The organism is Enterococcus pernyi (assembly GCF_045371165.1).
GTDB classification, from domain to species: Bacteria; Bacillota; Bacilli; order Lactobacillales; family Enterococcaceae; genus Enterococcus_B; species Enterococcus_B pernyi.
On sequence record NZ_JBIQDM010000004.1, the window covers coordinates 114,422 to 172,092 of the forward strand.

Sequence of the window (57,671 nt, forward strand, 5' to 3'; positions counted from 1 at the left end):
TGTAGGTAAATAGTCGAAAATATCCTTCAACGTAGCTTCTACTGTTTCTGGATTGTCTAATTCTTGAATGAAGAAGTGCTGAAGTAATCGATTGATTTTGCTCATCATCAACACCGTTTCTTCATAAGTATCTTCGATAACAGAAGGTTGATCAGCTAACCGGATATGTTCCGTTCGATGGGCTGTCAAACGAGCAAATTCTGCTTTTAATTGTTTGATTTCTTCCTCAAGAAGTAATGGTGAAACTAATAGATATTTCCCCTCATAGCCACTTAAGATCGAAGTAGAAATGACGAGATCATACTCTTCTTCTAAATTGATTTTCTTTAGATCAGCAATTCGATAAAAATGGATATGTTGAACAAATGGGAAGTACCTCTTTAGTTTTAACTCAAGCATACTTGTCGAAGCTAATCCACTAGGGGAAAAACCAGCGATTTTGATCGTGCTGTCCTTTGGTGTTTTTTCTAACGAGTTCGCAAAGTGGAGAACCATATAAGCAATTTCTTCTTCGGATAGTTTCTTTTCTTGAAAAATCTGCTCGATTCCTTGACGGATGGCTTGAGCAATCTCTTGATATTGAACCATGATTTTTTCTAAAATTGGATTAGTCAATTGTTCTTCTTGAAGTACCGCTCGAGAGAATACTCCTGATAAATGGGTCAACAACATTTTGTAGAGTGTTTCATCTTGGTAGAATGGATTATTTGTTGCTTCACTCACTACTTGGATCAACTGTTTCACAAGATAAGCGAGTTGCGTATCAAATGTTTCTTCAAAGAAATCCTGATCGAAGGAATTCGAGAAGTCATTTAATAGACTAGCAAAAAAGACGATCTCATTGACTGGATAAAGTTGTTGCGTTTCCTTAGCGATTTTAGAAAATAAAGCTTTGGCGATACGTAATAACTCTTTGTTCACTAGTCCAGTGTAGGTTTCATTCGTCAGCACGTGATTTTTTTTGACACGGTCGATCGTAATGCTGAGTATCAAAACTAAATGTTCCAGTTTCCGGTCACTTAATTCTTTCTTTTGCTGGATCAATTCTTCTCGTACCACTTGACGCGCCAGTAATAAACTATCTGTCATGATAAATTGAAAAAAGAAATTCGTTGTCGTATCAAATTCCAGCAAGTGAAATATTTCATACGCATTAATCTCCAACTCTAAGATATTCGCGATCAGCAATCTTCGGTATTTTTCCGGTCCAGTGATTTCATAACCACGGTTACGAGTGATAGATAATGGTAGCTGTTTCATACTGGTTTCGAGTTGCTTGATATCAGCATAAAAAGTCGTATTACTAATCAAATACTTTTCTAAAAAATAACTTAAAGACAATGGTTCTTTCGTGAGTAACAGCTCTAATAAAATTGCATGTTGCCTTTCAGTTGTCGATAATTCCATCTCTTTTTCGTTCAGTAGTTGGCGCAGTTGTGTCATTGTTTCAGGTGTCGCTTCAATCATAAATGATCCGCGGGTTATTTTTTTCAGCGAAGCATTTACTTCCTTGAGCGATCGTTCTAATTGCTCCAACTCGCGGTATACAGTCCGTTTGCTGACACGTAAAACATTGACCATTTTTTGTATAGAAACGGGTGCTGGACTATTGATGAGTTCTGTCAATAATTCTTTTTCCCTTGGTGACAAATACATCTTAGTCCACTTCCTTTACTAATGATAGATAGGCTTTGGTACTGACAAAATGATCAATGATCAACAAATGCTCCACTTGTTGTTCCAGTTGATACGTCTTTGCCATTCTTTCATTCGCAAGATATACCACTTCTTTTTCGGGTACTAGGTCTTCAACGGCTGTTTTTTCTACAGATAGATCGACCTGATATTCCTTGGCTAGCTTCATTAAAATCGTCATCCCCATCGTTTGTGAGCCTCGTCGATTTCCTTGGTATAAAAACACAACTCTGGTTCTAGGTTGTTTAACTTCTTGTTGCTTTTTGATCTGAGGTTCACTGTTTATTTCATGAAGTTGCTGCTTGATCAATGGTAGATACGACTCAACTTCTAAAAAATGTTCGACAGCAATGATCTGACTCTCTTTGGCTTTTTCTTGTGCTAAAGATTGAAAGGCACTTTGTACGATCACCAATTGTTTCTGATGATTCTTCAGACTATAAATAGAGGTATAGCTTATAGGTATATCTATCCCTTGCGCATGCAGTTTTTTCTTCAAAATGGCTGCGCCCATTGCACTAGAACCCATCCCGGCATCGCAAGCAAAGATGATTTGGTTGACCGCTTCATGATTCATCAGTTGGCTCCTTTCTGGGAGGATCGATTCCACAGGTTTCGTTTTTCTCAATAACAGTATGGCACAAATAAACGTAGCAAGCGCACTGAGAATAATACCTAAAATGACACCTGCTAATTGTGAAGGTGGTGTATTCCCTAAAATAATCACCAATGAACCTGGTGAAACCGGAGCATTCAACCCACTAGCAAACAGTTGGAACACAAACGTTCCTGTTGCTCCTCCAATCATAACGGCAAAAAAAAGCGCAGGTTGCATCAAGACAAAAGGAAAATAAATCTCATGGATTCCTCCGACAGCTTGGATCATCAATGCTCCACCTGCTTTGACACTTTTTTCTCGATCAGCAGCAAACAAGAATGCACTTAAAATCCCTATTCCTGGCCCAGGATTGGCTTCCATCAAAAATAAGATCGAATGCCCCGCATGTTGTGTCATCTCCATTCCTAAAGGTGTCAAGATGCCGTGATTGATGACATTATTCAAAAATAAGACCTTTAACGGTTCCAACACTAAACTGACCACTGGTAACAAATGTTGTTCAATGAGCCAATAAACAAAGCGTCCAACATAAGACAAACTACCTTCAACAATTGGTTGGATGACCAGTATGCCTAACAGACAGACACCCCCACCGATTAGACCGATCATCAAGTTATTCAGCAACATCTCATAGCCAGGTTTGATTTTCGGCACCAACCAACGATCCACCCAGTGAAAAATACCTCCCGTGATCAAACCGATGATCATCGCTCCGAATAGTTGTGGAAGATCAGAAACTACTATCATACCGATGACAGCAATCCCACCTGCTACAGCTGCTTTTTGATCAAAAATCTTTGCTCCAGAGTAACTGATCAAAATAGGCAATAACAGATAAATCAGCCAATCACTGACATGTGCAAGCGTTTGATGCAAATCACCTGATACGATATTTGATACAATCGATAACAAACCCCAAGCAATAAAAATACTTAGATTTGGCATGATCATTTGTTTGAAATAATGTAGTAATTGACGAAACCAGGTTAATTTCGCCACTGCATTAGCAGGAAGCGCATTCAAATTCTCCCCCACGTTGATCACCTGCCCTTTCTACTTCAGCAGACTGCGCTTATGCTTTTTTCAGATAGCTCTATTCTAACAGTTTCCGTTATCTATTTTCCACAAAAAAAATTGGGCAAGTAACCGTAGTTACTTCCCAATTTTTTAAAATAACGCTTCTAACAAAATATCTTATATCAAAACAGTCATCGTTGCGGCAGCTAAGATAAGGACCAAGCCAATGATCGTGACAGTCATTTCTTTTTTCGTTTTCTTTTGACCTAAGAACCAGATACCAGTCAAGGTTGCTAGAACAACAGAAGTTTGCGATAGGATGAAGCCCGTTGCCAAACCATTCATATTTGGTTGTGCAGAAATCAAATAGGTCAATGCAGCAAAGGCAAAAAAGAAGCCAGAAAAAATTTGTTTATAAGAAACAACTTCCGTAAATGCTGATTTTTCATGCCCTTTCATACTTAATACAGCGGTGTAGATGATCGCCACTAAGACCATCCCCATTGCTTGTGGCAAGAAAGCGTGCATTCCGTCGATGGTTGTTGCTTGAGGTGCTGCGGAATATGCCCAATACCCAATCTCTCCGACTGCTAATAATAAAACCGCTTTTTTCAGTAGACTGCTATTTTCTTTGGTTTTTTTCTCAGTCCAAACAGTCATCCATGCGCCTAAAATAATCAAGATCAATGCTAATCCACCAAGAATCTTCGCTGTCGTTCCTGGCCAATTGCCTAGCGCAAAAACACCCCATAATGAAGCCCCAAGTAATTGAAAAGCTGTGGTGATAGGCATTGCACGTGACGAGCCAATCAGTGTGAAAGATTGAAAAGTAATGATTTGAGCAGTCGCCCAGCCTACACCGGAAAGAATAGAAAAGACAAGATCCATTCCAGATGGCAGTGCTATGCCATTGATCAGGGCAAAAATAAGTGCGAATATCAAAGTTCCTATTGTTGATCCTAAAATCTGGTTCACAGGACGTCCACCGATCTTCGAAGCAATCGTTGGATAAAGTCCCCAACCTAGTAATGGTCCTAATCCGATCAATAATGCTGTTGCATTCATTTATTACATCTCCTTTTTTAGAATACGACGCCACTTTCTAACAAGATATTCGCATAAGGAGTCATCTCACCTGTGCGAATAAATGCGTGACAATTGTTTAACTCGGTTTTCATTTCACTATGCGGAATAAACGTGATCGGTGTCTCCGGCATTTCTTTTTGGATTTCTAGAAGGATGTCAGGATTCTCTTTTTTGATTTCCTCTGCTAGATAAATACGTTGCACCTCTAATTCTGACAACACATTGCGTAAGACTTCCATAAAGCTAGGAACCCCTTGCGTGACTGCTAAATCGATTTTTTCAGTGGTCATAGGTACAGGCATTCCTGCATCTCCAATACTCAATTTATCAAAATGTCCCATTTGTGCAATCACTCGTGAGATATCAGAATTGATTACTTTCGTTTTTTTCATTATTTGTTCATCCTTTCCTCAATCAGATTAATTCATGTTTATACGGAATAGAAGGCTGTGCACCAAAACGTTGAACAGTCACAGAAGAGGCTTTATTACCATAGCGGATTGCTTCTTCTAGGTTACTGAAGTCTTTGGCTAATACACTGCTCATCGCGCCAATAAAGGTATCCCCAGCAGCCGTTGTATCTACTGCATGGACTTTAAAAGCTGGTACGATCCCACTAGCGCCGTCAGCAATATCATAATAAGCGCCTTTACTTCCGATCGTGATGATCACCGCTTCAATACCTAATCCATGAAAGACTTGTGCCGCCTCTTTTAGACTTTTTTCATCGGTAATAGTAATGCCTGTTAAGATCTCCGTTTCTGTTTCATTTGGAATGATCATATCCGTTACTGCTAATAACTCGTCAGGAACATTTTCTAGCGCCGGTGCCGGATTCAAGATCGTTTTCACGCCAGCTTCTCGAGCGATTTTGAATGCTTCGATCGTCGGTTCTATAGCGCTTTCAAACTGAGCAATAATAAAATCACTTTTTTGGATGATTGTTTTATTTTCTTGTACTTGTGCTACGGTAAACGCATTGTTTGCACCAGCATGGATCATGATACTATTTTCACCTTGGTCATCAACAATGATATACGCTTGTCCAGTCGCTTGATTTTCTAATGTCGCTACACCAGATAAATCAATTTCTTCTTGTTCAAGTAATTCTGTCATCGTTTTTCCTGCTTCGTCTTTACCCACGCCACCAATAAAGTAAGTTTTTGCCTCCGAACGTCTAGCAGCAACCGCTTGGTTGGCTCCCTTTCCTCCACCAGCTGAAAAAGTTTCTTTCGTATGGATCGTTTCTCCAGGTTTTGGCATATAAGTCACACGGATGGTTCGATCTAAATTGATGCTTCCGATAACTGTAACAGTATTCATCGTTTTCCCTCTCCTTTAACAAGAAAATCATTTTAACGTTCTATTAAAACGTTTTAACTCTACGAGAAGAATATAACATATTTTGTAAGTGATTTCAACAAGCAACTTTTCATCGATAAAACTAACTGTAATTGGTACCTTCTTTGTTCTTATATCACTAGATCAGTGATAGCTCATCACTGATCTAAAAAAAAGCGCCAACCAAAAATAGCAAGTCCATTTTCGGTTGGTACGCTTTATTGTTATCGCTGAACCTAGCAACGACAGTTTTATCTTATTATTTTTTTCCTGGCTCAGAAGCGATGATCGAAAGTTCTCCTTGAACTTTCCACTCCGTGATATCGCTTGGTAAGATCGCACTTGTTCCTTTTTCTAGTGAGTAGGTTTGGTTACCTATCACCAATTCTCCCGCACCATCAATAACTGTCATCAATGTATACGGTGCTTGTTTTTTAAAGGATGTGATCCCTTTGATGTCCCACTCGTAGACGTTGAAAAATTCTGTTTCTACGTAAGTGACGATCGAAGAGTTCCCTTGACGGATCTCTTTGATCTGTAATTCAGGAGCTTTTGCTGGTACTGTTGTTACGTCGACTGATTGTTGGATGTGTAATTCCCGAGTGTTTCCTTGGTCGTCTTTGCGATCATAATCATAAACACGATAAGTTGTGTCTGAACTTTGTTGTGTTTCTAAAATCATGATCCCTTTACCAATTGCATGGATCGTTCCACTTGGTACGTAGAAAAAATCACCTTTTTTGACAGGAACTTTTTTCAATAAGTCATCCCAGCGACTATCTTGGATCATTTCGGCTAATTCTTCACGTGTTTTTGCATGATGACCATAGATGATCTCTGCACCTGGTTCGGCATCAATGATGTACCAGCACTCTGTTTTTCCTAGCTCTCCTTCATGTGCCATACCATAAGCATCATCTGGATGGACTTGAACAGATAGATCATCTTCTGCATCTAAGATTTTGATCAATAACGGAAAAACTGGTTCTGTTGGATGGCCGAATAATTCTTTATGTTCTTTCCATAGATCATCTAGTTTCCAGCCTTTGAATGGGCCATTTTCAACGACACTCACGCCATGAGGATGCGCACTGATTGCCCAATCTTCCCCAATTTTATCATTTGGGATATCAAAGCCAAAAACAGTACGTAAGCGACTGCCTCCCCAGATTTTTTCTTGAAAAACAGGTTTTAAAAATAATGGTTCTTGCATACGTCAAACTCCTCTCAATTTTCAATTGCTATTATAGCATTATTTTCAGTGTAACGCTTTCTCTTGTAAATAAATTTCAATGATTTCATCCCGACATTTTAGATATTCTTCCCGATGATCGTTTGGATGTAGGCGATTGGACAGAAAAATGAAGGCTTCTTGATCGATTGGGTCGATCAATAGAAATGTCCCTGTATAGCCTGTATGGAATAGTAATGGATGGCCATCCTTTTTATCTTGTTTTAAATCCCATCCGAGTGAGCGACCACCTTTACCAGTTGGCGTATGATCAGCCAATAAGGAACGGATGGTTGTCTCTTCCAAAAAATGACCAGAATCTAACTTTCCGTATTGCAGATACATCCGGACAAACTTCTCACAATCCGCAAGATCAATAAATAGACCAGCATTACCTGCATGTTCTGCTAACACTCGTGCTTTTGGATCATGGGTCAAGCCATGGATCACCTCACCAGAAGGAAGTTGTTCAGTCGGAACGATCCGTTCTGAAGGACGTGGTAAGAATAAGCTATTCATCATTCCTAACGGTGCTAGTACTTGCTCTTCAAAAAGCTCGACCGCCTCTTCCTGGAAAATCTCCTCTAGCATCAATCCTAAAAGAATCGTGCCTGCATCCGTATAGCGAACTTCGATTCCTAATTGATCGCCTGGTTGAAGTTTCAAATAAGCTTCAATCAATTCTGTTTGTGATAGACGATCTCGATCAGGAATAAATGTCTGGATGTCTGAGGTATGTGTCAATAAGTGGCGAATCGTGATCGTTTGATTCTCAAAAGTCGGCAAGTACGTATGCAAAGGTTCATCTAATTCAACTTTCCCGTCTTCGATCAATCGCAAGACCAGACTTGTCGTTGCAATCACTTTTGTCAGGGAGGCTGCATCAAAGAGCAAATCTTCGGTCATTGGTCTGATTATAGGAATGATCTGCGCATCACCTGCGATCACTTTTTTAATCTGATCCCCTTTCATAAAAGCAGCGACGACCCCTGGATAATATCCCTCATTCATTTTTTTTAGTATATATTCTTTCGTTTTAGCGTACATAGTTTCTCCTTATTTATCTCTGGATATGCTTGTTTGCTCCCCAAGCATAATTCTTTCTTCCATAAGAATCAATTGTTTTTCTCATTTATCCCAGTATTCAGTGGCTGACATAAAAAAGCAGGAAACTTTCAGCATCAGCTGAATTTTTCCTGCTTTTTCCAACGGACGAGCAATCGACTGATCCTAGCCACTGTTCATTGGATAACATTAGTTGCTTTTGTTTCGTCCACGAACCACCATTCGATGCCAATTGCATCATACAAAGTCAAAACTTTTTGTTTTTTGTCAATGTAAAAATCGATCGTTTCTGTGTTCAAATGTGCAATCAGACGTTGCATACTCTCTGGGTCAACAACAAATTTCAAAAAGTCTAATCCTAAGATTTCATCAGTCGGTAAGGCAATCACTGGACTCTCAGCTTGAGTCAGTCCTACATGAAAATCACCTTTATTCAAGATAAATTCTTTTTCTTCCTCTTTATGCACAGTCAGACCTAAAAGCTCTGATAAAAATTCTCGTTCCTTTTCCATATCTAGTACATTTAGGTGGACTTTTTGGAAATAAGTACCAGCAGATAATTTCTTAAAGCGTTCATTTGATTGTCTTAATAGTGCTTCTTGGTCTAATTGTTCCACCGCTTGTTCTTGTGAAGTATGAGTCTCTTCATGATAGATCTCTAACATATTGCCTTCAGGATCTTTCAATAAAATACCGATTCTGCCATCACTTTCCAGTGCTTCTTCGATCGTTTGATTCGTTTGGCGAATGCGATACAGCACATCTGCCATTTCTTCTAATGTTGGAATGATCAAAGAAAAGCGATTGAGCTTTTTGATTTCCCCAAAGTGATCATTTGCTCGTGGACTTTCCTCTAATAATAACATCTCGCTGTCATTTTCTACTGTACCGAAAATCGCTAATTCATTTTCTTCTCTCTTTAAATCGAAACCAATCGTGTCTCTATAAAACTCGATCATTTTATCACGGTCTTTTACACGTATCGCAATACTTTTCAAATAAGTAGTAGACCCCAAATCAAAAACTTTCATAATTTCTTGCTCCCCTCTACGTTAAGCTTTATTTTAACGATGCTTCTCTTTTCTTTCAAGCAATATCTTATTTTTTGTTGAATTAATTCTCAGATTGTCTTATTTTTTAGCTAATTATCAGAATGGGAAGGGAAAATCATTCTATATGTAAGAAAAGCGGCGAATCTTTGATAAAACTTTTTTATCTTTTTAAACGCCGCTTTCCCATAATCCTATAAAGATTATTATAACTTATTTTATCTTATTATGAAGCTTCTTCTGTAAACTGACTATTATACAGATCAGCATAGAACCCATCTTTTTCCATGAGTGTATCATGGTTTCCTGTTTCAACGATCGATCCTTGGTTCATCACGATAATATTATCCGCATCACGAATCGTTGATAATCGATGCGCAACTACAAAACTTGTACGATTTTTCAATAAACGGTTCATCGCTTTTTGAATCAAAATCTCCGTACGAGTATCGACACTTGAGGTTGCTTCATCCAAGATCAAGACATCTGGATTTGCTAAGAATGCTCGGGCAATCGTAATCAATTGACGTTGACCTTGTGAGATATTGCTTGCATCTTCATTTAAGATCGTATCATACCCGTCAGGTAATTTGCGGACAAATTCATCGACATGGGCAGCTTTCGCAGCTTCGATCACTTGTTCATCCGTTGCATCATCATTTCCATACTTGATATTGTCATAGATCGTTCCAGTAAATAACCATGTATCTTGTAGTACCATTGAAAATTGCGCACGTAATACATCACGAGAAACATCTCTCGTATCGACACCGTCATACCGAATGCTTCCGCCTGAAACATCATAAAAACGTTCCAATAGATTGATCAAAGTCGTTTTACCAGCCCCCGTCGGACCAACAATAGCGACCATTTCACCTGGCTTCACATCCAAATTGAAATCTTTCATCAATAAGTGATCTGGCGTATAACCAAACTGCACATTTTCAAAACGAACTTTGTACGGTGTATTTTCTTCGACTGGTAAACCAGATTTTTCATTTGTCATCTCTTCTTCATCTAGGACTTCAAAGACACGTTCAGCCGAAGCTACTGTTGATTGGATCGTATTCATCAAGCTTGCCAATTGTGTGATCGGTTGAGAAAATTGTGTCGTATATTGCAAGAATGCTTGTACATCCCCTAATGCCATATTCCCATTGGCTACTTTGATCCCACCAAGCACAGCCACAAAGACGTACCCTAGATTTTTTACGAAATTCATCAATGGCATGATGATCGCAGAAATAAACTGTGCTTTCCAACCAGAGGCATATAAATTTTGGTTTTCAATCTCAAAAACTGCTTGGTCTTTTGCTGTATGGTTGAACGTTTGGACGATCGTATGTCCAGCATAGGTTTCTTCGACTTGGTTGTTCAATAATCCTAAACTCTTTTGTTGATCCGCAAAGAAAACTTGTGATTTCGGTGCAATGATCATCACGATGATCAAGCTCAATGGAATCATCAACAACGCCACTAATGTCAGTTGCCAGCTGATGGATAGCATCATAACGATGACCCCGATCAGTGTGACCGCACTTGTGACAAATTGAGTCAAGTTTTGTTGTAACGTGCTGGCGATATTATCCATGTCGTTGATTGCTCGAGACATGATATCCCCATTCGTATGTGTATCATAATAAGAGATCGGCACACGATTCATTTTTGTCTCTAAATCATGTCTTAACTCATATACCGTACGTTGTGACACGCGAGTCATAATGAACTGTTGCAAGAAGTTGAACACGGCAGAAATCAAGTACATGACAATCACTGTCGCAATGATTTGACCAATTTTGTCAAAATCAATTGGGAATTTCGTGACTTGTTGCCCTTCTTGCATTTGTCTTGCGCCAAGCATCACACCGTTAAAAATTTCTGTGGTTGCTTTCCCTAATACTTTTGGTGTCTGGATTTGGAAGACGACAGCTGCAATCGCTAAGACAAATACAGCAATGATCGCTACTAAACGCTTAGACATATAGCCGAATAACCGGCGAACAGTGCCCCAAAAGTTTTTTGGTTTTTCTCCTTTAGCACCAATGTTACGTCCTGGTCCCCCACCCATTGGTCCTTGAGGAGGTCGATTGTTTCCTTTACTCATGCTAAATCCTCCTCTCTCAATTGTGAGTTGACGATTTCTTTGTATGTTTCATTTGTTGCTAGTAATTCTTTATGCGTTCCTTTTCCAACAAGTTTTCCTTCATCTAATACTAAGATCGTATCTGCATCCATGACGGTACTTACTCGTTGCGCCACTAAAACGGTGATACTTTCTGTCATATTTTCTTTTAGTGCTTGACGGAGTTTCGCATCTGTTTTAAAGTCTAGTGCTGAGAATGAATCATCAAAGACATAGATGTCGGCTTCTTTTACTAAGGCACGCGCAATGGCTAATCGCTGTCTTTGTCCACCAGAGAAATTTCCGCCGCCTTGTTCGACATGACTATCTAAACCATCTTCCATTTCAGAAACAAAGTCTTTTGCTTGGGCGATCTCTAATGCTTTCCAAATCATCTCATCTGTTGCGTCTTCTTTCCCATATTGCATATTCTCACGAATCGTTCCAGAAAAAAGGACAGCTTTTTGGGGAACAAATCCCATCAATTCACGCAAGTTATATTGCGTCATATCAGTGATGCTCGTTCCGTTAATCGCGATCTCACCCGATTCAATATCATACAAACGTGGGATCAGATTCACTAAAGTCGTTTTTCCTGAACCTGTACCACCAATGATAGCTACGATATCGCCAGATGACGCTTCAAAGTTGATATCTTCCAACGCTAGTTTTTCTGCGCCGTGGTAACGGTAATTCACCTGTTCGAATGACAAACTTGCGTCTTTTCCAGCTAAAGCAACCGTTTCTGGTTGTTCTGGATCAACGATACCCGCGTCTTCTTCTAGTACTTCATTGATCCGATCAGCCGAAGCTTGGGCACGAGGAACCATGATAAAGATTGCTGATAGCATCATGAAACTAATCAAAATTTGCATCGCATAAGTCATGAAGGCAATCAGATTTCCGACCTCTAATGTCATATCCGCTATGTAGTGCCCACCAAACCATGTGATCGCTACGTTCGTCCCACTCATGATCAACGTCATCAATGGCATCATCAATGCAACAATCGTGTTGACTTTGATTGCCGTATTTGTATAATCCTTATTCGCTAAATCAAAACGATTTTCTTCAAAACGTGTTTTGTCAAACGCCCTGATGACACGTACACCGGTTAATCCTTCACGAAAAACAAGGTTTAAGCGGTCCGTTTTCTTTTGCATGCTCTTGAATAGAGGAACAGCAAAATACATAATACCACCGATCAAAATGATCATGACAGGAATCACGACTAAGAAAATTCTTGTCAGTTGATGGTCCTTTTGATAAGCAAGGATACTTGCCCCAACAAGAGTGATGGGTGCATTGATCATCATCCGTAAAAACATTTGCATCACCAATTGGATCTGCGTCACATCATTCGTTGTACGAGTGATCAATGAAGCTGTTCCATACTTGTCGAATTTGTCTTTCGTCAAATTTTCGGCTTTTTGATAGACTTCTGTTCGTAATTGTTTTCCTAACTTTTGAGATTCTCGTGTAGCAAAAAACGTATTGGCAATGGCGGCTAAAATACTGATCAAAGAAAATCCGATCATGACAAATCCCGTCTGCCAAATATAGTCGACGTCACCTTTTGCTACGCCTTTGTCAATAATATTAGATGTTAACGTTGGCAAATACAGATCTGCTAACACTTGAATAATCATAAAGACCGTTGCAGCGATTGCTGAGGTCAATGAAATTCGTTTGACAATTTTTAGCATTCGTTCCCCTTCTTTCTATTTATAAGCGCCATCTTTTATCCATGACAGTTTTAGATTGAATTCTGCAATGGCTTGTTCAACAGAATACTCCTCAGAGGTTGAAAATGATTTATAGGCATGAGCAATCGTTGTAAACAGTGTACTCATGACTAACTGAAACAATAATTCCATTTCATGGTCATCTTTTACTCTAAGATTGGAACGATCAATCAAACCAATCAACTCTTTGGACGCTTTTTTATGATTTTTATGTGGTGATGGACGATGTCCTTGTGGATGCGGCACGACTTTTCGTGAGGCACGGTAATCCATGTGCATAAAAAGATGTTTGTAAAACGCGGCATTTTCACCTTCTAGAATATCTCGAATCATTTTCCCAAAATAAAGTTCAAAACCGATAAATAAGTCTCCATTCGATTCTTTGATTAGTTGGATCATATTTTTTGTACTATCGCTACGAACGGTTTCAAAATAATAAAAATAAAGATCTTCTTTATCTTCAAAATATTGATAAAAACTACCTCTAGAGATCCCCGCAAGTTTCACGATTTGTGCAATCGAAGCTTCATTCAATGGTACTCTTGAAAATTCGACCCTGGCAGCTTCTAAAAGTCTTTGCTGTTTTTCTTCAGGTAGATGAAAAAAAGTCTGTGTCGGCATCGTTGATTCCTCCCTACATAAAAATGACACACCGTCATATGACACCTTGTCATTATAACACCATCTGATTGTTTTGCAAGTCATTTACATTTTTTTTCATAATTATTAAAAAAAGAATAAATCGAGTAAAAAGATTTGTTTCTTCTATTCTATACATCTAAAATAGGATCATTATATAAAAAGGATGAACGCCATGATCAAATCAATAACCGTCCACGAACTCTATTTCGTCTATCAAAAGAAGGATGTTGTAATTCTAGATGTCCGAAAAACGAATGAGTATATAAAAAAACACCTAAGTCATTCGATATCCATCCCTATTACCAGTTTGCCAGCCCAATTAAATAATCTCGATACAAAAAAACAGTACTACATTGTCGGAGCATCTAACCATTCAGCACAAGAAATCACTAGTTACCTAATAGAAAACGGATTGCAAGCAACTTATGTGATCGACAACATGAAGTTATTTGAAAGTCGTGAATTAACTAGTCCTCTTTGATCGTACTGGAAAATAACTTACTTTTTATCAGTAAAAATACTTGATAGCCTTTTCTGTTTCAAGTAAACTGGTATTGTTAGCAGTAAAGTTAACAATTACGACTAAAGGAGAGAGATTATGGCATCAGTATTAGTAATCAAAGGACATCCACTAACTGCACAAGAATCACGTTCAGTTAACGCATTAACTAGTTTTTTAACTAGCTACAAAGAAAATCATCCAAACGACGAGGTAACTGTTTTAGACCTTTATCGTGATGATATCCCAGAAATTGATGAAGAATTGCTTTCTGGATGGGAAGCGCTTCGTGCAGGTGCAGATTTCTCTAGTCTATCTGAAAACCAACAACAAAAAATTGCTCGTTTCAACGAATTGACAGAGCAATTCCTAGCAGCAGATAAAATCGTTATTGCCAATGCTTTATGGAATTTGAACATTCCTACAAAATTAAAAGCTTGGTTTGATACAGTCAATGTTGCTGGTAAAACTTTCAAGTATACTGAAAATGGTCCTGTTGGCTTAGTTACTGGTAAAAAAGCACTACACATCCAATCAAATGGCGGAATCTACAATGGACAAGATTTTGCTTCTCAATATGTAAAAGCAATCTTGAACTTTGTCGGCATCGATCAAGTCGACCAATTATTTATCGAGGGGATCGACTATACACCTGATCGTGCAGAAGAATTGATGCAAGCTGCCTTAGATAAAGCAACTGCATTCGGTAAAGACTTCTAGTCACTATTAGGTAAATCTTTCTCTTAAAATGTTGAGAAAAGAAAAAGGATTTCATGAACATTCACAATAAATGTTCATGAAATCCTTTTTTATTTGTTGCAAAGTGGCTGATTTGCGATGCTAAAATTCATTAATAACCATATCTAATACTAGAAATAGCCATCAGTTCACGTAGCTTTTCGGATTGATGCTCGTTGAGAGAGGCGCCATCTTTTTTCAATGCATTAGATATATCTAAGTTCATACGGCTTAGAATGAACGGCACTGATGCTCCATCATTTTGTAATTTTTCTAGATAAGCGTGTAAAACCTCTCTAAGCGATTCATTTCCAAGGTCTAACGCTAAATCAGCTATCAATTCATTAATGATTGTTTCTGCTGTTTTGCGTCGATCGTTTCCACCAGAAAACCATCTTAGATGACTCATTCACTGTTGCTCCTTCTCTTAATTTCAAGGAATATTACTATAGTCTTACGCAAACTAAACCTTGGTTGAAATCAGATGTTATTAAAAGAAAGAGTTCAAAAAACATCTATTTGTTTTTTGAACTCTTTCTTGAACCAACTAAATAGGCAATGGAGAATCCGAAGAACATACCTAAAGTAATCCACCATTTGAATGGACGATTTAATAGATAGGATAAGCCCCAGTTTAAAAGTAGTGACAAAAGAAACGCACCAAAAATCATTTTCAACTCTTTCATGCGTCTCCCATTTTTATCGAACTAAACAGCTTTGGCATGCTAGCGTGTTAGTTCAAGATAAGATAGAAATCATTTTACTCTCGGCTATATTTCCTTCTTTAATTTTCAACATTACGAACATAGTCATCAAAATACTGGATCAAATCACTTTTGATCTTTTGGTATTCTTCTTCACTATACTCTTTGTCTTCGATTTTTCCTTGAAAAAACGGAATCTCTAATTCTTCGCGTAAACGGTCTAATACTTCTTCTTTATTCATGTCACTACTCCTTAATCAAAGTAAACACAGACACACTCAGGTGCATAGATGTCTTTTTGGATCAATGTCAATTCTCCAGTTGTAGCATCACGTTTGTACAAGGTAAGATTATCCGTATTCTGGTTGGCAGATACCACGTAATCATTTTCTGGATCTAAGGCGAAATCTCTTGGGAAATCTCCTTCAGTTGAGATTGTCTGTACGTGTTCTAAATGTGAACCTTCTTCATTCACAGCGAATACAGCAATCGAATTATGTCCCCGATTTGATGCGTAGACAAAACGTCCATCGTTTGAAATACGGATGGCAGCCCCACCATTTTCTTCGGTGAATCCTTCAGGCAATGTGCTGATTTTTTGCACTTCTTTGAATTCGCCTGTTGTTTCATCATAGGAAAGAACACGAACTGTACTATCTAACTCACCAAACAAATAGACGAATTGATTATTAGGATGAAAAACTAAATGACGTGGGCCGGTTCCTGGCTCTACTTCTAATACAGCTTTTACAGCTAATTTCCCATTTTCATCGACATCATATGTGTACACACGATCAGTTCCTAGATCACAGACAGCTAATCGTTGGTCAGGTGTTAAGTCTGTGTAATGGACATGGGCATGATCTTGGTTTTTGTGTGGACCAGTCGGTTCTTGATGAAAGACTGCATCTGTCGCCTCTAAACTACCGTCTTCAGTGATACGATAAACATTGACTTCTCCTTTATGATAATTTGCGCCATAAACCAGTTGGCGTTGCTCATCGACTGTCACGTAACACAAAGGTGCGCCGGCTTCTGTTACCGCATTCAAAAAATTATATGAATGATCGTATGCACCGACTCCACCTAACCCATCGACACTTGTTACTGTGTAAAGATTACCTGCATCGCTTTTTGCCACATACGTTGGGCTATTTTCTTTTGTCACTAACGTTAGATTCTCTAAAGTGCCTTTATCTGTATCTAATTCGATTTGATAAATTCCTTCACTTTTTCGTCTTGTATATGTTCCTAGAATGATTTTTTTTATCATTTTGATCCTCCTCAAATTAAGAATTCTAATTTATTCTATCATACATCCATTCATGTCGTTAATCAAAGAGAATATGTTATACTGTTTTTGTAACCATAGAATCATTGATTTTTTAGGAGTAAAGGAGAGAAATGAGATGACTCAAGCAACGATAACAGAAATTGGCACGTCAGCAATCAATTCAGAGGAACCTATGCTGATTTTATTCGATCAGTCGGCAACATCCGCGTTGCGTGACTATACGATCATTCAAGAATTTAGTACAAAAGAGAATTTTTCACTTAATCAAGGTGATCAAATTTCTTTTGATCATCAAGAATATACCATCGAACATGTTGGTCCGTTGGCCAATGAAAACTTAACAACGGTTGGTCATGTGACTCTGGTTTTTGAACAACCACCAGCAGGTGACAGAATCGTCAATGGAATCTATTTGTCCCCTTATCAACTACCAGAAATCACTGTCGGCACGACCATCGACTATAAGCAGGTGAACTAATGGAAGAGGATAAAAAAAGAAAAATCAAACCTGTTTCATGGTTTTGGCGTTGGTTTTTGAATAATCAAGTAGTCACGGCTTTATTAGTCGTTCTTTTGGTCTTACTGATCGTTTTCTTATTTACGAAAGTCTCTTATCTTTTTGAGCCCATTTGGCAGTTTCTAGCGATCGTTAGTTTACCGATCATTCTATCAGGTATCTTATATTACCTGATGAATCCTGTCGTCGATTATTTTGAAAAGAAAAATATTCCAAGGCTCTATAGCATCATCGGTTTATTTATACTTGTTATCGCTTTGATCGTCTGGGGAAGTGTAGTGATCATCCCGAAAATCCAAGAACAAACCGTCAGCTTTGTCAGCAATTTTCCACAATACGTCGAGACCATCGATGACAAATTAACCGAGATTTTTCGTGATCCACTATTCAGTCAATTTAGAGAGCAACTGGAAAATACAGGCGATCAGTTTATGAATTCTGCTGGCGATATTTTACAGAATCTATCAAAAAGCACCGTTCAAAGCTTAGGGAGTTTTGTTGGCGCTGTAGCTACGATCGTTGTTGCCGTATTGACGATGCCGTTTATTTTATTTTATCTGTTGAAAGATGGAAAACAATTAGCACCTTATTTGGTCAAGTTCTTACCCACTCGTATGAGAGTGCCTACGTTAAAAGTCTTAGGTGAGATGAACAGCCAAGTCTCTTCTTATATTCGTGGACAGCTGACTGTGGCTTTCGCAGTTGCGGTGATGTTCATGATCGGATTTGCAATCATCGGGTTAGATTATGCTGTCACTTTAGGAATCATTGCCGGTTTCTTGAACTTGATCCCTTACTTAGGTTCATTTTTAGCGATGATCCCTGCGGTATTTTTAGCCATCGTTACAGGACCAATCATGTTGGTCAAAGTATTGATCGTTTTCGCCTTAGAGCAAACCATCGAAGGCCGTTTGATCTCGCCACTTGTACTTGGCAATCAGTTGTCGATCCATCCAGTGACGATTTTACTTGTCCTATTAACATCCGGAAAATTATTTGGTGTGGTCGGTGTGATTTTAGGGATACCTGTCTATGCCGCAGCGAAAGTATTGATTTCTCACATTTTTGAATGGTACACTACGATTTCTTCCCTTTATGAAGAAAAGCAACAAGAATAAATGAAAAGCCGAGATGATCGAGAATAGGAACCCTATTTTCAGTCGTCTCGGCTTTTTGATTATTTCATCAATAAGTTAGTCATTTTTTGGATTGCTGCGGAAATATCATCTGTCGCTTGGTCTTGTTTTGCTTCTGACGCATCAAATTGTTCAGCGTTGATGCCTTTTTCTGGTTGGATGCTTTGAGTCATTTCTTCACAACCAGCTACATAATTTTTGTAGGCTTTTTCAAAGTTCTTATGGATACCCATTACTTTGGCTGGTGGACGCAACGTACTGATTTTCTTTAGCATATTGCGATATTTTTCAGTACCTTGGTCAAATAGCTCAACCGTCTCAACAAGCTCGGATCGCGTTAGTTCAGCTGTTTTCTTTTGATCGATTGCTTCTCTGATTTTTTCATATTTTGGGTGCATCGTTTCGCCGATTGCTTCTGTTTCTTTCACGATTTTATCGACTGTCTGCACGTAATAACCGAGATTCGGTAACATAGGTTTTCCTACTTTCTTCTTTTTCTTTCTCTATTTTACCTGTTTATTCTAGTAGAAAACAAGTCATTACATCAATAAAATGTTATTTTTATCGTTTATTTTTCATAAAATCCTGCATCCAAACTATATTGTTCTCCTGAAACTAGATCATATTGGATCAAGCGATACGCCTCGTATACTTCCTCTTGCGCCTGATTCAACTGAGCTTCTTTTCCCCATTGGCCATTTTGAAAATACAGTTCTCGTTCGAACGCGGGAATAGCCGACTCCATTTCAAGCAGTAATTGATAAAAACCAGTGGTCTTTTGATTCGTTTGTTCTAAAAGATTCGCTGCAAAATAAAAAGGGCTAGTGACAGCATCATTGGTTTCACCTTTCTCTAACTCACCTGCTGTATCGAACATGAGAAACTCTGTCTGATGTAAGGCTTGTTTCTCATTTTTATTTTTGATCTCGTCCGAATAGATCCCCGGTAAATGATCTCCCCAAAAAACGACTAGTGTTCTTCTTGGCGTATCTTTCAGCGCTTCAGTGAATGCTTTCAATGCTTGACTACTATAGGCAATATCTTGCAAATAATTGTTGAGTGTATCTGTTCCAGTATCATCTTCTGTTGTAGCCGAAAAATCTAATTGCGAATACTTGCCTGCATAAGGCATATGGGTCTGCATCGTGACCAAATGGACAAACTGAGGCGTTTGCTCATCTTTTAATAAGTCTAAAATTTCTTTATAGGCAGACTCATCTGAAATATATGGATTATTATCAATGGTATCAGTGTAAGTCATATTTCCCTCGCTGATAAACGAATCAAACCCTAGCGTCTGATAGACATCTTCACGTTTATACATCGATGTATTATAAGGATGGATCGCCGTTGTTCGGTAGTTTTGTGCATTGAGCGTGGAAACAAGCGATGGTAATTGATCCAGCTTGGGAACGAGCATCGTATATGGTGTGGTCATTTGACCATTGAATAGCGCCATGGATAGACCCGTTAAGGCTTCAAACTCAATATTTGCTGTTCCACCACCATAATTTTGCGAAAGCATTCGGCCACTATAGGTTTGATTTGCCACTTCACGATAGTCAGCTAAGGGATCACCGGTCACCGTGACACCATTTAGATGACTTGGATCAGAAAAGCTTTCACTCATCACATAAATGATATTTGGCTGCTCATCACTTGCTGTTTGATTTTTTTCGTCTGCGATTGCTTGATATTTTTCAGTGATTTCATTGATTTTTTCTTTTGAATAACCTTCTGGTCGTTCCATCGGTTCAACTTTTAGATTGTATAAGAAGCCACCAATAAATCCTGTATTATAATAATTCATTTTTTGACTATAAGGAATCCACAAAGCCGTTTGATTATAAGCTTTACGCAACAAATTATTGGGATTATTGAAGTTACTGAAATAACCCATCATTGCAACGGTCATGATTAAAGTCAAGATACGATAGATTTGGAATGTTCGATCTTTTTTGAAACTACGGACAATTGCCCAGACCACTCCACCAAAGGCAAGGATCGCTAGTAGAATCAACCCAATAAAAATCGGTGTTCCGGTCATGTCTTTGAGTAAATTGAACTCTGTGATCATCTTTAAGTCATCTGGATAGATTGGTTCTTGACGATAGCTCATTTTCAAGTAATTTGCAAAACCTAATATACCGATACTTACGAGATAAAAAAGCAGACCAAATAAGTAAGAACCCGCGAAAGCGACCATAAATAAAAAGACAGTAAGTAATACGAAACAAGCAAGTAAAAATTTTTCTGTGTGCCATGAAAAAGCAAATTTCAAGGCTAAATCAACTGAAAGATTATTCTGGCACCATTGTAAATACAAATTACTTATAAGTATCACTAAGACTGTTACTACCCCCAGAGTAGTGATTCGTAGAATTTTTTGTTGTTTGGTTGAAAACTTATCTAAATGTTTGTTCAAGAGAGCGCTCCTTCACTTTTTCTAAACTACTTTAACGCCTATTTTATTCTAGTCGCTTCACAAATGAAAGTAAAGTTCAAAAAACAAGTAGTCTGAACGACCAATTTTATAAAAAAATAAATAGAAAACAAAAGGAATGAAACTGTGTCTTAGTCTCTCCAGCTCGCAAAGAATAAGCGGTAATAGCCACAATTTTGAACAACAAATTGTGGCTATTACCGCTTATTTCTTGAAGGGCTTTATTGAAATGATGCTCAAATATCAGCCGAATACGCAACTGGTTCACCAAAAACTGGGAATCCCTCTGTGTCCCACGAAAATACTTGTGCGTTGGCATGACGATTGGGATTGTTCAGAGGATCGATTCCTTCATTTTTTTCTGGTCGTGCATGGTAAACTAATACATCTTCTTTGCCATCTTCTGAGAGAGTAAAGGAGTTATGTCCCGGTCCAAACTGCTTATTTTTCTCCGAAGAGACAAAGACAGGTTCAGGATTTTTATGCCAAGAATAACCGTCAAGTAGATCCGCTGACTCTTCTGCCCACAGCAAACCCATTGCATAATTTTCATCCGTGGCACTCCCTGAGTAAGTGATGAATATTTTCCCGTTACGAACCAGTACGGCTGGTCCTTCATTGACTGCAAATCCTTGCTTTTCCCAAGAAAATTCTGGGATGGCTAATAATAGTTGTTTTCCGGTCAGTGTCCAAGGATTTGCCATTTCTGATAAATAGAGATTGGAGTTTCCCGGAATACGCGGGTCTAATTGCGCCCAAACATAATACAACTTTCCTTGATGTGTAAAAGTCGTGCCGTCTAAACTAAACGTGTCTGTAGCAGTGATGATTTGCCCTTTTTCTTCCCAATCAGTATTCATTGGGTCAATGGACGTGTTTTCAAGAACGAACATCCGATGGTGATGATCCCGATCACGAATCTCTGCATGATCACTGGCTGCAAAATAGATATACCACTTTCCTTGGATATAATGGATTTCTGGTGCCCAGATCAACTGACTCATGGGTCCAGTTTTAGGTGCATGCCAAACCAGTAACTTTTCTGCATGCTTCAAGCCATCGATCGTTTTCGCACGTCTCAATTCGATGGACTGATAACCAGGTAGAGAACCCGTAAAATAATAGTAGCCGTCCGTATGTTTGTAGATCCAAGGATCGGCTCGTTCAAGGACGATTGGATTAGCATAAGTTGTTTTTTTCATAAAGGTTCCTCACATTTTTTTAGTCTGATGACATTCCAAGAATATGCTTCAAGCACCATATGGATCGTGTTCTTTTCATTTACATCGATTACTTGTTCTATCGGCTGGATCGTATTCGGAGCGTCTTTCGTATTTTTATCTAGTAAATGATCACTTTTTACGACTAGTTGGACTGCTTTAGTCTCCAGCTCAAAATCATGCGTTGTCGTAATGGACACTTTCTCTTCTGTGCGATTCACTAGAAACAGTACGATTTCTTGCTCATTTTCGACAACTACGCTATCAATGATCGGCACTTCTTTTCCAGTATCACATTCATATGTGGGACAAAACGTTTGTTGATCTAATACAGTGCCTTTCGCATATTTTGCCAGATGTTGCATCACATAATAGGTCGGATTTACCCATGCGATCCCATTTTTCTCTGTTAGGATAAGCGGGATGGTATTGACTAAAAGCGATTGGCAAGCAATTTTGACACGATCTGCATGCCGTAAAATCGCAAGACCTAACGTGCCGAACAGTAATGTATCTTCCATGGTGAACTGGCACCAATCGATTGGTGACCCCTCTTGGAATTTTTGATAGGTTTGTTCTGGTTGGCTATGAACATTCCATTCATCAAAAGCTAAGTACATCGTCTTGTCACTGCGTAGATAGCCTTTCACATAGTCACACGTCGCAATGATCTCTTCGATTTGTCGATCAAACCGTTCCGCTTTAGCTAAGTAAGTTTTGGTATCTGCTCGCTCATTTTTTGGAGGTTTAGTCAAATCTTCTTCGTCATATTTATCGATGTAATTATGCAAAGCAATATAATCAACGTTTTCATATGCTTCTTCTAAAGCGATTCGGTCCCATTCAGGATAAGACGCTAAGCGTGGCGTCGAACTACCGACTAAAATCGTTTCGATCGATTCATCGACTAATTTCATCGCTTTGGCAGATTCATTGGCTAACCTGCCATACTCATAGGCACTTTTTGCGCCAATTTGCCAAGGACCGTCTAACTCATTTCCTAAGCACCAAAGTTTCACGTTAAAAGGTTGCTCTTGTCCGTTTTGTTTGCGTAACTCACTCCAAGAGGTTCCTTGAGGAAAATTACAATACTCTACTAGATTACGCGCATCATCGATTCCTTTTGTGCCTAGATTCACCGTCATGATTGGCTCCGCTTCTACCATGTCTAACCATTTGAAAAATTCATGTAGCCCGAATGTATTTGGTTCGATTCCTTGCCATGCAAGATCGATTTTTTTTGGACGCTCGGTGACTGGACCAATCGTATCTTGCCAGTCATATCCTGAAGTAAAATTCCCTCCAGGATAACGGATCACCCCTAAAGACAGTTCTTTTACATAAGAAAGCACGTCCTGTCGAAAGCCGTTCTTATCCGCGGTCGGATGTTCTGGTTCAAATATTCCGTTATACACGACACTTCCCATATGTTCAACAAAAGAACCGAAGAGTCGTGGACTGATAGCTCCTTTAGAAAATCCTTGACGTACCTTTAATTCAACTTTTTTCATTGCCACACTCCTTTCCTATTTATGTTTCCCACTAAATGATTGATCAACCACCAAACCCCACCTGCTAATACAAAAATAATCGGCGGAAACATAAACACAAGCACAAGAAAAACTAATAATATGCCACAACATACAAGATTCTTCAAAAAGTTGGTCAACACCCACAATGTACTTTCTTGAAAAAGTTCCTTTCCGGAAAGAGCGTCATTTTGGGCAAGAGAACTACACCAAGAAAGTAAAAACATCGTAAAAACCAACATTGTTACATACCCACAAATCACTAACCAAATAGCAGATTCTTGCAAAATAAGATTCATCGCAAAATAACTGATGATGGTCACGCAACTCATCACTAATTGAAGGAAAAACTTACGCTTAAAGCCCTGAAAAAAGGAATAGCAAACATGCCCTGATTCGCCATTCTTCCATTTATTCAACGCTGTAAAGACCCCTGTTGTGGCTGGTACTACTGTGACTAAAGGCAAAGAAACGACGACCCATAAAATCCCTAATAAGATATGATCGGAAATTTGGATCAATTGACCATACCATTTTGTTTCGACTAATTTCATCTTCTCACTCTTTCATGCCAGACATTGCAGTTCCTTGTACAAAGTATTTTTGAGCAAAAATATAAATGATCAACAATGGCAACATCGAAATAACTGTTCCTGCCATCACCGGTCCATAAAATGATATATTTTGTCCGGTGAATAAAGCTAATCCTGCAGGTAACGTCCGCATTTTCGAACTTGTTGTCAAAATCAGTGGATACAATAAATCATTCCAACTGTTCATCAACGTAAAGATTGCTAGTGATAGAAGTGTTGGCTTGCTCAAAGGCAACATGATCTTCAAGAAAATCTTGAACTCACCTAACCCGTCAATACGTGCGGCTTCTTCCAATGAATCTGGTAAAGTCACAAAAAACGACCGCATCATAAATATCCCAAAAGCAGTAGTCATCCGAGGAATGATCAATCCGGCATACGTATCTAACATACCTAAAAAGTTTGCTTGGATGAACAGTGGGATCATGAAGACTTGAAATGGGATCATCATCGTTAACAAAACAAAGTAAAACAACACCGATTTCCCTTTGAAGCGCATCCGAGCAAAAGCATACCCTGCAAGAGAATCAAAGAAAACAGAAGTGATCACTGTCCCACCTGCAAAGATTACTGTGTTTTTGATGTAATCTAACAACGGAATAGTCGTCCAAACCTTGATATAATTCTCAAAGGTATATTCATCTGCAAAAATTCTCGGGGGAAAAGAAATAATGTCTTTTTCATATTTGAACGAGGAAATGATCAACCATAGAAAAGGAAAAGCGATAATCAATAATACGAGTAACATTCCGACGACACGCAACCATTTCTTTCCATCAAAATTTTTCCGACGATTCGTTGAAACTGCTGTATAACTTTCCGAAAGCATATTATTACTCCCCCCTATTTCATTTGTTTTTCTTTTCTTGACATATATAAATTGGTCGAAATTGCCAGCACAGCTACAATGACAAACAGTACTGAAGATAATGCGGAAGCATAGCCTAACTCATATGGAGCGGTGAAGCCGCGACTATAAATGTATTGGACAGCTGTTTCCGTTTTGAATTGTGGTCCGCCGTTCGTTGCCACATATACTTGGTCAAACACTTGCATGGAACCAATCAGGTTGGTCAAGATACAAAAACCAAGAGATGGGATGATCTGCGGTAACGTGATATTAAAGAATTGTTGACGATTGGTTGCTCCATCCATTTGCGCTGATTCGTAAAGCGAAGGGGAGATTCCTTGAATAGCAGTGATCAGGATCGTCATCGTGACACCGAAATTTTTCCAAACCGTCATCAGCGCAACTGTTGGCATTGCTAATGTTGGATCACGGAAAAATTGTGGAATCGGCAAACCTACTTGTGAGAAAAGGTAAGGGATAGCCCCAACGTTTGGGTCAAGCAACATTGAAAAGATGATTGCAATGGATGTTAAGGAACAAATAACAGGGATATAAAAAGTTGAGCGACAAAAGCGATTGAAACGAGTATTCTTTGACAAGATCACCGCAGCTAATAAACCAACGATAATCTGTGTTGGTGTTTCAAGTAAGGTAAAATACAACGTATGGAAAAGTGAATTGACCGCACGTTCATCCCCAAAGATCCGCAAAAAGTTATCCATGCCTACGAACTCTCTTGAAGTAAAAAAGATGTTCAAATCAGTAAAACTGATCGCAAATGTACCAATCAGTGGCACCACTGTGAATAACAGTAGAATCAAAAAGGATGGCACTAAAAACAAATAAGCCGCTCGATCCGGTCGGTTCCAGTATCTGGTGAATGCTTTCATTTCGTCTATTTCCCCTCTTTCTTATTCGATGGATTCCTTGATGAACAGTTCAAGCGATGAAAAATCAGCCCAAGAAAGGAAAGAAGTTTTTCTCGAAAAAGGAAAGCGAAAGCAATAAATATGTTTTTGCAATTTATAGGACTTTCGCCTTATCCTCTACGAGATTCCTTCTATTTCTTTCGTTGTTTTGATTTCATTGTGAACTGTTACTCGATTATTCCTTCAATAGATCATTGATCTGATCATCTGCATCATTCATGAGTTGCTCTGGATCTTCACCAGCCAACAATTTTTCGATCAATGGATTAATGATGTCATTATTGATTGCTGCGATTTTCGTGAATCCTGGTAGATAAGGTTCAGCATATTCCATTTGTTTGGATAGTTCCGATACGATAGGATCATTCTTCACTTCTTCATCTTCTGCGACAGATGATAAGTAGGCAGGGAAGCCATTTTCAATACTCCATTTTTTACCGATTTCACTTGTGTTCCAGTATTTTAGGAATTCATAGATTGCCTCTTTTTTGTCACTATCTGTACTTGCTGGGATTGCATAACCAACACCATCTAAAATCGCTGTTTTTTCACCGTCCGCACTTGCTTGCGGTAATGTCGTTACACCATAATCGATTTCGTTTGCTTTCAAGCCGTTATTCAACCACGGTCCGTTGATGATGATCGATAATTGTCCAGCGTTCATCAAATTATCCATTTCTGCTCCTGAAATCGATTCTGGTCCTGCTTTATCGACATGGATCATTTTTTGGATGGCTGTTAGTGTTTCAAGATTTTCTGGTGAAGCAAACTCAGATTTTGTATAGTCATCGCTGACAAGTTTTCCTCCATTTGCCTTCATCCAGTTATAAAGTGGTGCAGTACCGTCTTTATTGAAGACAAAACCTGAGACATTTTTACTACTATCGGTCAGTTGTGGAGCCATCTCTGTTAATTCTGTCCAAGTAGTTGGTGGTGTTGTTTCATCCAAGCCAGCTTGTTTGAATAATTCTTTGTTCCAATACATATACATCCCTTGTACTTGCATCGGAATAAAGTATTGCTGATCATCCACCATTCCTAGATCTACCGCAGTATCTTTGAAATCTCCTTTATCCACACCGTCATATTCCCAGAAATCATCTACAGGCTGCACAGCCCCATTCTCCACATATTGAGCAAAATCAGCGTAGTTCAGTGCAACAAAATCTGGCGCTTTTCTCGAAGAAATAGCCGTTGGTAATTTTTCATTCAAATTAGCCCATGTCATCACATCCATCTCAATCGTGATGTTTTTGTCATTATTCTTATTAAAATCATTGACGATCTCTTGTAAGATCTCTCCGTCAGAAGCTGTAAACCCATTCCAAAAAGAGAGTGTGACTTCTCCGTCATTTTTACTTTGAGAAGAAGCACCACCGCCACAAGCACCTAATATTCCAGTCGCAGCTAACAACAATGAACCAATCATCAATTTTTTTCCTCGCATCTCTATCTCCTCCTTATTTGTTCGGGGTCAAGCTTGTACGGATCACATTCCAAGATAACGGTTTCAATTTGCAATTCAACTGATTTTCTTTATGTTCGTAGGCTTTTGAAGACACAGGTTTGATTTGCTCATTTCCTGCTTGATTGACCGCTTTGATTTCATAGCCAGACATCTCTGAAAAATTAATGACTTCCTCAAGCTTTAAGTCAGAAAATTGTAGATCTAAACTCATCTCTTCTTCTCCACGATTCACTGCAAAGATCACCAACTCATTTTTTTCTTCATTCAGCACCGCGATACTTTCTAAATATGGAACTGTATCAAATTCACTCGTTGCATACGTATCGACAGTGATTTCAGGTCGTAAAGCAATACCTTGCCCTAAAGTCGCGACTTGCATAAATGGATAATAGATTGTTTGACGCCATGCTTCACCGTCTTCTTCTGTCATGATCGGAGCAATTACGTTGACTAGCTGCGCCAGACAAGCAATTTTTACTCGATCAGAATGTTTTAACAAAGTGATCAATAAACAGCCCAATACTAAAGCATCCTCAAAATTATAGTGATCTTCTAATAAAGGTGGGGCCACTTGCCATGGCTTGACTGTTTGATCATGTTCTGTCGAATGATACCAAATATTCCATTCATCAAAAGATAGATTGATTTGTTTCTTGCTGTGTTTTTTCGCCTTGATTGCATCACACATCGCAACAACACCAGAGATGAACTGATCCATATCGACTGAACGAGCTAAATAATTTTTCAAATCATTTGTTTGATTGCCATAATACTGATGCAATGAAAGATAATCGATTTGTTCATAGGCTTGATCCAATACAGTCAATTCCCACTCACCGAACGTCGGCATTTTACTATTCGAGCTACCACATAAAACGACTTCGATCGATTCATCGACAAGTTTCATTGCTTTTGCTGTTTCTTCTGCCAGCCGTCCATACTCCGCTGCTGTCTTATGACCGATTTGCCAAGGACCATCCATTTCATTGCCTAAACACCACGTCTTGATCGAAAAAGGTTCGGTTTGTCCATTTGCTATTCTTTGCTCACTCCAATAAGTACCACTAGGATAATTGCAATATTCTACTAGATTTCTTGCAGCATCTAAGCCACGTGTTCCAAGATTGACAGCCATATTGATCTCAGCGCCCACTTCTTGACACCACGCAGCAAATTCATGCACCCCCACTTGATTTGTTTCTAAAGATCGCCAAGCAAGGTCTAATCTTTTCGGCCGCTCCGCTATAGGCCCCACACTATCTTCCCAATTGAACCCAGAAACAAAATTCCCACCTGGATACCGGATCAATGGTACCGATAATTCTTTGACTAGCTCCATAACGTCTTGGCGAAATCCCTTATCATTTGCAGTCGGATGATCTGGTTGATAGATCCCTCCATACACTGCACGTCCCATATGCTCAATAAACGAGCCATACAAACGACGATCGATTTCCCCTATCTTTTGCACACGACTAACTGACATTACAGCTTCCATATGTCCCCTCCTTTAATTTATACATGAATCATATCTTTCTTTGAAAGCGTTGTCAATAATAATATTATTAAATATAAAAATATTTTTACATTATAATTAACATAAATGTTAATTATATATATTAGTTTTATGATATTAACCTATAAATTAATATTTATGTTAATATATAGTTAAACAAAAACCTAAATAAGAGGTGAAAAATCATGCAACTCCAAATCAATGAAGAATCGTTACCTGTTTATGAAGCTTTAGCTAGTAAAACAAGGATAAAAATCATCCAGTTACTTTCAAAAAACAAAATGAATATCAAAGAGCTTGCCCAAGCACTCGGTATCAGTAGCGCGATTACAACAATGCATGTAAAAAAACTTGAAGAAGCAAATATCATCAAATCTGAAAAAATAGGCCAAAAAAAAATTTCCAGCTTACGTGTCGATAAAATCAACATCACGTTTCCAGAAAAAATCTTCAATGCCTTTGATACGAAAGAAACATCGATCCCTATCGGTCATTATACCCGCTATTCGATCGAGCCGACATGCGGTCTGGCAACGATCCATGACTTTATCGGCAAAGTCGATGAACCACGTTATTTTGCCGATCCACGACGAATGGATGCTCGGATTCTGTGGTTTACAAGCGGATTTGTTGAATATCAAACACCAAACTTTTTAAACGAAGAAGATACCTTGGAAATGTTGGAATTGTCCGTTGAACTATCTTCCGAGTTTCCCTTTTCGAACGACAATTGGCCATCGGATATCACTTTCAGCCTAAACGGTGTGGAATTAGGTAACTGGACAAGCCCAGGAGATTTCGCAGACATTCGTGGAAAACATACCCCGGACTGGTATCCAGATAATCTAAACCAATACGGACTATTGAAAACAATCCGTATCACTAAACATTTGACCAATATCAACGGCGAACCATTATCTGAAATCACGATCAATGACATCCCAAGAAACGAAGACGTCTGGACCTTCCGCATCGAAGTCAAAGAAGACGCCAAAAACGTCGGTGGCTGCACCCTATTCGGCAAAGGCTTCGGCAACTACGACCAAGATATCAAGATGAAGGTGTATTATAGTTAAGGTTGTGAAAGAAGCGGTCAGCACTGAGTAATAAGACAGAATCATCGAAAATGGTTTTTTCATTTTTGATGGTTTTGACTTATTATTGAAGTGTTGCTTCTTGAACACCGTTTATCTAGGTTGTGAAAAAAGCGGTTTGACCTGAGCAGTAAGATGAGAAATCAGAAAATAGCTTTCCATATTTTTTGATTTTTCAGCTTAATTTTGAAGGTCAGCTTTTTGAACACCGTTTATCTAAGTTGTGAGAAAGCCGTTTAGCTCCAAGTAGTAAGGCAGAACTTGAGAAAATAGCTTCTCATATTTTTTCAAGTTTTGACTTACTATTGAAGGAGCTGGCTTTCGAACACTGTTTATCTAGGTTGTGAAAGAAGCGGTCAGCACCGAATAATAATATCAATGAAAAGGAGTAATTTTATGGCTATCTATTCAAATAGTGTTATGACAGATTCACCTTTATTATTTATTTCCGGACAGACACCTCAAAAAGAGGATTACATTCCCGATGGTATCGATGAGCAAATACAAATCGTTGTTGAAAAAATAAATTCCATCATTATGGATAACGAAGCGAGTACCCAAAATATTGTCAAAATGAACGTGTATTTAACTGATGCTTCCTTTTTAGGATCACTTAGGACGACACTTATAAAACTATATGGAGAAAATAAACCAGCAATGACAGTAGTAATAGTAGCTGGATTGATTGATCCAAGATTCAAAGTAGAAATAGATGCTATTGTCGCTATCAAATGATTTTCTTAAGGAACATCGATTTGTTTCAGACTGTCAAAGAGTGTCAATCAAGTATAGCCGATCCTATTTTGTTTCTTTCAATACTGACTCTTCCAATGTGGAAAACTTATTTTTTAAGCCTTCTTTTCTATGAGAATGAAGCAAAGCAATAAAAATCTTCACCTTAAAAATACACTGGAGAACAAAACGCGAATACAAACAAAAATAAACCGTTAATCCCTTGATCAACAAAGGATTAACGGTTCATTTGATTCGTTTATTTCACTTTATTTCCAAAAATCATCAAAGATCGAAATTGGCAAATGACGTTTATGCTGTGTTTTATTCCACCATTGCTCGATTTTTTGTTGTGCATCTACTGGAATTTCTTTCCCTTCCAAATAGTCGTCGATCTCATCATATGTGACACCTAATGCGACTTCATCGGCAATCATCGGCTTGCCTTCTTCAAGGTCAGCTGTTGGCACTTTGGTATAGAGATGTTCTGGCGCGTCTAAAGCCTTCAACAATGCTTTTCCTTGGCGTTTATTCAAGCGGAACAATGGCAAAATATCTGCCCCACCGTCTCCATATTTTGTAAAGAAACCAGTAATATTTTCAGCTGCGTGGTCGGTTCCGATCACAGCCCCTGCGCGTTGTCCAGCAACCGCATATTGTGTGATCATTCGTTGGCGCGCTTTGATATTCCCTTTATTGAAATCACTGATTTCCACACCTGCTTCAATCAATGCTTGCGTTTGCGCATCGACAGCGGGTTTGATATTTACACGTAATTGGACGTCTGGTTGGATAAAGTCTAACGCCGCTTTGGCATCTTCTTCATCTGCCTGTTCTCCATATGGCAAACGTACACCGATAAACTGGTAACTATCATCTTTCGTTTCTTCCCGCATTTCTTCCATTGCCAATTGTGCTAAACGTCCGGCTAAAGTAGAATCTTGTCCTCCACTGATACCTAAAACCAAGGTTTTTAAGAAGGGATTCTTTTTCAAATATTCTTTCATGAAATCGATACTCACACGAATTTCATTTTGAGGATCGATGACTGATTTCACGCCTAATTCTTCGATGATTGCTTGTTGTAAATGATTCATCTTCCATTCCTCCTATAGTTCACTCGTTAATTGTGTGACGCTTTTTTTCATTCGTTCCATGATTGCCATCTTATGATTCCAGCAATCTGTTGATAGATCCACAGGATATTTTTGCGGATTCAAATCACGTTTGTATTCTTCCCAAAGAGAATCTAAGTTTCCTCTGGTATACTCTTTGATTTCTTCTAATGTCGGTAAGTCATAGACTCTCGTTCCTTCAACAAAAATATCTTGTAAAATTGGCCGAGCTGTAAAATCACGAACAGTTTTATTGATAAAGGTATGTGTCGGGTGGAACATGAAGATCTCTTCTTCTTGTCGAGGATCTTCGTCCCATAGTGTCACATAATCGCCTTCTGATTTCCCATCAAAGTTACGAGTGATACGCCATACTTGTTTTTTACCTGGTGTAGTAACTTTTTCTGCATTGCTAGACAATTTGATCGTATCGATCATTTCACCTTGTTCATTTTCGATGGATACCAGTTTGAAGACTGCACCTAAAGCCGGTTGGTCATAGGCGGTGATCAACTTTGTTCCCACGCCCCAAACATCGATTTTTGCTTTTTGCATTTTTAAGTTTAAAATCGTCGCTTCATCTAAATCATTTGAGGCATAGATTTTTGCTTCTGTAAAACCAGCGGAATCTAATTGTTCTCTGACCCGTTTCGAAATATACGCCATATCACCACTATCGATACGTACGCCTTGGAAATTGATCTTGTTGCCAAGTTCTTTTGCCACACGGATCGCACTAGGAACACCCGATTTCAAGGTATCGTAAGTATCCACTAGAAAAACACAATCTTTATGTGTCTTTGCATACGCCATAAATGCTTCATAGTCATTCCCATAACTTTGAACAAGTGAATGAGCGTGGGTACCGCTTGCTGGAATCCCGAAAATTTTCCCTGCACGAACATTGCTCGTTGCATCTGCTCCACCAATATAAGCAGCACGAGTACCCCAAACCGCAGCATCCAATTCTTGCGCACGGCGTGTACCAAACTCCAATAATGGATCGTCACCGATCACTGATTTGATACGAGCCGCTTTCGTCGCGATCAACGTTTGAAAATTCACCATATTCAATAAGGCTGTTTCTACTAATTGACAATGGGCTAATGGGCCTTCCACTTGGATCAATGGCTCATTCGCAAAAACAAGTTCTCCTTCACGAGCGGAACGGACAGTCGCTTTGAATTTGAATTCACGTAAATACGTCAAAAAGCCTTCCGGATAAACAGCCATTTCGCGAAGATACGCAATATCTGTATCAGTAAATGTCAAGTTTTCTAAATAATCCACTAATCGTTCTAACCCTGCAAAAACAGCATAACCATGATTGAATGGCATCTCGCGGAAGTAACATTCAAAAACTGCATGTTTATCTGCTCTATCTAGTTCCCAGTAAGTCTGCATCATGTTGATCTGGTAAAGATCCGTATGTAGCGTCAAACTGTCATCTGAGTAAGTTGTCGTCATCTTTTTTATTGCTCCTCTTAGCCAATTTTCATTTCTTATCCATTATAACAAAAAAATACCCTAGTAAAAGAAATCTTGTTTTATTTTGTACAAAGTAAAGAAATAAGATAGGAGATTGTGAGAAAGCCGGGCAGCTCCGAGTAGTAAGGTAGAACTTGCAAAAATAGCTCCTCATATTTTTTGATTTTTCAGCTTAATGTTGAAGGTCAGCTTCTTGAACACCGTTTATCCAGGTTGTGAAAGAAGCGCTCAGCACTGAGTAATAAGACAGGAAAATCAAAAATGGCTTTTTCATTTTGGATTTTCTTGGCTTATTATTGAAGTGTTGCTTCTTGAACACCGTTTATCTAGGTTGTAAAAAAACGCCTAAATCCCAAAGATCAAACTATCTTGGAATTTAGGCGCTTTACTTCCTATCGCTTATTCAATTTAGGATCATCCATAACTTTCTTGCTGTATTGATCGAGCTATGCAATCGTTGCGATGGCTTGTTCTACAATGACGATATCCTTATTCGGCCGTTTGAACTGAACACCCGCTTCTTCTAATTCTTGCTTGACACCTACATGGATATTGACCGCTGATCGTTCTGTTTTCAACACTTTTTTGATTGCATAATCAATTTCCTGTTTAGTGATTTTCTTTTTTGTATTGATCATCACTAATTGGACTTGATTATAGGTATCGATCAACAAAATCTGTGTACGATCTAAAGAAAATAGTTTATAAAATCGAATAGCAGAATTTCTAAAAAAGAAATCAACGATTTTTGGATAAAAAGTTTTGATATTCAAGTTGCTCGTAATCGGAGTTTCAATCAGTTTCATACTTTTCCTCTTTTCTTAATTTTTTTACTCAATAAAATAAATCGCTTTCATAAAGACGATAAAAAAACAATTTGATTTCCCTCTCTTCGTTTAATAGTATAACATATAATCAATTAGATAAAAAAGATGATTTTTCACTTGACCTTCTCGTTACGTCAAGGATTATGCTAGTTTTGTCAGGAGGGAAAACAATGGAATACACAATTAAGAAAATGGCACAGCTCTCAGGAGTAAGTAGTCGTACACTACGTTTTTACGATGAAATTGATTTACTCAAACCCAAACGGATCAATTCAGCTGGTTATCGTATCTATGGTTCTCAAGAAATCGATCGTCTACAACAAATTTTATTTTATCGATCCTTAGATTTTCCACTGAACCAAATTCGCGAATTATTAGATGATCCTACCTTTGATCATCAACATGCACTCATCGAACATCAGAGAAAACTACTAGAGAAACGAGCAGAAATTGATACTCTCCTGGCAACCGTCCAACAAACATTAGCACAATTCAAAGGAGGAAAAAAGATGACTGACCAAGAAAAATTTGAAGGATTAAAAAAACAAAAAATAACTGAAAATGAAACAAACTATGGCACAGAGATCCGTGAAAAATACGGAGAAGAAACGATTGATAAAGCAAACGAACAATGGCAAAACCTTTCCCAAGAAAAATACCAAGAAATGCAAGAAGTTGAGCAACAATTACTAACGAATTTAACGTCTTATCTGTCTGACCAATCAAATCAGGCACTTGCAAAAGAAATTTTTGATGCACATAAAAAATGGCTATTATTTAGTTGGCCCACGTATCAAGCAGAAGCCCACAAAGGATTAGGTATGCTGTATATCTCAGATGAACGTTTTACTGAATACTATGATTCTCGCTGTGGTAAAGGCGCCGCTATAGCATTGAATGAGATCATTCAAGCTCATGCATAAATAAAAAAAGACAAATCCACAAAAAGGATTTGTCTTTTTTATTTCACGGACGTTGAATAAAAGTATACGGAATCTTTACTTGTTCGACTGTATCATTCAAAAACAAACGAAAAGCGGTTTCACCACATTGTTTCAAATGGTGATCAATTGTTGAAAAATTTAATAATTCACTGATCAGCATATTTTCCCTACCAACAATTGGTATTTTTTGTTTTTTGTAGCTTTGCAGGATTCCCGCTGCTACTGTGTCTGAATTCGTGAAAATGCCATCAATTCCTCGTTCCTTAAAAAATTCCCCTGCCATTTCCCCATGCTCGGTATCAATACACTGCCAGTAGACATCAGCTTCATTAAAGTCAGGAAAAATCTCTTTACACAGTTTTAATGTGATTTTCGAATTGTAACTCATTCGACCGGTTCTTCCTAAGGTGACACCTAAACGTTTGACACCTTGATCTTTTAAAAAGGATAAGCCATCAGTAATCGATTGTTTGCGATCAATATAGACACTCATTACTTCCAAGTCTTCGATCTTTTCGCAAAAGACGATAGGGCCATAGCGTTGATAATCAAGCAACAACTCTAAGGGATTTGCTCTTGATGTAATGATCAATCCGTCAAATGCTTTCGCCGCAAACTCTTCTAAATATTGTTGTTCCCGTTTTATTTGGTAGTTTGTTGGCAACAACGTCACTTTATAGCCCTCACTAAAAGCGACTTCAATGATTCCACTGAGCAACTGATCAAAATATGGGTGATTTGTGTAAGGTAAAATGACACCAATATTTTTAGTTTTTCCAGAACTTAGTTGTCTGGCATTGGCATTCGGTACATAATTTAATTCTTTGATCACTTTCAAGATCTCTGTTCGTTTCGCTTCATCGACATAAGGATGTTGATTGATGACACGGGATACCGTCGAAACAGAATATCCTGTTCGTTTGGCTATATCTCGGATGTTTGCCATGACTACTGTTCGCCACCTATACAAAAAGATTTTCTTGTAGATAGTCTACCACAGCAGGTCCACATTCGAAAAATTGATACAATGTTCCTTGGTCATAGAAACTGATTCGTTGACCACCCCAATAATTATCCTTGGTCAAACCAGAAATATCTGCTAAATTGATTTTTTTGATCACCGATCGATTAAGGCCTTGAAAACTAGACAACACGAGCATGGAATCTTTAAACTCAACAAATGCGTAAAAACATTGATTTTTGGTGCCTTGCGTTGCTTTGATATAGGTATTCATAAGAAGCCCTCCTTTATTTATGCTTTGAGTATACGGTATGAAACGCGTCTCATAGCAAGGAGTTTGCTTCTTTTATTCTTCTGGTTCACCTAGATTAGGATCTAAACGGTTTGCAGCCAAGATAAATGGTGCCCAAATCAAAGCAGCGACTAAGAGATTGACGATCGTCAAGACAATGGCACGCCAGTCACCTGCGGTTGCTAAGAACCCACTGATAATCGTTGGCATGACCCAAATCACATTTACCACCACTGGGCGAACAAGGCCTGCCATTGTCGCAAAGTAAGCAATGGTTGCCGTTACAAGTGGTGCGACGATGAATGGGATCATCAACAATGGATTCAATACGACTGGTAGACCAAACATCACTGGTTCATTGATATTGAACAAACCAGGAGCAATCCCTAGCTTACCAACTGTTTTATAATCGGCACGTTTTGATAAAAATAAAATCATGACGATCAATACCAACGTTACGCCGGCACCACCAGGCCATACGAATGCTTCAAATGAACCTGCTACCCATTTGAAGGGGATTGGCTCATTATTTTGAAAGGCATTGGTATTTTCGACCATCGCTGTACCATAAAGTGTCTGTAACACTGGTGACATGATATTTGTTCCATGTAATCCAAAGAACCAAAGCACATGAACAAGTAACACGATAATAAACACTGCGCCATACCCTTGCGATAAATTCATCAAAGGTTTTTGAATCGCTTCAGAGATCCAGTCAATCAATGGTACTCCTGCTGTTTGTCGGAAGATATAATTGATCGTTCCCACAACATATAAAGAAACAACTGCAGGAATGATTGCGGCAAAAGCACGTGCAACTGCTGGTGGCACTGATTCTGGCATTCTGATAATAATTTTTTTACGCATCAATAGTGCAAAAATGATAACAGAAATAAAACCAAAGATCATAGCTGTAAAAAGACCAGAACCACCCATGTATTTCCCAAAGTTGAAATAACCCCATGCGCCCATCGAAAGCGTCTGTCCACCATCAGTACCATCAGCAATCACGCCGCCTGCGGTAGTGATCATGTCCATAGCATCTTGTGACAATTTTTCTGGCAACGTCAAAACAGCTGTGGCAGCATCAGGTAATCCAATAATAAATGCAACTAAAGATACAATACTTCCTGATACAGGGTCCACTTCATATGCCTTTGCCAAATTTGCGCCTAGTGACAATGCGAATACGACTGCCATAATCGCTAACGTCCCATTCCAAATCAGGCCATTGACACCAATTACTGGTGTAAAAAAAGTCGTAATGGCATTCCCTTCACCTAGATACGTGTTAGGAAAATCACGCATAAACGCATTCAATAGCACCGCAATTGCCCCAGCCATCGTTGCCGGCATGGTTCCAATAAACGCATCACGTAAAGCAACCAGATGCTTTTCCGAACCAATCTTCGTGGCAACTGGCAAGATATATCTCTCCATCCATTCCATCAATTTATTCATTTTCATCCTCCTACAATTCGATCTTCCATCATTATGAATGCGTATACATTATAATGATATCACAAATATAGCATAACTTTGTGAACTTCGCTAGCGAAAGAGTGAAAGAAATGTTAAAGGAAATAAATTTTCTTCCATAGATTAAATCGATGAAATAATAATACAAAAATTTGATGATTGGCTTGTCAATTTAGTGATTTGCCCATTTTTTATTTACAATATGAATGCACAATCTCATTACGTCACACTCAATTTTACCCTGTTTATGCTTTTTTCTAAGAAGACAAAAAAAAGAAGAACCTTGATTGAACAAGGTTCTTCTGGAGTTATTACATCATGCCGCCCATCATTGATGGATCCATAGCTGGTGCAGCAGGTGCTGCTGGTTCTGGTTTATCTGCCACAACTGCTTCAGTTGTTAATAGTAATGCAGATACAGATGCTGCATTTTGTAATGCTGAACGAGTTACTTTTGTTGGGTCAACGATTCCGGCTTCCACCATGTTTACCCATTCACCAGTTGCTGCATTGAATCCTGTTCCTAAATCAACATTTTTCAATTTATCAACAATAACTGATCCTTCATAACCAGCATTTTCAGCAATTTGGCGAATTGGTTCTTCTAATGCACGAGTAACGATCTTGATACCTGTTGCTACGTCGCCTTCTGCTTCGATCATCGCTACTTTGTTGATCACGTTCACTAATGCTGTACCACCACCAGAGACCATGCCTTCTTCAACAGCAGCACGAGTAGCGTTCAACGCATCTTCAATACGTAGTTTCAATTCTTTTAATTCTGTTTCAGTTGCTGCTCCGACTTTTACGACTGCTACTCCGCCGGCAAGTTTCGCTAAGCGTTCTTGTAATTTTTCACGGTCAAAGTCTGAAGTTGTTTCAGCGATTTGGTTTTTGATCAATTGAACACGTGCATCAATAGCTGTTTTATCGCCTGAACCTTCAACGATCGTTGTGTTGTCTTTATCCACAACAACTTTTGAAGCATTTCCTAAGTTTTCGATTGTTGCATCTTTCAATTCTAATCCTAGGTCATCTGTGATCACTGTACCACCAGTCAAGACAGCAATATCTTCTAACATTGCTTTACGACGGTCGCCGAAACCTGGTGCTTTTACAGCAACAACATTGAATGTTCCACGGATTTTATTCAATACCAATGTTGGTAATGCTTCGCCATCCACGTCATCAGCAATGATCAATAAAGGACGTGATTGTTGTAAGATTTGTTCTAATAAAGGTAAGATATCTTGGATATTTGAAATTTTCTTGTCAGTGATCAACAAGTATGGATTTTCCAAAACAGCTTCCATTTTGTCGTTGTCTGTTACCATATATTGTGACAAGTAACCACGGTCAAATTGCATACCTTCTACGACATCTAATTCTGTTTCGATTCCTTTAGATTCTTCAATTGTGATGACACCGTCATTGCCGACTTTTTCCATTGCATCCGCAATCAAACGGCCCACTTGTTCTGAACCAGAAGAAACAGCCGCAACTTGTGCAATAGCCTCTTTTGAGTCAACAACAGTTGAGATGTTGTGTAATTCTTCCACTGCTGTTTTAGTGGCTAATTCGATCCCACGACGAATACCTAATGGGTTAGCACCAGCTGTGACGTTTTTCAAACCTTCACGGACAATTGCTTGAGTCAATACAGTCGCTGTCGTTGTACCATCTCCAGCGATATCATTTGTTTTTGATGCAACTTCTGAAACTAATTTTGCACCCATGTTTTCAAAATGATCTTCTAATTCGATTTCTTTTGCAATCGTCACACCGTCATTTGTGATCAATGGAGAACCATATGATTTTTCTAAAACAACATTACGGCCTTTTGGTCCTAATGTCACTTTTACTGTATCTGCTAATTTATCTACACCACGTAACATTGCTGCACGTGCATCTTCTGCAAATTTTAATTCTTTTGCCATTTTTTCGTCACCTCATCAATTATTTTTGTTTTGTACTTACTCAACAATCGCCATGATATCTTTTCCAGAGACGATCAAATATTCTGTTCCTTCAAATTTCACTTCTGTACCGGCATATTTTTCAAACATTACTTGGTCGCCTACTTTAATAGCTGCAGGAACTTTTTCACCGTTTTCTAGCAAACGTCCCTCACCCACTGCTACAACTGTTCCAGTTTGAGGTTTCTCTTTCGCTGATGAAGCTAAAACGATTCCTCCAACAGTTTTTTCTTCTTCTTGCGCGACTTCAATGATGACGCGATCACCTAATGGTTTTAACACGATAAATCCCTCCGATAACTCTTTTTTTGAATCCATTAGCACTCTATCACATCGAGTGCTAACCTACATTTTTAATAATACTCATTCTCCTATTCTTTTGCAAGCTTTTTAAATCATAGAAAAAAAATTTTTAAAGAAGATTGTGAAAAAGCCGATCAGCTCCAAGTATTAAGGCAAAATTTGAGAAAATAGCTTCTCATATTTTTTCAAGTTTTGACTTAATATTGAAGGAGCTGGCTTTTGAACACCGTTTATCATAGGTTGTGAAAGAAGCGTTTTGACCTGAGTAGTAAGATGGAAAATCAGAAAATAGCTCCTCATATTTTTTGATTTTCTAGCTTAATGTTGAAGGTCAGCTTCTTGAACACCGTTTATCTTGGTTGTGAAAGAAGCGCTCAGCACTGAGTAATAAGACAAGAAAATCAAAAATGGCTTTTTCATTTTGGATTTTTTTGTCTTATTATTGAAGTGTTGCTTCTTGAACACCGTTTATCATAGGTCATGAAAAAGCCGATCAATACTAACTGATCAGAGAAACATCTTGATATGGTATAATGAACAATGGATAGTGTTTAGTAACACAGAAGTTGATTAAGCTACTAAGTTTCTTCAATTAAAGTTCAACGAACGGTTGCTTTTCCTATATTATTAGAGCAAGAAAGAAAGTTACACTTGGCTTTTCACTTAGCTCAAGGAGGTTTCATATGTCATTAAAAAAATATAGCTTTTTTAGCATTTTTTGTTACGGGCTAGTATTTGTCTCGCCTTTACTTCTGACATCTGTCGGACTTGTAAATTCAACGTCAGGTTTGATTAATGCTACAACAGTTGCGTATATCTTAGGTGCAATCATTCTGTGGTTCTTGTACTTCAGGCATAAAGAACCCATAGAAATCGAAGCAAACGTACCAGTTGCTTCTCGCTCAAAAATCATTTTATATGGAGTAGTTGGTATCTTTATCGCTCTAATTTTACAAAGTATTGCGGTTATGATCGAGAGTTTCTTTTTTGGAGAAGTCTCTCCATCTGAAAATACGCAAAATATTATCCAACTGATTTTAGATACTCCTGCTTTTATTATTGCTACAACTATTGCCGGACCAATCATGGAAGAATTTGTATTTCGTCGCAGTATTCTTGGCATCGTTGGTCACTATACCAACTTTTGGGTAGGTGCAAGTGTTAGTTCCTTGCTCTTTGCATTAGCACACAATGATGGGCATTTACTCGTCTACTTCTTTTTAGGATTTTTCTTTAGTTTACTATACCGATCCACTGGACGAATCTGGGCACCAATGATTACCCATATTGGTATGAACACTCTAGTTGTCATTGTACAATTGGCATTGCAACAAGGTTTACTGTAAAAAATAAAAAAAGCCTGTGACTTTCATCATCAGGCACTCCCTATAATAAAATAAATAGCATTCAGGAGGTAACTCCTTACGAAAAAAGCGGTAAATCCCAAAAATTCCTTCAAATTTTCGGACTTTACCGCTTATTTTTATGAGCCGATCACTTCCGTCACAACTGATTGATCAAATTGAAAATAATTCTGTTGCAGCATCCGGGTCAGTGTCGTACACATTGAAATCATATCCCACACCTAGATCTTTTTCCTTAAGAACATTTTCCATAGTCAAATGGGCCAATTCTTTCATATTGTTTTCTTTACTTAAATGGCCTAAATAGATTCGTTTTGTACGATCGCCAATTACATCAGTCATCACTAATGCACCATCTTCATTCGATAAATGACCACGATCGCCTAAAATACGTTGTTTCAAATTCCAAGGATACGGCCCCATACGCAACATCTCTAGATCATGATTGCTTTCCATCAAGTACCCATCAGCATTTTCAATGATCCCTCGCATATGATCACTACAATAACCCGTATCCGTCAGCATGACAAATGAACGATTCTCTTTATGGAAACGATAAAATTGTGGTGCAGCTGCATCATGAGAAACACCAAAACTCTCGATATCTAAATCGCCAAATGTTTGGACTTTCCCCATCTGAAATAAATGTTTTTGTTCAATTGGGACATTTCCGATCATCGGAGCCATAGCTTCCCATGTTTTTTCATTTGCATAGATATCTAAATGGTACTTACGCGCCAAAACACCTACCCCATGAATGTGATCTCGATGTTCATGTGTCACAAGAATACCGTCTAATTGATCGGGCGTCCGACCGATTTGTGCCATTAAGGAAGTAATTTTTTTCCCACTCAGTCCTGCATCTACCAGAAGTCGCTTTTTGTCACTCTCGATATATAATGAGTTTCCTGAACTCCCACTTGCAAGGATACTGATTTTAAAAGCTGTATTTCCTTCAGCCATTTTACTACTACTTCCCTTCTTACTTTGTAAACTTTTTTCATTATACCTACTTTTTTAATGATCTTCCACCTTTGGGATCGAATTATTTGTAATAATCGTATTACTAAATGCATTGACCGTTTCGATCTGATAAGTCTTATCCGGCGTTTCAATTGCAACATACCACACCGGTACATACACATTTTTCTCTCGTACTTTCAAAATACGAGAGTAAGCCAGCTGACGCCAAAGGATATTCGATCCTCGAGAGATTTTATTATTTACATACAATGTATTAATAGCTTCTTCTTCCGTATGCAATTCTGTTTTTTCTCGCAACTGTTCAATATTCGTTAAGTGGGTTTGAGTATACTTCAAAATGCGATACTCATCCCCCTTTTTTTCGAGGGAGAAAATAAGTTTAGCTGTATCATCATAGAATGGCAATCCTTCATACGTTTGGCTCGCTGTGATTTCAGGAGAATCACCTTCTAATACAGAGAAATTTTTCATATAGATATACTCATTACCAAATAAAACATCTTCCTCGTTATCCAAAAAATCATTGAGTGAACTTGCTATGCGATTTGGATCAAGGACTTTGCTTTCAGATTCAGAGTCCGATAATGTTTTAGTCAATATATTATCATTGATCGAAACTCCACTTTCTAATAAACCACGTCGATTATTATCTTGGCGATACTTGAACAACGTTTGACTCAGTTCCGTTTCTTCCGCACTTAAATAGTAGCCTTGCTTACTTTCAGAAGAGAAATCACCCGTATAAGTAATATCATCATTTGCTAACCGTTTTTTGATTGATTCTGTCTGATCTGAGCGTATTACCGTATGCTCTTGGTTGATCGATTCATGATAACTACTAAATAAAAAAACATTCAGTCCTAGAAAGGCGACGAAGAAAATCCATTCAATTTTTTTGAAATCCATAGTTACTCCGCCTCCTTCTCAGGTAGTTTGGTCAATAATTCATTTGCAGAATACCATTCTCCTTGATATTTCACATACCACTCTGGGAATAGATCAACCACCCGATTTGTTTCTTCGATGTTTTGCCATGTATAGCCAACAATAATCAACTCGATTTTCGATTCTTCTGCCCCATTATCTACTAATTCCTGATATACATCGTCGGTGCTAGGCAACTCGACTTCTTCATCTGAAGGAATCGGGACTTGGATGGTATTTAAACTCGTTTGGATACTTACTTGATTATTGACTTGCTCATTACCGATTTCGATTGCAACTTTTCCTTTACTGTCTGAACCAAATACGGGAAATCCTTCTACAAAAATACGATAATCGATTGTATTCTTATTACGATCAAAATATCGAACATTGCCTAACGCGCCACCTAGTTTGCTGACATAAGGAAAACTGTCCGTAAAAATATTGTTTGGTTCATCAATCGTCGGTAAATCTCCTCTAAAATCGACGATCTGATTTTCTGAATGGATCGTCATTGTTTCATTGCCATCATAAAAAATCAATTCCGTACTTTCATCATTGTTTTTAACCGCATCTGGCTGGGAAAAAAAAGCATTCCGAAAGACGGTGTATGGTTGCTGAGATAAGATATAACTGTATTTTTTTAGTTTCATTGGTTCTTTGATACTGTGCTGTGTTTCAATACTTTCTGGCGTTCTGAATACAGGTGTCCAGTTGACATCTGAAGAATTCAAATCATGTTCTATTTCTTTCCAATCCATCGATAGACTGGCTTCGTAAATCGTCCGCTGATCATAATCAATAAAACTAACTTTTTCGTCTTTTAGATCAAATTGGACACTCGTAAAATAGACATCTTCATTTTGGACTGAACCTAGATCAATATTCAAACCAAATGCTTTCACATAGCCACTGAGTAGATAAGGTGCGTTATAAGAGAATTCGATTCCTTCATTGAGAGACTTCTTTTGATTGAACTTCTCTTGGTCTGCTTCCACGACTTCTGTCAGCTTGCCAAAACGAGCACCTTCGATCAACCCATGTATTTGAGAAATCAGGTTCTCACTATTCGTTTCTTTCACTGTATCTGTTTGAAACCATGCGAGGTGTAAAGGCAAATAAATTTCTGATGCTTTACGATAGCTTTGTGATTCAATCACTTGTGAATTGCTCTCTTCTAAGTTGATTGAAGTTTTCCCTGCTGGACTCAACCAAATTGCATAAGAGAAGTACAGGCTTAATGCAACCATCAAGATCAAACCAATTCGTATAAATTTTTCAGAAATCTTCATTCCCACCATTCCTCCTCATACGGTTCATAAGGTAAAGAAATATAGAAGGTTGAACCTTGTCCCTCCTTACTTTCTGCCCAGATTGCGCCACGATGTGCTTTCACTACTTCGCGAGAGATTGCTAAGCCTAATCCTGTTCCACCTTGCGCTCTAGCTCTTGCTTTATCCACTCGATAAAAACGTTCAAATACACGATTCAAATCTTTTTTAGGGATACCTAGCCCTTGGTCTGTAATACTTAAAATCACATTGTTATGTGTTTCAAGCAACCGGCAGGTGATTGCTCCCCCATCGGGTGAATATTTGATTGCATTGTTCATGATATTGTCAATAACTTGAATAATTTTATCTGTGTCGATCTCGACCCACAGATCTCGTTGCGTAAATTCTCGACGGATCGTATAATTTTTTTCTTGATTACCTACCATCATATCAAAACGATCTAACACAAAATTAACGAGTTCATTAAAATTGACATATTCTAATTGTAATTGAGTATTCCCCGTATCCATGCGAGATAGGTTCAGTAGATCATTGATCATGCGGATCATACGATCGGTCTCATCTAAGGTCACTTTTAAAAAGTTCGGTGCGACTTCTTCGTCCTTCCAAGCACCCTCACTAAGTGCTTCGATATAACTACGCATACTTGTTAAAGGCGTACGCAACTCATGGGAAACGTTCGATACGAACTCACGACGTTCCCGTTCTGTTTTCTCTTGTTCCGTTACATCATGTAAAACTGCAACCAACCCACTGATAAAGCCAGATTCTCGACGGATCATCGAAAAATCGACGCGTAAAATCATCTGGTCAGCTTCTCTCGCTCCAGTTGATCGATCTAAAATCATTTCATTCGGATCTTCTAACAGTTTTCGTAACGTGTATTCTTCTTCAATTGCTAAAAGGGTCAAGATTGACTGTCCGATTGCTTCTTCTTTTTTCAAGTCTAATAATGAGACAGCCATATCATTGATCGTAATGATCTTCCCTCGACGATCGGTTGCGATAACACCATCTGTCATATGTGACAAGACGCTATCTAACCGATTTCGTTCAGCTTCCATTGTATCCTGCGCTTCCTCGATCCGTTCTGCTAGTTGGTTGAACGTTTCAGCCAACTGACCTAATTCATCTTGACCATGGACCTTTACTTTACGGCTATAATCACCACGCGCAATGCGGATCGCTTGCTCACGCATCTCACCGATCGGTTGCGTAATGGAACGTGCGACCAGAACAGACACAACCATTGAGATAAATGCAGCAATTAACGAAGCCGTAAAGAAAATTAGTGCTGTATTATTGATTTCTGAATATTTTTGTTCGATATCACTTTTGACGTAAAGAGCCCCGATGACGGCGTCGCCGGTCGGGGACAAAATCGGTTGAATATTGATATTTACTCGTTTTCCGTCATCATCTAATGCGACATATCGTTTGGTTGTAAAATCATTCATATCGACGTAATCATTCTTTTTGCCGACTGAACCTTGTTCGCTTACCTCTGTCGTTGCTCGAATGATGCCTTTTTCATCCACGACACGGATCTCAATGATATCACTTGAAGCACTGGTCTCAATAAAACGCTTGATATTCCCATTGACATCATCGATAGTCGCACTTTCATTGCCTTTCCCATTCAGTTCTGGACTGATCGTTGTCGCTAATGTTTCGACTGTTTGGTTCATATCTTTGATAAAGGTATTGATCGTTGAACGTTCCAATCCTCTAATAAAATAAGCACCTATAATTTCAATTGAGATCAGTAAAATCAAAATAAATGTAATAGCTATTTTGAAGTTTACTGATCGAAAAAAACGGACTTTTCCTTTCATCCAATTACTCCTGTTCTTGATTACGCAAGTAATACCCTACGCCTCGGCGTGTAACTAAATAGCTAGGATGACTTGGATTATCCTCGATTTTTTCACGCAAACGACGAACGGTCACGTCTACTGTACGAACATCACCAAAATAATCATAGCCCCAAACGGTTTGTAACAAATGTTCCCGTGTCATGACTTGACCAATGTGTTTTGCTAAATAAAAGAGCAGTTCAAACTCACGGTGAGTCAATTCAATCGTTTCGCCACGTTTCGTCACCATATACGCATCGGGATGGATCGTTAAGTCCCCAATGATCAGTTCAGAAGGTGTGACTTCTTCCACTTCTTTGGTAGCAGAAGCGCCACGTCGAAGATTTGCTTTCACACGTGCCACTAATTCACGATTAGAGAACGGTTTGGTCACATAATCATCTGCTCCCAGTTCCAAACCTAACACTTTATCGATTTCAGAATCCTTAGCTGTCACCATGATGATCGGCATATCAAACGTTTTTCGTACTTCACGAGCCACTTCTAAGCCATCCATTTTTGGTAACATCAAATCTAGTAAAATCAAATCAGGTTCCACTTCGGCTACTTTTGCTAAAGCTTCTTCCCCATCATATGCTGTATAGACGTCATAGCCTTCTTTTGCTAAGTTAAATTTGACGATATCCGAAATCGGTTTTTCGTCGTCGACAACTAGTATTTTTTTCATAAAGAGCCACCTCTTAGTTAGTATTGTCATTCTGTTCTATTATACCGCATTTCTTATCAGGTTTCATCTTTCTAAAAAAATAGGAGGTTATTGATAAAAATTGCATGATTGAACAGGCGGATTCAGATTCCTACACCCCCCCCACGAATCTCACTTGTCGCTTATCAAAGTATGCAATTAGATGATTATAAAAATAAACCGCTAACTCGGAAAAGTTATAGCGGTTTATTCTTGCTTCATTGACTAAAGATCCGTATAGGGTAGCTCAAATCAAATATTTCATACATAAAAAACTATTTCGATTATTGAGAGTCACCAGAAAACATGCCAGTGATCGAATCCCATATGCCACTAAAGAACCCTTTGATATTTTCCCAAAGCCCTTTTGATTTTTCTTGAATTTGCTTGCTCGCCTCAGTCAAGTCTAATTCTTTCACGAAGTCTTCAAAAATATTTTTATCTTTCATTTCACTCATCAACGAAGTTATTTCTGTGACTTGATCGCTTGTCATTACATCTTCTAGTCCATTATCCTTCAGAGCTTTTTCTACTGTCGTTTGAATATCCGCTTGTGTCAGCTCTTTGCCGTCAGCAGTCTTAGCTGCTAACTCTTCTTTCGCTTGCTCCTGTGCTTTATTTAATACTTCATCGGAATAGCCATCTTTGTCTTTGTTTTCTTCTGTGATAGACGATAAAACATCCATCTCATTTTGAGCCACGCTGACACGGTCTTGATTAATGATGCCCCCTGACTCTTCAACGATTTTGTACACACCAGCTAAAGCACCTGAACCATCGATCGGTACTGCAGATGCGACCGTCAATTTTGCATCGGTAATCCCAGCTGTTAACGCTGCATTTTGATACTGAGCGGCTGTGATTCGTGTGATATTTTCTGGTGTCGCGATATCAACAGTGATCCCTTCGCCTTCAGCGAGCGTCTGCATACGTACAGAACTATAAACTGCCCAGTCTTTGGTAAATCCACCGTCAGGAATATAGGACATCAAGTCTGTACCGGACGTTTTATAGATCGGTGTTTCTCCTTTGATCCCTAATTTATCTAATGTATAAGTTTCTTGTTCTTTCGTTAACGCATTACCGATTGCTACTGCATTGATCTGTAATCGTTCACTAGAGCTGGTTGTCGTTGTTGAATCGGAAGAATGCGTAGCAACTGTCGAGTCGACCGTTCCTGAAATTGGGACAATACTTTGCGTTGTTGCTGTCTCGTCTGCTAATACGATTGGTGTTGCTAGTAAAACTTGGCTTGAGACCAAGAGAGTGGCAATAAGTTTTGTTTTCTTCATACATAACCTCCATGTAGCTGTTTTCTGTTTTAAACATTGTACTATAAGGTCTATAAGATAACCTACGCCTCAAGGCTGATTTGAAAAGAATCTTATACTATCTTTTAAGATTACGAGTGTTTTCTTAGCTATTCCAAACTTTTTAGACTTTATCTTTCATCAAAAAGCCCAACCTCCGAATGTATCCGAGTGTTGGGCTTGGGCTATCTCCTTATTCTTCTAAGCTTCCTAGTTTCCCATTTGTATGAATCGATTTTTAATAGCGTAATTGTAATAGGATCGGCGATTGATTTTCTAATACTTCTGTTTCGGCAAAGATAACTTCTCCTCCGTAACGCATGACTTCATAAATGATTTCATTGACGATATCTTCGACGTAGCCTTCGTCACTCGGTGAGATATCTACTAATTTGACTTGATGATCTCTAATCACCGCCTCTTGATAGTAAGCGTGATCTACAATCAATTTTTGCCCTTTTCCTTTAATTACTTGTCTGTAGATGTTGGCTACATCACGCTCTACACGCCCTTGGTTTTCCATTCCTACTATAGTGTGTAGTATCGTCTCTTTTTGATGACGAATGTATTCGTGAATCACCTGATTTGCTTGCTCTCCTATTGCCAACTCATTTTCGCCACTATCAACTGTAAAGTTCCCATAGATTTCTCCAACAATCCGTTCATCTTTATGTGAAATCTGTTTATATGTCGCAATATTTTCTGTTGTTCCAGCTAAAATGATTGGGTGTGGATGACGATTCAAATAAGGTTGTAACTCAGAATCAATCCATTTGAAGAACTCTTTTTTGTAATTCGTTTGAACACTTCCCATTGAATTCAATACGCGGTCTTTTGCCCAGTAGCCTTTATTCCTGATTGGGAAATGTGCGTCTTTCACTTCTTGTATCAGCGTATCATCTACATATTCTAGTAAACGTGAACAATCCATCCCAATCGTTAACACATAATAATGGTTCATTTTACTTTCACTTCGTAAGATTTCTTTTGTATGGAAATACGCATCAATAACAAATTGACTCTCCAACACAAACGGTACTTCGATTTGTTCATTGACACTTGGCGAAATAAAATAGACAATGCTTCCTCTTTTATGCGTAGGTTGAAAGTCTTTTAACACTTGATCGATTTTACGAATCATTGTTTTCGCCGCTGTTCCTTCCCTTTCTTCCAACTCTAAAATAATCTGTTTTACTAGATTTTTTAACACTAGTTTATATTTTTCAGCACTTTTCTCGTCATTTGGCATCCCTAACATGATCGTTACCGCTGGATTTTCTCTGTGGGCACTTAATTCTAAATAATTCATTTTTAAACTCCTTCTTTCTACCTAAAAATAACCTGGCATAGTGATCAATCGATATGATCCGCATTTCTATGCCTACTTTAATGATATTGGTTAGAGCGATTCTAAGGTCAACCTAATTTTTTATACAAAATCAAAAATGCCGGAATTGTGTTTTTTCTTCTCCAAAAACTCTTGAAGCATGTTCCATTAAATTCAAAAATTAAATTTCCCCATAAAAAATCCCGCCCTAGAGAAGTCAGACGAATATCTAACTTCTACAGAGCGGAATTCTATTTGCGATTCTTTTAGTGTCCACTATTTTTTTCTAATTATTTTAGATAAAAAATAATGCTGTTCTTTGATGATCACTTAGCTTCGATCATATTATGGTTCAAGTATTTGCACACCGATCCCTAATAAACCTGGGCCAGTATGGACAACCAATGCCGGTGAGATTTGTCCAAAATAAATCTCTTGGACATTAGGGAATTCACGTTCAAAACGAGCCTTCATTTCAATTGCTTCTTCTTCCGCCGCACCATGTGCGACTGCCAAGTTGAAGACTTTTGCATCCCCGACAGCTTCTTTCACATAGGACATTGTCTTGTCTAAACTTTTCTTTCTGCCTCGTGCTTTACCTACTGTATAATAGATGCCCTCTTCATTACAAGAGATGATAGGATTCAATTTTAAGGCATTTCCTAAAATTGAGGCAACTAGACCGATACGTCCGCCTTTTTGCAGGTATTCAAGTGTTGCTACATTGAAAAAGACTTTCGTTCGTTCAGCTAATGCAACTAATTCATCGATCAGCGTGTCCCATTCCATGCCATCTTCGATCCATTTTGCGGCTTGGATTGCTGTAAAACCGGCGCCAATACCAATATTTTTAGTATCTAATACATGTGTTTGGATTCCTTCTTGTTCTTGTGCGACAAGACGAACCACATTATTCGTCCCGCTCAAACCACTTGAAATAGTGATTGCTAGAACTTTATCATATCCATCATTTTTGATTTGATCAAAAATCTTAGTGATTGATTCTCCATCAGGTAACGAGGTACCCGGAATTTCCTCAGGTAAACGCTTATAAATCTCTTCAGGAGTAATATCGACTTTATCTGTATATTCTCTATCTTTATAAATGATTTTCAAAGGGATCACATAAATATTGTACATATCGATGATTTCTTGTGGCACATCTGTTCCTGAGTCTACTAAAATCGCAATCTTATTCTTCATTTTCTTTCTCCTTTTTTGCCTCTTGTAAATATTCGCTTTCTAAACTGATCGTTTTTTCTGCTAGTAGCTTCATTGCAAAAGAAATCGTCGCTGAACGTACAGCAACATATTCTAATGGAAGTTCTTGATTCAATAATTGTTCATGTTGTTTTCCTTGGGCTAATTGACTGACCATTCGTATCGCATTTTCTTGTTCATCACAAAAAAGATTGTATGCTTCACGGATGCCCACTGTTTTTCCTTGAAACAAAATTCCTTCTTTGATTTCAGGAATCGTCAACACTTGTTTAAGCGTTGTGATAGCAATCAGAAATGCCACATGTTGTTTGTTGTATCGCTTTTTGATTGGCGCTGGTACTAAACCTAGTTTCACATAATTATTAACCATTGAAGAAGTTAACAAAGGATGTTTTTCTCCTTGGATAACTGGTGATAAATGACGATCTACTAGTGTCTTGACTTGATCCATGTATAGCTCCAAGTCTGGAAGTTCTTCCCAATGTGGTAAACGAAACGTTTCGATACTGACAGCCCAATCAATTAATTGCTGACGCATTTTTTCCATTATGAAAGCTCCTTTAATGTTCTCATTAATATCTTATCAAAGTTTTCAAAAACATTCAATCTAGTTACTCAAACTAGATAAATTAATAACAAAATCAAACATCGATAACAAGCGTTTAAACGATGCTTGTTCTAGATTCTTCTTGGAATAAAAAAAGACCCGCCATTTTCATGACGGGAAAAGGAGTAAAAAAATGAAAAAGTGTTATGGGTTGTTCTTTTGCAAGAACTTTGTTGGTTGGGATACATTTATCATAACGGTCATTTATGAATAAACTATGAATGAATTTCTAGGAAGTAGTAAAGTTTTCGTAGATTTTTTATTGTACGTGCCTTGCATTTTAAAATGCTTAGTGCTACTATAATAAAGTACTTTTTCATATGGGCCGTTAGCTCAGTTGGTAGAGCAGCTGACTCTTAATCAGCGGGTCGCGGGTTCGAGCCCCTCACGGCCCATTGGGTGCCAAACCCACGTCACCAGTACACTCTTGGCTACTTCGGTAGTTTGGAAAAGAGTGTGCGTGGTGACATTTTTTTGTTTTAAATCTTTTTTAGATTACCTTGAAAAAGGCATACAAGGGAGTCATTATGCCCTGTTGATCATTGAGATGCTTACATGATTATCATTATCTTTCATACTTATCTATTTACTCCCCAAAACATTTCGCCTCTAAGTAGTTAATCTATGCTCTTTTCAAGAATCAAAGTAATTCGGTCTAACTTTTTAGGAAGAACTCCCACTTCTCAGACGTCTTTCAATGATAGATTGCTGCCATTTTTTATAAATATTAGAAACCCTTTGATTCAGCCTCCCTCTTTTTCCCGTTAACTTTAAACTAACTTAATAGCACTTCGTTAGTTTATTTATCAACAAGGAGGTATTAGATTTTAGTAACTGTTTAAGTCCCTTCAAATCCTTTCCCTTATTCTTTTCGTTTCTTTTTGCTCCTCCAATAAATACCAAAAAAGCGTTCCATCAACATTTGGTTAACGAAACGCTCTATACATTGTTAAATTATGAATTCAGGTGTTCTTCATTTATGATGTTCAAGAATAGATCACTTTTTCTTATTAAGATAGCTTCCCTATCCACTCCATAGAAACATTATATTTCAGTGTTCTTTTGGGTTATCTTTCTATCGATCCTATTCCTCTTTGTTTTCTATCAGTACTCAAATTGGCGATAGTAGCGTCGAATTTCTAGCGGGTGGCAATTCATTTGTTCGACATAGGCATCAATCCGCTGTGTTACGCAATGCATCAATAAGTGAGATAGCACTCGGCCACGATATTTCTCACTTATTCCTGAAACAGGATAATCCTTCGTATCGATCAATGTATAGTTTGCACAAATTCTTGGCAACAATTTAGCAACTCTTTCTGATAATGGGCGTTGTTCGTCTTCTCCTAAAAACACGGTGACAGGTGTAGTTTCATCAACGATTTCCAACGTTCCGTGAAGAAACTCAGCAGCATGGATCGATTTTGAACGCAACCAGCTTTGCTCCTCCCAATAGCACATAGCATAAGAATAGACAGCACCCCATTGATTTCCTGCACCGATAAAATAATGCATCGCATCGTGACGATGTTTCTCCGCAAATGCTCGCCCAAATTCATCCGCCTGCTTTTCAGCTTCTACTAATCCTTTTGCTAAATATTGATCCAATTCTCGATAGTAGGCGTCGTAATCAGGAAAATCCCCATGGTTTTTCATCAATCGATCGGCAACCATAAAGAATTTGATTTGTTCGGTTCCCGGTGCAGGATACGTGATGACATGATCACATTGTTCCGCCAAAATACTGCCTTTTGAATCAATAAATCCTAGTAATGTCGCTCCTACTTTTTTGATTTCTTCAACTGCTTTAACCACTTCTTGTGTCGTTCCAGTAACAGAGGACAAGATGACTAACGAGTCTTTGGTCAAACGACGGTTGCCGGTTGTATAATATTCTGCCGCATGTTGGACGTAAACCGGTAAGTCACTTTTTCCATTAATGTAAGTGACAGCTTGCATCGCAGAAGCATAGGTACCGCCAATTCCTAGATAATAGATGGCGTCAAAGCCTTTTTCGTCAATGGCGTCGACTAATTTTTCAACTTCTGGACGTAACGCTAACATTCCTTGGATATCATCAATTTGTTGTTGTTCATTAAATTTCAGCATCTTTTCCACCTCTAAATTTTACTTTTTAGCACTTGATCAAAGTCATCAAAAATACGTTTACTCAAATCGATCCCTTTAGCAGCAGCCCCGAGAGAGGAGAAAATTTGGAACGGAATCACTAAGAGCAAAGAAGAAAAAGTTTCTTCACATGCAACATCCAGCCCAAGTGTATCGGGATTCTTTGCCGCTGCTGTGGTGATCGTATAAGCTTTTCCCACATGGGATGCTAAATAATCATGCAACAGTTGGGCTCTTGATTGATTCGGGCTTGGTGCTTCAATAAAGAAAAGCACATGTTTATGGTTTGCTTCAAGATACGGCCCGTGCATATACGCTTCCAATTCAAATCCTTGCGAAGGCACTCGAATCGTTTCCGTAAATTTCGTTTCAAATTCTTTAGCGGTTCCCCAGTTTGGCCCATAACCGACTGCCACAAACCGATTCGCTAGTTTAAAAATACTTGCGTTTTTCTCAAAAAAATCAATTGTCTTAGCAATGACCTGAGGAATGGCTTCAATCATTTCCTCTAACTGATTTTTGATCATCGACACTTGGTCGTCGGATAATATACCTTTACTGTAGCCAATAGATACCCCCATTAAATAGAGTTGCAATACTGTTGCTACATATCCTTTGGTCACGAATCCAACGGTCTCGATCCCAGTTCCTAGATCAATGCTTTCGTTAACTTTTTGAGCAAGGGGACTTTCGGGATCACTGCTTAAACCGATCGTATAAATATCTTGCTTGGACAACTGCGCCACTGCATCTATCGTAGAAGCACTTTTTCCGCTTTGTGAAACCGCCAAAACTGTTTCTATATCTTTAGAAAGATTTCCGTAATGGTTAAAGTGGTATGGCTCTTCAATCGTGACAGTGATCTGCGCTAATTTCTCCATTGCGTACTTTGCTGCTAAACAGGCATTGGCAGAAGAGCCCGTTGCCAAAATCAGTAAATTCTCGATTGCAGCTCTTTTTTCTTCTTTTTTAGGAACAAACCCCTGCAAGATCTCAACTAATGTTGCTTGCTCTTCTTGTATATAGTCCATCATCGTTGCCACAACAATTCCTCCTTAAAAGAGTCCAATCAAGGATCCTAAAATACCTACGACTGCTAATCCCAGCAGAATAATTAGCGGTTTGACTTCTTTTTTCAAAAGATAGAAGACAGCCCCAAAGGCACCCAATGACAATATTTTCGGAACGATATCATCAAAGATGCTTTGAACCGTAACTGCATTTTCTCCTGAACCAATCTGCAACGGAATGTTGATATCGATCATCGTAGCGGTCATTCCTCCTACGACCATCAAACCAATGATTGCAGCACCATAGGTTAAACTTTCCATCAAACCGTTTTCCTGAATTTTCTTTAAAAATCCTGTCCCAAGTTTATATCCCCAACCAGTCGAAAAATAACGAAATAGTAGATGAGGAACATTGAAAATCACTAGAAACAGAATCGGACCTAGGATATTTCCTTGTAATGCCAATGAAGTTCCTACCCCAGTAGCAATTAGCCGCAACGTTCCCCAAAAGAAGGAATCACCGATTCCCGCTAAAGGCCCCATCAAAGAGGTCTTGATGTTATCGATCGCTGAAGAATCAAAATTTGGATCATTGACATTTTCTTCTTCCATCGCCGCATTGATTCCTAAAATAAGCGTGACGATATGCGGGGTCGTATTGAAAAATTCCAGGTGACGTTTCAACGCATCGGCCATCGATTCTTTTGTTTTGTAGAGTTTCTTTAAAATCGGAATCATCGCATAGACATAAGCTAGGTTCATCTGTCGCTCATAGTTCCATGAGAACTCCATTTGAAATGAACGCCAGAAGACACGATTCAACTCTTTTTTGGTAATTTCGGATTTCTCATTAGAAGTCTTCATCATCATCTAGTACCTCCCCTGAAGTCATTTGAATAGATTGCCCTTGTCCACGAATGTTTCTTAAATTCACGACTACAACAGCCGTTATTGCTCCGAAGATTGCAATCCCTGTAACAGGAATCTCTAAATAAGCTGCTAATGCAAAACCTAAAAAGAAGTACGGTGCAACTTGTTTGTTAATCAGTAACCTAGCCAACATGGCAAATCCAAGGGCGGGAATCAAACCAGTTGCGGCAGATAGGCCGTTCTGTACAAAGGCTGGAATCATAGCCAATAATTTACTAATCGTATTGCTGCCTACCATAAAGGAGATCGTCACTACAAGGGCTAACATCAGGGATAAGCCAAAACCTGCTAATAAGTGCATTCGTTCTACACCTTTGTAGTTTCCATCAGCCGCGTACAAATCGGCTTTTTGGTTCATCATTGGGATAAGCAGCCCCAAGTAAACATTTTTCAAGATAAGGGTCAAGGTAGCGATTGGAAGTCCCAACAGTAAAGCCGTCTCGGTTCCCGCTCCTGCCGTAATTGCGAAAGCTGTGCCCAGAATCCCTCCGGTTACGACATCTGGTGGAATAGAAGCACCGACAGAAAACGAGCCAATAAAAGCTAATTCAAGTGTTGCACCCATAATAATTCCAGTGTTTATGTCCCCCAATACGATTCCTGTAAACAACCCAGTGACAATCGGACGCGACAGTAACGACGTTCCTAATGCGTATTCAGACTGCGCAATAAATGCAACAATTCCAAGTAATATTGCTTGCAGCATCTCTTTTGCTCCTTTCTTTATAAAACATCTTCGACAGCGACTTTTTTATCCGAAGGTACTTGACGGATATCGATAGCGATTCCTTTTGCAACCATTTTTTTCAAAAGTTCTTCTTCTACTGGTAAAACATTGACTGCTTTGCCAATATTTTTAGAGCCTTCTTTGGCTTTGATCCCACCTAAATTGATTTTGTCGATCTCTGGACAGTTTTCTGCTAACTTATACGCATCTTTGATGGAATCAACTACGATGAATAATTTGTATTTATCCGTCACACCGCTTTGCAGGGCATGAATTGAATCCTCAATTGATTTGATCACCAGTTTTACGCCTTGCGGTTTTGCTAATTTGATCGTTGTCTTACGAATATCATTTGTCGGTACATCATCATTGGCAATCAAAATACAATCGGCGCCTAAATTTTGGGTCCAAGAAAATGCGACTTGGCCATGTAATAGCCGATGATCGACTCGTGTCAAAATAATCATGTCGTCCCTCCTAAAATTCTTCTTCTTCGATTTCTTTTGCTATACTATCATTGCAAAACTGGATCATCTCTTTCGAATTGGCCAGCGTTTGGTGGATCGTTTCTGAGATTGCACCTCCTCTTTGAAATTGTGTCGTCAATTCAATCAGCAATGGCAAATTCAAACCTGTAATCAAGTAAAAATTTGGTTGTTGGATATAACGCAAAAATTCATTGTTCACGCTACCACCGAAAATATCTGTGATAACGATCACTTCAGAATGTTTATATGTTTCCATCAAGGTATCCACCGTTGTCGTCAGATCAAATGTTTCTTCCACATAGCAGTCAATCGCAAAGACTGATTGTTTTTTACCGCAGATAAGTTCTAACGAATGTAAGATTCCTGATGCAAATCGTCCGTGTGATGCTAAAATAACGATTTGTTCCACTGCTTTCACCTCACTTTGCTCCAAGTTACACTTTACTAAACGCAAAAAGCGTGCCAAAAAAAGTGGCACGCTTTTCTTATTGATTAAAAATCCGCTTCACCCATTGAATAATCAGTGTTTCCAAATA

At 38.5% G+C, this 57,671-nt stretch carries 55 protein-coding genes and 1 tRNA gene (2 of these 56 running past the window's edge); 9 read left to right on the forward strand and 47 right to left on the reverse strand.

The window, feature by feature from the left end; translation table 11 throughout:
- The 11 genes from ACH0AK_RS06640 to ACH0AK_RS06690 all read right to left on the reverse strand — a co-directional run.
- A protein-coding gene (locus ACH0AK_RS06640; protein WP_023520290.1) for a BglG family transcription antiterminator crosses the window boundary here: on the reverse strand, positions 1-1,656 show its 5' portion. The gene continues 375 nt to the left of window position 1, outside the view; 1,656 of the gene's 2,031 nt are visible here — the first part of the coding sequence; the start codon lies at positions 1,654-1,656; the stop codon falls past the left edge of the window.
- A gap of 1 nt (position 1,657) precedes the next feature.
- Positions 1,658-3,265: a PTS transporter subunit EIIC gene (locus ACH0AK_RS06645; protein ID WP_224434905.1), complete on the reverse strand. Its 1,608-nt coding sequence runs from the start codon at positions 3,263-3,265 to the stop codon at positions 1,658-1,660.
- A gap of 243 nt (positions 3,266-3,508) precedes the next feature.
- On the reverse strand, positions 3,509-4,396 hold the full coding sequence (gene rbsU / locus ACH0AK_RS06650) for a ribose/proton symporter RbsU (protein ID WP_010736651.1): 888 nt from the start codon (positions 4,394-4,396) through the stop codon (positions 3,509-3,511).
- Positions 4,397-4,413: 17 nt separating this feature from the next.
- Entirely contained in the window at positions 4,414-4,809 is a 396-nt protein-coding gene (gene rbsD, locus ACH0AK_RS06655) for a D-ribose pyranase (RefSeq protein WP_010736652.1), read from the reverse strand.
- Between the two features lie 22 nt (positions 4,810-4,831).
- Positions 4,832-5,740, reverse strand: a complete 909-nt coding sequence (rbsK, locus tag ACH0AK_RS06660; RefSeq protein WP_023520292.1) for a ribokinase — start codon at positions 5,738-5,740, stop codon at positions 4,832-4,834.
- Positions 5,741-6,017: 277 nt separating this feature from the next.
- Positions 6,018-6,971 carry a mannose-6-phosphate isomerase, class I gene (manA, locus tag ACH0AK_RS06665; RefSeq protein ID WP_023520293.1) on the reverse strand — a complete coding sequence of 318 codons (954 nt, stop codon included), beginning with the start codon at positions 6,969-6,971 and terminating at the stop codon, positions 6,018-6,020.
- Between the two features lie 45 nt (positions 6,972-7,016).
- Complete coding sequence (locus ACH0AK_RS06670) at positions 7,017-8,036, reverse strand: serine hydrolase domain-containing protein (protein ID WP_023520294.1); 1,020 nt, start codon at positions 8,034-8,036, stop codon at positions 7,017-7,019.
- A gap of 194 nt (positions 8,037-8,230) precedes the next feature.
- Entirely contained in the window at positions 8,231-9,085 is an 855-nt protein-coding gene (locus tag ACH0AK_RS06675; protein WP_023520295.1) for a VOC family protein, read from the reverse strand.
- 244 nt (positions 9,086-9,329) lie between these two features.
- Positions 9,330-11,207 carry an ABC transporter ATP-binding protein gene (locus tag ACH0AK_RS06680; protein ID WP_010736657.1) on the reverse strand — a complete coding sequence of 626 codons (1,878 nt, stop codon included), beginning with the start codon at positions 11,205-11,207 and terminating at the stop codon, positions 9,330-9,332.
- A complete protein-coding gene (locus ACH0AK_RS06685) occupies positions 11,204-12,931 on the reverse strand; it encodes an ABC transporter ATP-binding protein (RefSeq protein ID WP_023520296.1) in 1,728 nt (575 codons plus the stop codon). Before ACH0AK_RS06685 ends, ACH0AK_RS06680 begins: the two co-directional genes overlap by 4 nt.
- A 15-nt stretch (positions 12,932-12,946) precedes the next feature.
- Positions 12,947-13,591 (reverse strand): TetR/AcrR family transcriptional regulator, encoded by a 645-nt coding sequence (locus tag ACH0AK_RS06690; RefSeq protein ID WP_010736659.1) that lies wholly within the window; start codon positions 13,589-13,591, stop codon positions 12,947-12,949.
- Positions 13,592-13,784: 193 nt separating this feature from the next.
- Here ACH0AK_RS06690 and ACH0AK_RS06695 point away from each other — a divergent pair, with 193 nt between their 5' ends.
- Positions 13,785-14,093: a rhodanese-like domain-containing protein gene (locus tag ACH0AK_RS06695; RefSeq protein WP_010736660.1), complete on the forward strand. Its 309-nt coding sequence runs from the start codon at positions 13,785-13,787 to the stop codon at positions 14,091-14,093.
- 117 nt (positions 14,094-14,210) lie between these two features.
- Positions 14,211-14,831, forward strand: coding sequence for an NAD(P)H-dependent oxidoreductase (locus tag ACH0AK_RS06700; RefSeq protein ID WP_010736661.1), 621 nt, complete (start codon positions 14,211-14,213; stop codon positions 14,829-14,831).
- A gap of 130 nt (positions 14,832-14,961) precedes the next feature.
- Here the strand turns inward: ACH0AK_RS06700 and ACH0AK_RS06705 are convergent, their stop codons facing one another.
- The 3 genes from ACH0AK_RS06705 to ACH0AK_RS06715 all read right to left on the reverse strand — a co-directional run bounded on the left by ACH0AK_RS06705 (position 14,962) and on the right by ACH0AK_RS06715 (position 16,826).
- Positions 14,962-15,258, reverse strand: a complete 297-nt coding sequence (locus ACH0AK_RS06705; RefSeq protein ID WP_062806192.1) for a bacteriocin immunity protein — start codon at positions 15,256-15,258, stop codon at positions 14,962-14,964.
- Positions 15,259-15,633: 375 nt separating this feature from the next.
- Positions 15,634-15,795, reverse strand: coding sequence for a hypothetical protein (locus ACH0AK_RS06710; protein ID WP_010736663.1), 162 nt, complete (start codon positions 15,793-15,795; stop codon positions 15,634-15,636).
- Between the two features lie 11 nt (positions 15,796-15,806).
- Entirely contained in the window at positions 15,807-16,826 is a 1,020-nt protein-coding gene (locus ACH0AK_RS06715; protein ID WP_010736664.1) for a lactonase family protein, read from the reverse strand.
- A gap of 136 nt (positions 16,827-16,962) precedes the next feature.
- Here ACH0AK_RS06715 and ACH0AK_RS06720 point away from each other — a divergent pair, with 136 nt between their 5' ends.
- Both ACH0AK_RS06720 and ACH0AK_RS06725 read left to right on the forward strand, forming a co-directional pair.
- Positions 16,963-17,325 (forward strand): PTS glucitol/sorbitol transporter subunit IIA, encoded by a 363-nt coding sequence (locus tag ACH0AK_RS06720; protein ID WP_023520301.1) that lies wholly within the window; start codon positions 16,963-16,965, stop codon positions 17,323-17,325.
- Entirely contained in the window at positions 17,325-18,482 is a 1,158-nt protein-coding gene (locus ACH0AK_RS06725; protein ID WP_224434243.1) for an AI-2E family transporter, read from the forward strand. Before ACH0AK_RS06720 ends, ACH0AK_RS06725 begins: the two co-directional genes overlap by 1 nt.
- Before the next feature lie 59 nt (positions 18,483-18,541).
- Here the strand turns inward: ACH0AK_RS06725 and ACH0AK_RS06730 are convergent, their stop codons facing one another.
- From ACH0AK_RS06730 to arfA, 9 genes are all read right to left on the reverse strand, one after another.
- Positions 18,542-18,973 carry a hypothetical protein gene (locus ACH0AK_RS06730; RefSeq protein WP_224434244.1) on the reverse strand — a complete coding sequence of 144 codons (432 nt, stop codon included), beginning with the start codon at positions 18,971-18,973 and terminating at the stop codon, positions 18,542-18,544.
- 95 nt (positions 18,974-19,068) lie between these two features.
- Positions 19,069-20,925, reverse strand: coding sequence for an LTA synthase family protein (locus ACH0AK_RS06735; RefSeq protein ID WP_023520304.1), 1,857 nt, complete (start codon positions 20,923-20,925; stop codon positions 19,069-19,071).
- 254 nt (positions 20,926-21,179) lie between these two features.
- A complete protein-coding gene (locus ACH0AK_RS06740) occupies positions 21,180-22,145 on the reverse strand; it encodes a glycoside hydrolase family 43 protein (RefSeq protein ID WP_153830067.1) in 966 nt (321 codons plus the stop codon).
- Positions 22,142-23,674 (reverse strand): alpha-N-arabinofuranosidase, encoded by a 1,533-nt coding sequence (locus tag ACH0AK_RS06745; RefSeq protein WP_153830066.1) that lies wholly within the window; start codon positions 23,672-23,674, stop codon positions 22,142-22,144. The genes ACH0AK_RS06740 and ACH0AK_RS06745 overlap by 4 nt, the downstream gene beginning before the upstream one ends.
- Positions 23,671-24,246 (reverse strand): DUF624 domain-containing protein, encoded by a 576-nt coding sequence (locus ACH0AK_RS06750; protein WP_023520307.1) that lies wholly within the window; start codon positions 24,244-24,246, stop codon positions 23,671-23,673. Before ACH0AK_RS06750 ends, ACH0AK_RS06745 begins: the two co-directional genes overlap by 4 nt.
- Positions 24,247-24,250: 4 nt before the next feature.
- Positions 24,251-25,114 (reverse strand): carbohydrate ABC transporter permease, encoded by an 864-nt coding sequence (locus ACH0AK_RS06755; protein WP_224434247.1) that lies wholly within the window; start codon positions 25,112-25,114, stop codon positions 24,251-24,253.
- Between the two features lie 14 nt (positions 25,115-25,128).
- Complete coding sequence (locus tag ACH0AK_RS06760) at positions 25,129-26,025, reverse strand: carbohydrate ABC transporter permease (RefSeq protein WP_499796804.1); 897 nt, start codon at positions 26,023-26,025, stop codon at positions 25,129-25,131.
- Positions 26,026-26,239: 214 nt separating this feature from the next.
- Entirely contained in the window at positions 26,240-27,511 is a 1,272-nt protein-coding gene (locus tag ACH0AK_RS06765) for an ABC transporter substrate-binding protein (protein ID WP_010736674.1), read from the reverse strand.
- Between the two features lie 13 nt (positions 27,512-27,524).
- Positions 27,525-29,030, reverse strand: a complete 1,506-nt coding sequence (arfA, locus tag ACH0AK_RS06770) for an arabinosylfuranosidase ArfA (protein ID WP_226076136.1) — start codon at positions 29,028-29,030, stop codon at positions 27,525-27,527.
- Between the two features lie 203 nt (positions 29,031-29,233).
- On the opposite strand from arfA, the gene ACH0AK_RS06775 reads away from it, so the two are divergent.
- Together ACH0AK_RS06775 and ACH0AK_RS06780 are read left to right on the forward strand one after the other, a co-directional pair.
- Complete coding sequence (locus ACH0AK_RS06775; protein WP_019723205.1) at positions 29,234-30,124, forward strand: ArsR/SmtB family transcription factor; 891 nt, start codon at positions 29,234-29,236, stop codon at positions 30,122-30,124.
- Positions 30,125-30,538: 414 nt separating this feature from the next.
- Complete coding sequence (locus ACH0AK_RS06780) at positions 30,539-30,877, forward strand: RidA family protein (RefSeq protein ID WP_023520310.1); 339 nt, start codon at positions 30,539-30,541, stop codon at positions 30,875-30,877.
- 266 nt (positions 30,878-31,143) lie between these two features.
- Here ACH0AK_RS06780 and nadE read toward each other — a convergent pair whose 3' ends face one another.
- The 3 genes from nadE to ACH0AK_RS06795 all read right to left on the reverse strand — a co-directional run bounded on the left by nadE (position 31,144) and on the right by ACH0AK_RS06795 (position 34,283).
- Positions 31,144-31,971, reverse strand: coding sequence for an NAD(+) synthase (gene nadE, locus ACH0AK_RS06785; protein WP_023520311.1), 828 nt, complete (start codon positions 31,969-31,971; stop codon positions 31,144-31,146).
- A 12-nt stretch (positions 31,972-31,983) separates the two neighbouring features.
- Complete coding sequence (locus ACH0AK_RS06790) at positions 31,984-33,456, reverse strand: nicotinate phosphoribosyltransferase (RefSeq protein WP_010736679.1); 1,473 nt, start codon at positions 33,454-33,456, stop codon at positions 31,984-31,986.
- A gap of 467 nt (positions 33,457-33,923) precedes the next feature.
- Entirely contained in the window at positions 33,924-34,283 is a 360-nt protein-coding gene (locus ACH0AK_RS06795) for a DUF1827 family protein (protein WP_023520312.1), read from the reverse strand.
- 191 nt (positions 34,284-34,474) lie between these two features.
- On the opposite strand from ACH0AK_RS06795, the gene ACH0AK_RS06800 reads away from it, so the two are divergent.
- Positions 34,475-35,227 carry a MerR family transcriptional regulator gene (locus tag ACH0AK_RS06800; protein ID WP_010736681.1) on the forward strand — a complete coding sequence of 251 codons (753 nt, stop codon included), beginning with the start codon at positions 34,475-34,477 and terminating at the stop codon, positions 35,225-35,227.
- Positions 35,228-35,270: 43 nt separating this feature from the next.
- Here ACH0AK_RS06800 and ACH0AK_RS06805 read toward each other — a convergent pair whose 3' ends face one another.
- The 5 genes from ACH0AK_RS06805 to groES form a co-directional block, all read right to left on the reverse strand.
- Positions 35,271-36,194 carry a LacI family DNA-binding transcriptional regulator gene (locus tag ACH0AK_RS06805; protein WP_023520313.1) on the reverse strand — a complete coding sequence of 308 codons (924 nt, stop codon included), beginning with the start codon at positions 36,192-36,194 and terminating at the stop codon, positions 35,271-35,273.
- 16 nt (positions 36,195-36,210) lie between these two features.
- The gene (locus tag ACH0AK_RS06810) at positions 36,211-36,483 is read right to left on the reverse strand and encodes a hypothetical protein (RefSeq protein ID WP_010736683.1); all 273 of its coding nucleotides are present in this window, start codon (positions 36,481-36,483) and stop codon (positions 36,211-36,213) included.
- A 72-nt stretch (positions 36,484-36,555) separates the two neighbouring features.
- On the reverse strand, positions 36,556-37,962 hold the full coding sequence (locus tag ACH0AK_RS06815; protein WP_019723199.1) for a PTS sugar transporter subunit IIC: 1,407 nt from the start codon (positions 37,960-37,962) through the stop codon (positions 36,556-36,558).
- Positions 37,963-38,291: 329 nt separating this feature from the next.
- Positions 38,292-39,917 (reverse strand): chaperonin GroEL, encoded by a 1,626-nt coding sequence (gene groL, locus ACH0AK_RS06820; protein WP_010736685.1) that lies wholly within the window; start codon positions 39,915-39,917, stop codon positions 38,292-38,294.
- Positions 39,918-39,953: 36 nt separating this feature from the next.
- Positions 39,954-40,238 carry a co-chaperone GroES gene (groES, locus tag ACH0AK_RS06825; RefSeq protein ID WP_019723198.1) on the reverse strand — a complete coding sequence of 95 codons (285 nt, stop codon included), beginning with the start codon at positions 40,236-40,238 and terminating at the stop codon, positions 39,954-39,956.
- Positions 40,239-40,942: 704 nt separating this feature from the next.
- Between groES and ACH0AK_RS06830 the strand changes: the two genes are divergently transcribed.
- Positions 40,943-41,605, forward strand: a complete 663-nt coding sequence (locus ACH0AK_RS06830) for a CPBP family intramembrane glutamic endopeptidase (RefSeq protein WP_010736687.1) — start codon at positions 40,943-40,945, stop codon at positions 41,603-41,605.
- 171 nt (positions 41,606-41,776) lie between these two features.
- Here ACH0AK_RS06830 and walJ read toward each other — a convergent pair whose 3' ends face one another.
- From walJ to ACH0AK_RS06875, 9 genes are all read right to left on the reverse strand, one after another.
- On the reverse strand, positions 41,777-42,586 hold the full coding sequence (walJ, locus tag ACH0AK_RS06835) for an exodeoxyribonuclease WalJ (RefSeq protein WP_023520314.1): 810 nt from the start codon (positions 42,584-42,586) through the stop codon (positions 41,777-41,779).
- Between the two features lie 54 nt (positions 42,587-42,640).
- Positions 42,641-43,513 (reverse strand): two-component system regulatory protein YycI, encoded by an 873-nt coding sequence (locus tag ACH0AK_RS06840; RefSeq protein ID WP_010736689.1) that lies wholly within the window; start codon positions 43,511-43,513, stop codon positions 42,641-42,643.
- Between the two features lie 2 nt (positions 43,514-43,515).
- Positions 43,516-44,823, reverse strand: coding sequence for a YycH family regulatory protein (locus ACH0AK_RS06845; protein WP_023520315.1), 1,308 nt, complete (start codon positions 44,821-44,823; stop codon positions 43,516-43,518).
- Positions 44,820-46,661 (reverse strand): cell wall metabolism sensor histidine kinase WalK, encoded by a 1,842-nt coding sequence (walK, locus tag ACH0AK_RS06850; protein WP_010736691.1) that lies wholly within the window; start codon positions 46,659-46,661, stop codon positions 44,820-44,822. The genes ACH0AK_RS06845 and walK overlap by 4 nt, the downstream gene beginning before the upstream one ends.
- Positions 46,662-46,665: 4 nt before the next feature.
- Positions 46,666-47,370, reverse strand: a complete 705-nt coding sequence (yycF, locus tag ACH0AK_RS06855) for a response regulator YycF (RefSeq protein WP_019723593.1) — start codon at positions 47,368-47,370, stop codon at positions 46,666-46,668.
- A gap of 302 nt (positions 47,371-47,672) precedes the next feature.
- Positions 47,673-48,680, reverse strand: coding sequence for a DUF1002 domain-containing protein (locus ACH0AK_RS06860; protein WP_499796805.1), 1,008 nt, complete (start codon positions 48,678-48,680; stop codon positions 47,673-47,675).
- A gap of 256 nt (positions 48,681-48,936) precedes the next feature.
- The gene (locus ACH0AK_RS06865; protein WP_010736694.1) at positions 48,937-50,007 is read right to left on the reverse strand and encodes a baeRF3 domain-containing protein; all 1,071 of its coding nucleotides are present in this window, start codon (positions 50,005-50,007) and stop codon (positions 48,937-48,939) included.
- A 363-nt stretch (positions 50,008-50,370) separates the two neighbouring features.
- Positions 50,371-51,228, reverse strand: coding sequence for a DegV family protein (locus ACH0AK_RS06870; protein ID WP_010736695.1), 858 nt, complete (start codon positions 51,226-51,228; stop codon positions 50,371-50,373).
- Positions 51,218-51,793: a DUF1836 domain-containing protein gene (locus ACH0AK_RS06875; protein WP_010736696.1), complete on the reverse strand. Its 576-nt coding sequence runs from the start codon at positions 51,791-51,793 to the stop codon at positions 51,218-51,220. Before ACH0AK_RS06875 ends, ACH0AK_RS06870 begins: the two co-directional genes overlap by 11 nt.
- A gap of 382 nt (positions 51,794-52,175) precedes the next feature.
- Between ACH0AK_RS06875 and ACH0AK_RS06880 the strand changes: the two genes are divergently transcribed.
- Positions 52,176-52,248 (forward strand) — tRNA-Lys (locus ACH0AK_RS06880).
- A 709-nt stretch (positions 52,249-52,957) separates the two neighbouring features.
- Here ACH0AK_RS06880 and ACH0AK_RS06885 read toward each other — a convergent pair.
- The 7 genes from ACH0AK_RS06885 to ACH0AK_RS06915 form a co-directional block, all read right to left on the reverse strand.
- Positions 52,958-53,962, reverse strand: a complete 1,005-nt coding sequence (locus ACH0AK_RS06885) for an SIS domain-containing protein (protein ID WP_010734334.1) — start codon at positions 53,960-53,962, stop codon at positions 52,958-52,960.
- Positions 53,963-53,973: 11 nt separating this feature from the next.
- A complete protein-coding gene (locus tag ACH0AK_RS06890) occupies positions 53,974-55,023 on the reverse strand; it encodes an SIS domain-containing protein (RefSeq protein ID WP_023520316.1) in 1,050 nt (349 codons plus the stop codon).
- A 12-nt stretch (positions 55,024-55,035) separates the two neighbouring features.
- Complete coding sequence (locus tag ACH0AK_RS06895; RefSeq protein ID WP_175401369.1) at positions 55,036-55,854, reverse strand: PTS system mannose/fructose/sorbose family transporter subunit IID; 819 nt, start codon at positions 55,852-55,854, stop codon at positions 55,036-55,038.
- Positions 55,841-56,626 (reverse strand): PTS mannose/fructose/sorbose/N-acetylgalactosamine transporter subunit IIC, encoded by a 786-nt coding sequence (locus tag ACH0AK_RS06900; protein WP_023520318.1) that lies wholly within the window; start codon positions 56,624-56,626, stop codon positions 55,841-55,843. The genes ACH0AK_RS06895 and ACH0AK_RS06900 overlap by 14 nt, the downstream gene beginning before the upstream one ends.
- A 17-nt stretch (positions 56,627-56,643) precedes the next feature.
- The gene (locus ACH0AK_RS06905; RefSeq protein ID WP_010734330.1) at positions 56,644-57,114 is read right to left on the reverse strand and encodes a PTS sugar transporter subunit IIB; all 471 of its coding nucleotides are present in this window, start codon (positions 57,112-57,114) and stop codon (positions 56,644-56,646) included.
- A gap of 10 nt (positions 57,115-57,124) precedes the next feature.
- A complete protein-coding gene (locus ACH0AK_RS06910) occupies positions 57,125-57,544 on the reverse strand; it encodes a PTS sugar transporter subunit IIA (RefSeq protein ID WP_499796835.1) in 420 nt (139 codons plus the stop codon).
- Between the two features lie 83 nt (positions 57,545-57,627).
- Positions 57,628-57,671, reverse strand: the final stretch of a protein-coding gene (locus ACH0AK_RS06915; RefSeq protein ID WP_010734328.1) for a sigma-54-dependent transcriptional regulator. Its footprint extends 2,731 nt past the window's final position; only the last 44 of its 2,775 coding nucleotides appear in the window; the start codon falls outside the window, past its right edge — the gene reads right to left on this strand; the stop codon is at positions 57,628-57,630.

Bases quoted from the DNA above. Each gene is read 5' to 3' on its own strand.
- groL (WP_010736685.1), bottom strand. From the start codon at position 39,917: ATGGCAAAAGAATTAAAATTTGCAGAAGATGCACGTGCAGCAATGTTA.
- rbsU (WP_010736651.1), bottom strand. From the start codon at position 4,396: ATGAATGCAACAGCATTATTGATCGGATTAGGACCATTACTAGGTTGG.
- ACH0AK_RS06830 (WP_010736687.1), top strand. From the start codon at position 40,943: ATGTCATTAAAAAAATATAGCTTTTTTAGCATTTTTTGTTACGGGCTA.
- ACH0AK_RS06750 (WP_023520307.1), bottom strand. From the start codon at position 24,246: ATGAAATTAGTCGAAACAAAATGGTATGGTCAATTGATCCAAATTTCC.
- ACH0AK_RS06675 (WP_023520295.1), bottom strand. From the start codon at position 9,085: ATGAAAGTTTTTGATTTGGGGTCTACTACTTATTTGAAAAGTATTGCG.
- ACH0AK_RS06680 (WP_010736657.1), bottom strand. From the start codon at position 11,207: ATGAGTAAAGGAAACAATCGACCTCCTCAAGGACCAATGGGTGGGGGA.
- rbsD (WP_010736652.1), bottom strand. From the start codon at position 4,809: ATGAAAAAAACGAAAGTAATCAATTCTGATATCTCACGAGTGATTGCA.
- ACH0AK_RS06765 (WP_010736674.1), bottom strand. From the start codon at position 27,511: ATGCGAGGAAAAAAATTGATGATTGGTTCATTGTTGTTAGCTGCGACT.
- ACH0AK_RS06865 (WP_010736694.1), bottom strand. From the start codon at position 50,007: ATGAATTATTTAGAATTAAGTGCCCACAGAGAAAATCCAGCGGTAACG.
- ACH0AK_RS06755 (WP_224434247.1), bottom strand. From the start codon at position 25,114: ATGCTTTCGGAAAGTTATACAGCAGTTTCAACGAATCGTCGGAAAAAT.
- ACH0AK_RS06695 (WP_010736660.1), top strand. From the start codon at position 13,785: ATGATCAAATCAATAACCGTCCACGAACTCTATTTCGTCTATCAAAAG.
- ACH0AK_RS06840 (WP_010736689.1), bottom strand. From the start codon at position 43,513: ATGGATTTCAAAAAAATTGAATGGATTTTCTTCGTCGCCTTTCTAGGA.
- ACH0AK_RS06730 (WP_224434244.1), bottom strand. From the start codon at position 18,973: ATGTTACCGAATCTCGGTTATTACGTGCAGACAGTCGATAAAATCGTG.
- ACH0AK_RS06720 (WP_023520301.1), top strand. From the start codon at position 16,963: ATGACTCAAGCAACGATAACAGAAATTGGCACGTCAGCAATCAATTCA.
- ACH0AK_RS06725 (WP_224434243.1), top strand. From the start codon at position 17,325: ATGGAAGAGGATAAAAAAAGAAAAATCAAACCTGTTTCATGGTTTTGG.
- ACH0AK_RS06710 (WP_010736663.1), bottom strand. From the start codon at position 15,795: ATGAATAAAGAAGAAGTATTAGACCGTTTACGCGAAGAATTAGAGATT.
- ACH0AK_RS06790 (WP_010736679.1), bottom strand. From the start codon at position 33,456: ATGACGACAACTTACTCAGATGACAGTTTGACGCTACATACGGATCTT.
- ACH0AK_RS06905 (WP_010734330.1), bottom strand. From the start codon at position 57,114: ATGATTATTTTGACACGAGTCGATCATCGGCTATTACATGGCCAAGTC.
- ACH0AK_RS06690 (WP_010736659.1), bottom strand. From the start codon at position 13,591: ATGCCGACACAGACTTTTTTTCATCTACCTGAAGAAAAACAGCAAAGA.
- ACH0AK_RS06800 (WP_010736681.1), top strand. From the start codon at position 34,475: ATGGAATACACAATTAAGAAAATGGCACAGCTCTCAGGAGTAAGTAGT.
- ACH0AK_RS06745 (WP_153830066.1), bottom strand. From the start codon at position 23,674: ATGAAAAAAGTTGAATTAAAGGTACGTCAAGGATTTTCTAAAGGAGCT.
- walK (WP_010736691.1), bottom strand. From the start codon at position 46,661: ATGAAAGGAAAAGTCCGTTTTTTTCGATCAGTAAACTTCAAAATAGCT.
- ACH0AK_RS06885 (WP_010734334.1), bottom strand. From the start codon at position 53,962: ATGCTGAAATTTAATGAACAACAACAAATTGATGATATCCAAGGAATG.
- ACH0AK_RS06775 (WP_019723205.1), top strand. From the start codon at position 29,234: ATGCAACTCCAAATCAATGAAGAATCGTTACCTGTTTATGAAGCTTTA.
- walJ (WP_023520314.1), bottom strand. From the start codon at position 42,586: ATGGCTGAAGGAAATACAGCTTTTAAAATCAGTATCCTTGCAAGTGGG.
- manA (WP_023520293.1), bottom strand. From the start codon at position 6,971: ATGCAAGAACCATTATTTTTAAAACCTGTTTTTCAAGAAAAAATCTGG.
- nadE (WP_023520311.1), bottom strand. From the start codon at position 31,971: ATGAATCATTTACAACAAGCAATCATCGAAGAATTAGGCGTGAAATCA.
- arfA (WP_226076136.1), bottom strand. From the start codon at position 29,030: ATGGAAGCTGTAATGTCAGTTAGTCGTGTGCAAAAGATAGGGGAAATC.
- ACH0AK_RS06705 (WP_062806192.1), bottom strand. From the start codon at position 15,258: ATGAGTCATCTAAGATGGTTTTCTGGTGGAAACGATCGACGCAAAACA.
- ACH0AK_RS06685 (WP_023520296.1), bottom strand. From the start codon at position 12,931: ATGCTAAAAATTGTCAAACGAATTTCATTGACCTCAGCAATCGCTGCA.
- ACH0AK_RS06700 (WP_010736661.1), top strand. From the start codon at position 14,211: ATGGCATCAGTATTAGTAATCAAAGGACATCCACTAACTGCACAAGAA.
- ACH0AK_RS06895 (WP_175401369.1), bottom strand. From the start codon at position 55,854: ATGAAGACTTCTAATGAGAAATCCGAAATTACCAAAAAAGAGTTGAAT.
- ACH0AK_RS06875 (WP_010736696.1), bottom strand. From the start codon at position 51,793: ATGGAAAAAATGCGTCAGCAATTAATTGATTGGGCTGTCAGTATCGAA.
- rbsK (WP_023520292.1), bottom strand. From the start codon at position 5,740: ATGAATACTGTTACAGTTATCGGAAGCATCAATTTAGATCGAACCATC.
- yycF (WP_019723593.1), bottom strand. From the start codon at position 47,370: ATGAAAAAAATACTAGTTGTCGACGACGAAAAACCGATTTCGGATATC.
- ACH0AK_RS06795 (WP_023520312.1), bottom strand. From the start codon at position 34,283: ATGAAACTGATTGAAACTCCGATTACGAGCAACTTGAATATCAAAACT.
- ACH0AK_RS06860 (WP_499796805.1), bottom strand. From the start codon at position 48,680: ATGAAGAAAACAAAACTTATTGCCACTCTCTTGGTCTCAAGCCAAGTT.
- ACH0AK_RS06805 (WP_023520313.1), bottom strand. From the start codon at position 36,194: ATGGCAAACATCCGAGATATAGCCAAACGAACAGGATATTCTGTTTCG.
- ACH0AK_RS06845 (WP_023520315.1), bottom strand. From the start codon at position 44,823: ATGAAGATTTCTGAAAAATTTATACGAATTGGTTTGATCTTGATGGTT.
- ACH0AK_RS06810 (WP_010736683.1), bottom strand. From the start codon at position 36,483: ATGAATACCTATATCAAAGCAACGCAAGGCACCAAAAATCAATGTTTT.
- ACH0AK_RS06870 (WP_010736695.1), bottom strand. From the start codon at position 51,228: ATGAAGAATAAGATTGCGATTTTAGTAGACTCAGGAACAGATGTGCCA.
- ACH0AK_RS06740 (WP_153830067.1), bottom strand. From the start codon at position 22,145: ATGAAAAAAACAACTTATGCTAATCCAATCGTCCTTGAACGAGCCGAT.
- ACH0AK_RS06815 (WP_019723199.1), bottom strand. From the start codon at position 37,962: ATGAATAAATTGATGGAATGGATGGAGAGATATATCTTGCCAGTTGCC.
- ACH0AK_RS06715 (WP_010736664.1), bottom strand. From the start codon at position 16,826: ATGATAAAAAAAATCATTCTAGGAACATATACAAGACGAAAAAGTGAA.
- ACH0AK_RS06760 (WP_499796804.1), bottom strand. From the start codon at position 26,025: ATGAAAGCATTCACCAGATACTGGAACCGACCGGATCGAGCGGCTTAT.
- ACH0AK_RS06645 (WP_224434905.1), bottom strand. From the start codon at position 3,265: ATGATCATGCCAAATCTAAGTATTTTTATTGCTTGGGGTTTGTTATCG.
- ACH0AK_RS06900 (WP_023520318.1), bottom strand. From the start codon at position 56,626: ATGCTGCAAGCAATATTACTTGGAATTGTTGCATTTATTGCGCAGTCT.
- ACH0AK_RS06780 (WP_023520310.1), top strand. From the start codon at position 30,539: ATGGCTATCTATTCAAATAGTGTTATGACAGATTCACCTTTATTATTT.
- ACH0AK_RS06670 (WP_023520294.1), bottom strand. From the start codon at position 8,036: ATGTACGCTAAAACGAAAGAATATATACTAAAAAAAATGAATGAGGGA.